Origin of the sequence: Dyadobacter soli (assembly GCF_900101885.1) — a bacterium.
Lineage (GTDB): Bacteria > Bacteroidota > Bacteroidia > Cytophagales > Spirosomataceae > Dyadobacter > Dyadobacter soli.
In genome coordinates, this window is the sequence record NZ_FNAN01000002.1 from 288,357 (window position 1) to 345,556 (window position 57,200).

General features: G+C 49.1%; 54 protein-coding genes and 1 pseudogene (2 of these 55 cut by a window edge). 23 read left to right on the forward strand and 32 right to left on the reverse strand.

The features are described from left to right. Positions 1-831: the end of a 1,4-alpha-glucan branching protein GlgB gene (gene glgB, locus BLQ88_RS03485; RefSeq protein ID WP_090146762.1), read on the forward strand. Its footprint begins 1,095 nt before the window's first position; only the last 831 of its 1,926 coding nucleotides appear in the window; the start codon falls outside the window, past its left edge; it ends in the stop codon at positions 829-831. Positions 832-1,201: 370 nt separating this feature from the next. Here the strand turns inward: glgB and BLQ88_RS03490 are convergent, their stop codons facing one another. From BLQ88_RS03490 to BLQ88_RS03505, 4 genes are all read right to left on the reverse strand, one after another. Continuing rightward, complete coding sequence (locus BLQ88_RS03490) at positions 1,202-1,576, reverse strand: hypothetical protein (RefSeq protein ID WP_090146763.1); 375 nt, start codon at positions 1,574-1,576, stop codon at positions 1,202-1,204. A 111-nt stretch (positions 1,577-1,687) separates the two neighbouring features. Beyond that, positions 1,688-2,791 (reverse strand): T9SS type A sorting domain-containing protein, encoded by a 1,104-nt coding sequence (locus BLQ88_RS03495; protein WP_090146765.1) that lies wholly within the window; start codon positions 2,789-2,791, stop codon positions 1,688-1,690. 12 nt (positions 2,792-2,803) lie between these two features. Further along, positions 2,804-5,560: a hypothetical protein gene (locus tag BLQ88_RS03500; protein WP_090146767.1), complete on the reverse strand. Its 2,757-nt coding sequence runs from the start codon at positions 5,558-5,560 to the stop codon at positions 2,804-2,806. A 376-nt stretch (positions 5,561-5,936) separates the two neighbouring features. Next, on the reverse strand, positions 5,937-6,221 hold the full coding sequence (locus BLQ88_RS03505; protein WP_090146769.1) for a hypothetical protein: 285 nt from the start codon (positions 6,219-6,221) through the stop codon (positions 5,937-5,939). 272 nt (positions 6,222-6,493) lie between these two features. Between BLQ88_RS03505 and BLQ88_RS03510 the strand changes: the two genes are divergently transcribed. Both BLQ88_RS03510 and BLQ88_RS03515 read left to right on the forward strand, forming a co-directional pair. After that, positions 6,494-10,072, forward strand: coding sequence for a histidine kinase (locus tag BLQ88_RS03510; RefSeq protein WP_090146771.1), 3,579 nt, complete (start codon positions 6,494-6,496; stop codon positions 10,070-10,072). Between the two features lie 47 nt (positions 10,073-10,119). After that, entirely contained in the window at positions 10,120-10,875 is a 756-nt protein-coding gene (locus BLQ88_RS03515) for a LytR/AlgR family response regulator transcription factor (protein WP_090146772.1), read from the forward strand. Positions 10,876-10,879: 4 nt separating this feature from the next. Here BLQ88_RS03515 and BLQ88_RS03520 read toward each other — a convergent pair whose 3' ends face one another. The 3 genes from BLQ88_RS03520 to BLQ88_RS03530 all read right to left on the reverse strand — a co-directional run bounded on the left by BLQ88_RS03520 (position 10,880) and on the right by BLQ88_RS03530 (position 13,418). Then, positions 10,880-11,266, reverse strand: coding sequence for a DUF3037 domain-containing protein (locus BLQ88_RS03520; RefSeq protein WP_090146774.1), 387 nt, complete (start codon positions 11,264-11,266; stop codon positions 10,880-10,882). Continuing rightward, positions 11,256-12,041 carry a HipA family kinase gene (locus BLQ88_RS03525; protein ID WP_090146776.1) on the reverse strand — a complete coding sequence of 262 codons (786 nt, stop codon included), beginning with the start codon at positions 12,039-12,041 and terminating at the stop codon, positions 11,256-11,258. The genes BLQ88_RS03520 and BLQ88_RS03525 overlap by 11 nt, the downstream gene beginning before the upstream one ends. Positions 12,042-12,155: 114 nt before the next feature. Further along, positions 12,156-13,418 (reverse strand): hypothetical protein, encoded by a 1,263-nt coding sequence (locus BLQ88_RS03530; RefSeq protein WP_090146777.1) that lies wholly within the window; start codon positions 13,416-13,418, stop codon positions 12,156-12,158. Positions 13,419-13,554: 136 nt separating this feature from the next. On the opposite strand from BLQ88_RS03530, the gene BLQ88_RS03535 reads away from it, so the two are divergent. Both BLQ88_RS03535 and BLQ88_RS03540 read left to right on the forward strand, forming a co-directional pair. Next, positions 13,555-14,568, forward strand: a complete 1,014-nt coding sequence (locus tag BLQ88_RS03535) for a right-handed parallel beta-helix repeat-containing protein (protein WP_090146779.1) — start codon at positions 13,555-13,557, stop codon at positions 14,566-14,568. 29 nt (positions 14,569-14,597) lie between these two features. Further along, complete coding sequence (locus BLQ88_RS03540) at positions 14,598-15,728, forward strand: hypothetical protein (protein WP_090146781.1); 1,131 nt, start codon at positions 14,598-14,600, stop codon at positions 15,726-15,728. 102 nt (positions 15,729-15,830) lie between these two features. On the opposite strand, the gene BLQ88_RS03545 is transcribed toward BLQ88_RS03540, so the two are convergent. Next, positions 15,831-16,832: a quinone oxidoreductase family protein gene (locus BLQ88_RS03545; protein WP_090146783.1), complete on the reverse strand. Its 1,002-nt coding sequence runs from the start codon at positions 16,830-16,832 to the stop codon at positions 15,831-15,833. Between the two features lie 99 nt (positions 16,833-16,931). Here BLQ88_RS03545 and BLQ88_RS03550 point away from each other — a divergent pair, with 99 nt between their 5' ends. The 4 genes from BLQ88_RS03550 (at position 16,932) to BLQ88_RS03565 (ending at position 18,946) form a co-directional block, all read left to right on the forward strand. After that, positions 16,932-17,825 carry an AraC family transcriptional regulator gene (locus tag BLQ88_RS03550; RefSeq protein ID WP_090146785.1) on the forward strand — a complete coding sequence of 298 codons (894 nt, stop codon included), beginning with the start codon at positions 16,932-16,934 and terminating at the stop codon, positions 17,823-17,825. A gap of 12 nt (positions 17,826-17,837) precedes the next feature. Further along, positions 17,838-18,176, forward strand: coding sequence for a hypothetical protein (locus tag BLQ88_RS03555; RefSeq protein WP_090146787.1), 339 nt, complete (start codon positions 17,838-17,840; stop codon positions 18,174-18,176). 133 nt (positions 18,177-18,309) lie between these two features. Continuing rightward, positions 18,310-18,657, forward strand: coding sequence for a type II toxin-antitoxin system RelE/ParE family toxin (locus BLQ88_RS03560; protein ID WP_090146789.1), 348 nt, complete (start codon positions 18,310-18,312; stop codon positions 18,655-18,657). After that, on the forward strand, positions 18,641-18,946 hold the full coding sequence (locus tag BLQ88_RS03565; protein WP_090146791.1) for a helix-turn-helix domain-containing protein: 306 nt from the start codon (positions 18,641-18,643) through the stop codon (positions 18,944-18,946). The genes BLQ88_RS03560 and BLQ88_RS03565 overlap by 17 nt, the downstream gene beginning before the upstream one ends. A gap of 17 nt (positions 18,947-18,963) precedes the next feature. Here BLQ88_RS03565 and BLQ88_RS03570 read toward each other — a convergent pair whose 3' ends face one another. From BLQ88_RS03570 to BLQ88_RS03585, 4 genes are all read right to left on the reverse strand, one after another. After that, positions 18,964-19,572 (reverse strand): hypothetical protein, encoded by a 609-nt coding sequence (locus BLQ88_RS03570; RefSeq protein ID WP_090146792.1) that lies wholly within the window; start codon positions 19,570-19,572, stop codon positions 18,964-18,966. A gap of 22 nt (positions 19,573-19,594) precedes the next feature. Then, complete coding sequence (locus BLQ88_RS03575; protein ID WP_090146795.1) at positions 19,595-20,374, reverse strand: HEAT repeat domain-containing protein; 780 nt, start codon at positions 20,372-20,374, stop codon at positions 19,595-19,597. 396 nt (positions 20,375-20,770) lie between these two features. Next, positions 20,771-23,413: a DUF7133 domain-containing protein gene (locus tag BLQ88_RS03580; protein ID WP_090146797.1), complete on the reverse strand. Its 2,643-nt coding sequence runs from the start codon at positions 23,411-23,413 to the stop codon at positions 20,771-20,773. Between the two features lie 106 nt (positions 23,414-23,519). After that, positions 23,520-24,413, reverse strand: a complete 894-nt coding sequence (locus BLQ88_RS03585; RefSeq protein WP_090146799.1) for a LysR substrate-binding domain-containing protein — start codon at positions 24,411-24,413, stop codon at positions 23,520-23,522. A gap of 197 nt (positions 24,414-24,610) precedes the next feature. Here BLQ88_RS03585 and BLQ88_RS03590 point away from each other — a divergent pair, with 197 nt between their 5' ends. From BLQ88_RS03590 to BLQ88_RS03600, 3 genes are all read left to right on the forward strand, one after another. Beyond that, positions 24,611-24,931 (forward strand): PadR family transcriptional regulator, encoded by a 321-nt coding sequence (locus tag BLQ88_RS03590; RefSeq protein WP_090146800.1) that lies wholly within the window; start codon positions 24,611-24,613, stop codon positions 24,929-24,931. A gap of 3 nt (positions 24,932-24,934) precedes the next feature. Then, positions 24,935-27,553 carry an ABC transporter permease gene (locus BLQ88_RS03595; protein WP_218132885.1) on the forward strand — a complete coding sequence of 873 codons (2,619 nt, stop codon included), beginning with the start codon at positions 24,935-24,937 and terminating at the stop codon, positions 27,551-27,553. Positions 27,554-27,727: 174 nt separating this feature from the next. Beyond that, positions 27,728-28,621, forward strand: a complete 894-nt coding sequence (locus tag BLQ88_RS03600) for a Nif3-like dinuclear metal center hexameric protein (protein ID WP_090146802.1) — start codon at positions 27,728-27,730, stop codon at positions 28,619-28,621. On the opposite strand, the gene BLQ88_RS03605 is transcribed toward BLQ88_RS03600, so the two are convergent. The 3 genes from BLQ88_RS03605 to BLQ88_RS03615 form a co-directional block, all read right to left on the reverse strand. Next, entirely contained in the window at positions 28,618-29,625 is a 1,008-nt protein-coding gene (locus BLQ88_RS03605; protein WP_090146804.1) for a nucleotidyl transferase AbiEii/AbiGii toxin family protein, read from the reverse strand. The genes BLQ88_RS03600 and BLQ88_RS03605 overlap by 4 nt on opposite strands. Positions 29,626-29,647: 22 nt before the next feature. Further along, positions 29,648-30,235 carry a DUF6088 family protein gene (locus BLQ88_RS03610; protein WP_090146805.1) on the reverse strand — a complete coding sequence of 196 codons (588 nt, stop codon included), beginning with the start codon at positions 30,233-30,235 and terminating at the stop codon, positions 29,648-29,650. Positions 30,236-30,304: 69 nt separating this feature from the next. Then, on the reverse strand, positions 30,305-30,523 hold the full coding sequence (locus tag BLQ88_RS03615; protein WP_229212558.1) for a hypothetical protein: 219 nt from the start codon (positions 30,521-30,523) through the stop codon (positions 30,305-30,307). A 176-nt stretch (positions 30,524-30,699) separates the two neighbouring features. Between BLQ88_RS03615 and BLQ88_RS37335 the strand changes: the two genes are divergently transcribed. After that, positions 30,700-30,828: a hypothetical protein gene (locus BLQ88_RS37335; RefSeq protein WP_262485690.1), complete on the forward strand. Its 129-nt coding sequence runs from the start codon at positions 30,700-30,702 to the stop codon at positions 30,826-30,828. 60 nt (positions 30,829-30,888) lie between these two features. Here BLQ88_RS37335 and fdhA read toward each other — a convergent pair whose 3' ends face one another. Both fdhA and BLQ88_RS03625 read right to left on the reverse strand, forming a co-directional pair. Next, entirely contained in the window at positions 30,889-32,076 is a 1,188-nt protein-coding gene (gene fdhA / locus BLQ88_RS03620) for a formaldehyde dehydrogenase, glutathione-independent (protein WP_090146808.1), read from the reverse strand. A gap of 179 nt (positions 32,077-32,255) precedes the next feature. Further along, positions 32,256-32,834, reverse strand: coding sequence for an O-methyltransferase (locus BLQ88_RS03625; RefSeq protein WP_090146810.1), 579 nt, complete (start codon positions 32,832-32,834; stop codon positions 32,256-32,258). 203 nt (positions 32,835-33,037) lie between these two features. Between BLQ88_RS03625 and BLQ88_RS03630 the strand changes: the two genes are divergently transcribed. Next, positions 33,038-34,051, forward strand: a complete 1,014-nt coding sequence (locus BLQ88_RS03630) for a ScyD/ScyE family protein (protein ID WP_090146812.1) — start codon at positions 33,038-33,040, stop codon at positions 34,049-34,051. Between the two features lie 59 nt (positions 34,052-34,110). On the opposite strand, the gene BLQ88_RS03635 is transcribed toward BLQ88_RS03630, so the two are convergent. Then, positions 34,111-35,274 (reverse strand): AI-2E family transporter, encoded by a 1,164-nt coding sequence (locus BLQ88_RS03635; RefSeq protein WP_090146814.1) that lies wholly within the window; start codon positions 35,272-35,274, stop codon positions 34,111-34,113. Positions 35,275-35,490: 216 nt separating this feature from the next. On the opposite strand from BLQ88_RS03635, the pseudogene BLQ88_RS37500 reads away from it, so the two are divergent. Next, positions 35,491-35,763 (forward strand): annotated as a pseudogene (locus BLQ88_RS37500) (DNA-formamidopyrimidine glycosylase family protein); the annotation flags it as partial. A 349-nt stretch (positions 35,764-36,112) separates the two neighbouring features. Continuing rightward, complete coding sequence (locus BLQ88_RS37505) at positions 36,113-36,259, forward strand: hypothetical protein (protein WP_374754750.1); 147 nt, start codon at positions 36,113-36,115, stop codon at positions 36,257-36,259. Here the strand turns inward: BLQ88_RS37505 and BLQ88_RS03645 are convergent. From BLQ88_RS03645 to BLQ88_RS03680, 8 genes are all read right to left on the reverse strand, one after another. Beyond that, positions 36,227-37,174, reverse strand: coding sequence for a HipA domain-containing protein (locus tag BLQ88_RS03645; protein ID WP_090146817.1), 948 nt, complete (start codon positions 37,172-37,174; stop codon positions 36,227-36,229). The genes BLQ88_RS37505 and BLQ88_RS03645 overlap by 33 nt on opposite strands. Further along, a complete protein-coding gene (locus BLQ88_RS03650; RefSeq protein ID WP_090146819.1) occupies positions 37,167-37,499 on the reverse strand; it encodes a HipA N-terminal domain-containing protein in 333 nt (110 codons plus the stop codon). Before BLQ88_RS03650 ends, BLQ88_RS03645 begins: the two co-directional genes overlap by 8 nt. Beyond that, positions 37,496-37,711 carry a type II toxin-antitoxin system Y4mF family antitoxin gene (locus BLQ88_RS03655; protein WP_090146821.1) on the reverse strand — a complete coding sequence of 72 codons (216 nt, stop codon included), beginning with the start codon at positions 37,709-37,711 and terminating at the stop codon, positions 37,496-37,498. Before BLQ88_RS03655 ends, BLQ88_RS03650 begins: the two co-directional genes overlap by 4 nt. A 199-nt stretch (positions 37,712-37,910) precedes the next feature. Next, positions 37,911-38,597 (reverse strand): hypothetical protein, encoded by a 687-nt coding sequence (locus BLQ88_RS03660; protein ID WP_090146823.1) that lies wholly within the window; start codon positions 38,595-38,597, stop codon positions 37,911-37,913. Between the two features lie 228 nt (positions 38,598-38,825). After that, on the reverse strand, positions 38,826-40,436 hold the full coding sequence (locus tag BLQ88_RS03665) for a RagB/SusD family nutrient uptake outer membrane protein (RefSeq protein ID WP_090146825.1): 1,611 nt from the start codon (positions 40,434-40,436) through the stop codon (positions 38,826-38,828). A 35-nt stretch (positions 40,437-40,471) separates the two neighbouring features. Continuing rightward, on the reverse strand, positions 40,472-43,909 hold the full coding sequence (locus tag BLQ88_RS03670; RefSeq protein WP_090146827.1) for a TonB-dependent receptor: 3,438 nt from the start codon (positions 43,907-43,909) through the stop codon (positions 40,472-40,474). A 176-nt stretch (positions 43,910-44,085) separates the two neighbouring features. Then, entirely contained in the window at positions 44,086-45,171 is a 1,086-nt protein-coding gene (locus tag BLQ88_RS03675; protein WP_090146829.1) for a FecR family protein, read from the reverse strand. Positions 45,172-45,245: 74 nt separating this feature from the next. Continuing rightward, positions 45,246-45,827 (reverse strand): RNA polymerase sigma factor, encoded by a 582-nt coding sequence (locus tag BLQ88_RS03680; RefSeq protein ID WP_090147117.1) that lies wholly within the window; start codon positions 45,825-45,827, stop codon positions 45,246-45,248. A 198-nt stretch (positions 45,828-46,025) separates the two neighbouring features. Between BLQ88_RS03680 and BLQ88_RS03685 the strand changes: the two genes are divergently transcribed. After that, a complete protein-coding gene (locus BLQ88_RS03685; RefSeq protein WP_090146831.1) occupies positions 46,026-47,909 on the forward strand; it encodes a T9SS type A sorting domain-containing protein in 1,884 nt (627 codons plus the stop codon). Between the two features lie 131 nt (positions 47,910-48,040). Here the strand turns inward: BLQ88_RS03685 and BLQ88_RS03690 are convergent, their stop codons facing one another. Continuing rightward, positions 48,041-48,619, reverse strand: coding sequence for a hypothetical protein (locus tag BLQ88_RS03690; protein ID WP_090146833.1), 579 nt, complete (start codon positions 48,617-48,619; stop codon positions 48,041-48,043). 390 nt (positions 48,620-49,009) lie between these two features. On the opposite strand from BLQ88_RS03690, the gene BLQ88_RS03695 reads away from it, so the two are divergent. Then, the gene (locus BLQ88_RS03695; protein WP_143016789.1) at positions 49,010-49,306 is read left to right on the forward strand and encodes a hypothetical protein; all 297 of its coding nucleotides are present in this window, start codon (positions 49,010-49,012) and stop codon (positions 49,304-49,306) included. 12 nt (positions 49,307-49,318) lie between these two features. Here BLQ88_RS03695 and BLQ88_RS03700 read toward each other — a convergent pair whose 3' ends face one another. Genes BLQ88_RS03700 through BLQ88_RS03710 form a run of 3 tightly spaced genes read right to left on the reverse strand, consistent with a single transcriptional unit; the run spans position 49,319 to position 50,611 of the window. Continuing rightward, positions 49,319-49,957 (reverse strand): 2'-5' RNA ligase family protein, encoded by a 639-nt coding sequence (locus BLQ88_RS03700; RefSeq protein WP_229212559.1) that lies wholly within the window; start codon positions 49,955-49,957, stop codon positions 49,319-49,321. Then, complete coding sequence (locus tag BLQ88_RS03705; protein WP_090146839.1) at positions 49,950-50,408, reverse strand: nucleotidyltransferase; 459 nt, start codon at positions 50,406-50,408, stop codon at positions 49,950-49,952. The genes BLQ88_RS03700 and BLQ88_RS03705 overlap by 8 nt, the downstream gene beginning before the upstream one ends. Further along, positions 50,408-50,611 carry a hypothetical protein gene (locus BLQ88_RS03710; RefSeq protein ID WP_090146841.1) on the reverse strand — a complete coding sequence of 68 codons (204 nt, stop codon included), beginning with the start codon at positions 50,609-50,611 and terminating at the stop codon, positions 50,408-50,410. The genes BLQ88_RS03705 and BLQ88_RS03710 overlap by 1 nt, the downstream gene beginning before the upstream one ends. A gap of 298 nt (positions 50,612-50,909) precedes the next feature. On the opposite strand from BLQ88_RS03710, the gene BLQ88_RS03715 reads away from it, so the two are divergent. Next, positions 50,910-52,262, forward strand: a complete 1,353-nt coding sequence (locus tag BLQ88_RS03715; protein ID WP_090146842.1) for an alpha-L-fucosidase — start codon at positions 50,910-50,912, stop codon at positions 52,260-52,262. Between the two features lie 125 nt (positions 52,263-52,387). On the opposite strand, the gene BLQ88_RS03720 is transcribed toward BLQ88_RS03715, so the two are convergent. Then, positions 52,388-52,630, reverse strand: coding sequence for a hypothetical protein (locus BLQ88_RS03720; RefSeq protein WP_090146845.1), 243 nt, complete (start codon positions 52,628-52,630; stop codon positions 52,388-52,390). A 348-nt stretch (positions 52,631-52,978) separates the two neighbouring features. On the opposite strand from BLQ88_RS03720, the gene BLQ88_RS03725 reads away from it, so the two are divergent. Continuing rightward, complete coding sequence (locus tag BLQ88_RS03725) at positions 52,979-54,247, forward strand: ApeA N-terminal domain 1-containing protein (RefSeq protein WP_090146847.1); 1,269 nt, start codon at positions 52,979-52,981, stop codon at positions 54,245-54,247. A 122-nt stretch (positions 54,248-54,369) separates the two neighbouring features. Next, positions 54,370-54,555 (forward strand): hypothetical protein, encoded by a 186-nt coding sequence (locus BLQ88_RS03730; RefSeq protein ID WP_143016790.1) that lies wholly within the window; start codon positions 54,370-54,372, stop codon positions 54,553-54,555. Here BLQ88_RS03730 and BLQ88_RS03735 read toward each other — a convergent pair. Further along, on the reverse strand, positions 54,526-55,107 hold the full coding sequence (locus tag BLQ88_RS03735) for a Fic/DOC family protein (protein WP_090146851.1): 582 nt from the start codon (positions 55,105-55,107) through the stop codon (positions 54,526-54,528). The genes BLQ88_RS03730 and BLQ88_RS03735 overlap by 30 nt on opposite strands. Positions 55,108-55,256: 149 nt before the next feature. Here BLQ88_RS03735 and BLQ88_RS03740 point away from each other — a divergent pair, with 149 nt between their 5' ends. Together BLQ88_RS03740 and BLQ88_RS03745 are read left to right on the forward strand one after the other, a co-directional pair. After that, positions 55,257-55,604, forward strand: a complete 348-nt coding sequence (locus BLQ88_RS03740) for a nucleotidyltransferase domain-containing protein (RefSeq protein WP_229212560.1) — start codon at positions 55,257-55,259, stop codon at positions 55,602-55,604. Between the two features lie 248 nt (positions 55,605-55,852). Continuing rightward, positions 55,853-57,200: the 5' portion of an SGNH/GDSL hydrolase family protein gene (locus BLQ88_RS03745; protein WP_090146853.1), read on the forward strand. It continues 89 nt past the right edge of the window; the window shows 1,348 of its 1,437 coding nt (coding positions 1-1,348); its start codon is at positions 55,853-55,855; its stop codon lies beyond the right edge, outside the window.

Consider the following 57,200-nt stretch of genomic DNA (forward strand, 5'->3'; position numbering starts at 1 on the left):
ATCGCCGAAGAATCCACCGCCTGGCCTGGTGTTACGCACCCTATCAGCAGTGGAGGGCTCGGGTTTGATCTTAAATGGATGATGGGCTGGATGCATGATTCGCTCTCCTATTTCCAAAAAGACGCCGTTTACCGTTCCTATCACCAGGGACAAATAGCATTCAGCACGCATTACGCATTCTCGGAGCGCTTTGTGTTACCACTTTCGCACGACGAGGTGGTACATGGAAAACGTTCATTACTTCGAAAAATGCCTGGGGATGAATGGCAGCAGTTTGCAAACCTGCGCCTGTTGTACGCGTATATGTACGGGCATCCGGGCGCGAAGTTGCTGTTTATGGGCGGCGAGTTCGGGCAAAACCATGAGTGGCGCCACGATTACAGCCTGGATTGGAATGAAAACAAACATCCTTTGCACGAAGGCATTCAAAGGTTAGTCAAAGACCTCAACAATTTTTACCAGACCGAGCCGGCATTATACGAAAGAAACTTCTCCGGCGAAGGCTTCGAATGGATCGATCACCAGGATGCTACCAATAGTGTACTGGCCTGGACCCGAAAGGGCACATCGCCATCCGACCAACTGCTATTCATTGCCAACTTTACCCCCGTGGTAAGAGAAAACTACCGGATCGGTGTTGGGAAGCCTGGCTACTACGAAGAAGTTTTCAATAGCGACAACCTGCGCTATGGCGGTGCGGACGTAATCAGCCTGGAAGAAATCGAAAGCTATCCTATTCCAAAACACGGCCATCCGCATTCTGTACCGCTAACATTACCTCCACTGGCGGTAATTGTTCTAAAATATTCAAAAGAATTTGAATGGTTGTAAATTAAAACCAACCATAACGAATGTGTAAACAACAATATCACAAATACAAAAAATTCCGAGCACTCAATGCGGCGCTCGGAATATACACTAACACACACTAAATTTTCCTAGACCGACCTGATTACTAGTAGTACTTAATCTTATTTCGCAATACTATCAGGTAAACTAGCCCAAACCAACGCTGCATCAATCGCTTCATGATTATTGTAATTAAAATTGAACAAGGGTAGTATCAAATTACAATCGCATTGGAGAGGTTCTTAATAAATAGATTTGGGTCTCGACGAATATAAATTCACGGCAATAATCGAAGTGACTGCTGTGACAACCAAACCTATTAATAATATCTTTTTCATATTTTCTCTTCGATTTATCTTTTAGTTAGTGTTAATTTATCCTCTTCCAAATCAAGAACTATTTCATTGCAGGTACGGCTAGCTATTGAAAATTCATACTTCGCTTGCGTTCCATTTGAAAACTTTCCTTCGACGACCAGTGAATCATTTTGAATTTTCCAATGGTCTTCTGATTTTAGATACGTACCGAACAACAAACCTTTACTCTCTTTAAAATTCCCATCACTTTCAAATGTAATTTCCTGCGGACCAGTGTGAAGAGAAGTGAGCTCCGCATTCCAGCTACCAACAATTTGATCGGCTAACGGCGGGGGAACGCATTCCTTATCATTCCCGCAAGCACCGGCGATAATCGAAATAAAAGTGATTTTGAGAGTTCTGGTTGTCATCAATGAAATGGTTAAGTGATTCGAAAGAATCCAGCGATGGCGTGGCGTCCCAAAGTGAGCTAAACCGTAAGACGCTCAGCGCCAACCTGGACCATTGCACTGTCCCTAATGTTACCTGGCAATAATCACCTTGTAACTATTAGACTGTCCTCTACGCTTGGACAGTTTCACTACATAGGTTCCGGAGGGTAGATGCTTCACGTTGACCTCCTTCGCCGGCACTGACGGTGATGTATATACTTCAACCCCCTGTGCATTGTATATCTTGATGCTTGTAATGTTATTCCAATCCTCCGTCGATTTAAAACTCAGCTTTTCGCTTACTGGATTGGGGAACAAAGTATAGCCCATTTTCAAGTCAAACTCTACATTCTTGATAGTGCTGAAAGCAAACGTTCCATCCTTGTCGACCATTTTCAGGCGGTATAAATTCTTTCCACCCATCGGGCTTTCGTCGACAGCGGAATAGTGAGCCTCCACTGTACTTTCACCCTTGGCCACCACCGACTTCAATTTTTCCCAAGCTTTGGCATCTCCGCTACGCTGCACTTCGAAGTAGTCGCTATTGGATTCTTCGGATGTGGACCATGCGAGGGTTGCTGTGTTACCTTCACGGGCAGCGGAGAAGTCTACGAGTTTGACTGGAAGGGCAAGGTTTGCCGTTCCCACAATTCTTTTCATAGCTAAGTCTATCTCCAAATTCGTCCAAAAGGCATTAAAATTGCTTCCGTTGTAAGGCCTTATCGTAATCTGATTAGAGGGTAAAACTTTCCCAGAAAAATTTAGAGTGCCGGTTCCCAATATCGCTCCGTTGCCGGGAGGAATGTCGTTCTGAATGGTTCTCGTCAGATTTACACTGAATTTTGCCCAGTTTCCACCATCATTTGGGAGTGGACCCGGCGGGTTGTTAGAAATTCCTCCACCGCTTGAATAGGTTTGATTAGGCACATAACTTGTGTTCGCAAGGATCGTGACGCCCACCGGAACCTGAATATTAGATCGCAGATTCATATATTGCCAATTACTGCTATCGGCATTGGCAACATCATAGTTCATCCCTCTAATTGCCCTGACATCAAAAGTATAACTTGTCGAATCGGCACTGAGCTTTCCGTTCTCATAAACTATCTGAATCGTCGTTTGCGCCTTTACAAATTGGGTCAATCCCAGAATCACAGACAGAAGTGCAACGCATTTTTTAGAAGTCCTAATCATAGTGCAAGTGTTTTAGTAATTAATCAGAGTAGAATAAATATCCAGGTAAAAATTTATATTGAAGAGCGACCCATCAACACCATCAACGAATCCATTCATATTCAGATCAGCGCGATCGTAGACATCATAAATATCACTTTTGAACTGAACATTGAAGTAGGTCCCATCCACGCCATTCACACTGAAATCTTGACTTAAATTTAGATCTCCTACCCGCATACACCATATACCATTCTTTTGAACCATTTGATCTGGGCTACCGAAGTCATTAGAAGCTTGGGACAACGCATTAGTAAAATCATAGCTGACAACTCCTGAGCTAAAATCTTGAATCGGATTACTCATGATTGAAAGGTGGTTCCGATGCTTAATAACGATCCTGACGGGCTTCGACTGACTTGCAAAGGTAGGCTGGGACGTTCCATCAACGTTGCCGATGCTGCCACTTGCAAAGAGAATCAGGCTTTTGGATTCAAGTAAAATAGAAGGATCGACAGCGTCTCTGATTTCTACCTTTACCCAGTCTACCACGTTGCTCATGATGCCTGTATTGTTTATGGTGGGACTTGTTGTACCGTCACCATATGGGCTCACAGTAGGAAGCAAGCCAGAGTTGAAGCCATAATATGTTTGCAAATTATTATGCATAATATCCTCTCCCAAAGTTGTTAATCGTGCTCCTTGAAGAACCACCCGAACATCTAATTGCGGACCTGCACAAGCCTGGTTGCTAACCGTAATCTTCTTGTTCGCGAAGTCATCATCCCCATCAACTTGCACCCCTGACTTGTTGTAACATTGCTTGCTGGTGTTGTAATAAAATGGATAGTAGTCACCTGGCTCTGTTACACTGTTTGGGGTTGCTACCTGCTGTCCGGTATGTTTGCGATTACTATACCATCTAAGCTCCCAGCCATTCGGTATTGGGCCAGAATGCACGGCATTTAGGTTCACACTTCCCGAAACGCAAGTTGATAATTGACATCCGTCCTCATAAGGGCAAGTTGTCGGTACTTGCTTACTTTGCAATTGAAGCACTTGCGGAGGTGAGAAGCATTGATTGGCATTGTCATAAAAAAATGCGAAGCATTGGGGCAGGTAGTCAATTTGTGTTGGTGTTGGAATTGGATTCCCAGTGTGCTGGTCATTTGTATACCAAACCACGCTCAACCCCGCTGGCGGAGCACCGACCACGAAATCATTTAGATTCAGAGGGGGCTCACCTACCTCGCAATAAAAACTAAGTGTTTGTTTCAAAGCAACAGGAGTGGAGCCTGCATTACAAGCCTTTGAAACGTTAACGGACGACTTAGACAACTGAGTATTAAAACAACCATTCTGAGTATCGTGACCGAAGACATAATATTTCCCTGCTCCAACGTGTGTTGGATCGGCAATTGGAGAACCCGTGTGATTTGCCGTAGTATACCATTCCAACACCACGTTGGGGGGCAGGGAAATATTAGACGGAACGAGTTGAGTAAGGTCATACGTTTGAGCTGGGGCAATTATCTTAACATCTGTTTGTAATAGAGGAACCTCATTGGAAGGATCGTTTGGATCGTTGCAACACATTGTTGAACCACCGACTGAAAACATTGCGCTAGTATTAGCTTTGTCAACCGAATAGCATTTATTTTTCGAGTCGAAGTAGAACGCATAGTAGATGCCTACCGGCGCAGCTTGGGGATTGTCAATCGGGAGCCCTTGGTGCTGATCATTTTTAAACCAGTGTACCTTATAATTCGTGGAGGCCACCTGAGCAGTGAGGTCTACACCCATTTGGGTTATACAGTCTATCAGCTTCTGATTGCCAGTGAGTGATACTTGGGCAGGTGTTAGCGGAAAAGTAGCTTTGGCCGTTGAGATTGGAGTATTATAGCAACCTCCTGGCGACTTGTAAAAAGCATAGTAATATTTTCCCGCTGCCTTGGCAGTTGCCGTCTTGGCTTCTTCCTCCGTCAATTGCGTGTAGGAACTATTTGGGTTTACACCCCAGACTGGAACTACACCCGCTGGTGCGGCAGGAGTACTGCTCGTAATAAGATTATACAAATTGGTAGTCTCGCAAGGAAATGGCGTGCTTAGGATATTGCCTCCGTGGAAAAGTGCGACCTGACCGCCCGGGATAACACAATCGAAAGGCTTGGAGTCGATATCAAAATTAATAAGCGAGGTTTGCTGAGCATTTGACGCACCGGATAAATAGAACACGAGGCTTGTTGAAGGTGCAGTGAAAGTTAATGTTTCTTCAATCCATTTTTCAACATTACTACCCGGCACGAAAGTCGTTGTTTTACTAGTTATGCCGCTACCATTTACTGTTTTAACCTCAATATTAGCAGAAGTTGCATAGTCGGTAGGAGGATATCCAGGACTCACATTTATATCCGCGCGGGCTGTCATAACATAATAATGTAATGTATAATTAGCCCCAATCTCGAATCCGCTTACTTCGGCTTTTACTTTATTGGTATTATCCAGTGTTAGAAAAACCCCTGCATTATTTTTACCGACCGCTTTACTGAATGACGGAGGCGGCAAAAATGAATTTATCCACGGTTTGAACAAATACCCACCCACTTTATCAACATTGGAAACCGAAACCGGCCCACCGGCGACAACCGTATAACCCGGAGGGGTACAGTACAAGCACGGCGCGTCCGTATAGGTCTTGGGAAAATTAACGGATAGATTAATATCCTGCGCAAGCGAAACGTTAAGAAACGTCAGTACAATTATTAATGTGTGTAAAATAAACTTCTTCATAATTATATACGTTTGAGTGAATCTAGTTTTCAAAACTTGAATTCGGAAGGTGTTACTTATTCTTTTTGACTTTCATTTGTTCAGCTGATTTAAATTTGATGTTCAAATCTACACTCAACATTCCACTCAAAAAGAATCCGATGAGTATAAGGCAGGCTTCAAAAAACTATCGGTATTTCTTGTAGATACCGTAAATCTGATACCGTAATTATCAATAAAAACCCACCCATCTTACAAGGAATTGTAAAAGAAACCGGCACTCAATTCACAAGCATTTGGATTTAAAAGAAGAAGCCGCGGCAAATTGCCGCGGCTTGGATTCTGACGACCGGTAGAATAAGCCCTTCGCGACAGCGCCGCGGCCAGTGAGCGAGGACTAGCGCCAATTGGGCCGGAAAATAATGAGAAGCAGAATGAAGATGACCGTGACAATGAGCGGTACCGCCATTAGCCAGACCATAACAGATGCGGTCGTCAGGTCGCCTGTATATATAAAGAAGAGAGAAACGAGAATGACTGCACCGATCGACGCCATCACGATCCAGAAGTAATGCCGTGGCTCTTCGGGTTCTTTCTTCCTAATTACATAATACAAGTAGTAGCAACCTACCGCCAGAATAACGGCGCAATCGATAAGGAGGCCTGTTAGGTAAATTTTCATAACAAATCAGTTTTTGATGAATAACTAGTTAACCGGCGGTGTCTTAGGTTAAAGTTGATCGGGAATACCGGATAATAAAAAAGGGATGTATTAACGGCGAACTATCAATGATTGAATGGTCAAACTAGTTACTGCGATGCCACGTATCACCTAAGGGCTCAATCCAGGAGCCACTGCCGTTAAAACAGCCACGGCGGCCTTTCAGTCATTATAGTTTACTTTGGTTTGAGATATAGCTAGCTTACATTTTCATTAGAAAATCCCGGTCCCTCATGTGGTTACGTCTGGCGCTATGGCTTCTGCTTTTTGCTATCTCCGCACTTCGGGTGGAGGCACAGTTTATTTTTCAGAACCTGAACGAGGACGATGGCCTGCTCACGAAGTTTTCAAGATGCTTGTATAAGGATAGAAACGGATTCCTCTGGATTGGGACCGCCGATGGGCTATATAGGTTTGACGGAAATTTTGTCAAACGCTATACAGGCATTAAAAATGAACGGATCGTTGCGACTGCCATTCAGCCGATCGACAACGGGGCCAGGTTACTGATTGGAACACCTGACGGCATCCGTATATTCGATAGCGGAAGCAGCAGCTTCAAGACCGATCCAAGATTTACCGCCGTATCCAGGGAAGCAATTGTCGGAATCAAAAAGGACGGTTATAAAAGGTTGTGGATTTTGTGCGATAAAAAGATATTCCTCTTCCAAGACAATGCAGTTACCTCTATTGAACAAATCCTGCCAGGTGCAGGTCGGCTGTCCGATTTCGAACCTAGCCTTTACAATGGAGGCACCTTCGCCTGGGATTCGCTCAGAAACGGCTTTTGGGTGGGCGGAAAACAATGCTTTTTTATCGATTGCCGGAAGAATATGATTTACGACAGTACCAACTGCCCTTTTTACGCACCATTACTAAAAAAGAGTAACGTTACTGCCATTGCACTCAATTCCCGGCATAATATATGGTATTCGTCACACACCGATTTCCCGATCGGTTACATTGATTTTCAACAGAAGCAAATAACCGGTTACCGGGAGGTTCAGGGAAAGAAAATAGAAACCGCCAGCAACCTGATATTTATCGATAAACAGGACAGGATCTGGACATCTCATTTGAACTATGCCGAATACTTCAAGGAACCTAACAAGCCCATCATCCCGATCCCGTACAGCCAGGACGCCCCTTACTCAATCGCATACCGGCGATTTTATGATGCTATGGAGGATTCGGAAGGCAACCTATGGTTCGCGACCCTCAACGGTGTGAGCAAACTGCAATTCAATTCCCCATTTCGGAACATTTACCGGCTTCCCAATTTCCCCTTTTTCCTGGAAACAGGATTTGCCCAGGCAGGCCATATTTCCGTGTCGGATTCTATCATCTTTGCGTCAAAGCTGGATGGGTTGATACGGCTGGAAAAGGGACGCCCCGGCTTTCAGAGGCATACCGTCAGCCAAGACAGTTTAATCAAGAATTTTTTCCTCATGACTGCCAAAGTAGGACAAAACTGGTGGGCATGCGCAACGTCAGGAGTCTTTTTTCTCCGCAACGGAGGTCCCAGGATCGAGCAAGTGAAGGAGATAAGACGCAGCATTCGCGGAGAGAAAACCAATTTAATTTTTGCGGACCGAAAAGGCAGGATATGGTTTCACGTCGAAAATGATGGCATTTATCGTTTTGACCCTAAAACCAGACAATGTCAACGTTTTGACGGAACCGATCCCAAGAGTGGGCTATTTAAATACACACATGTATCAAGCTTCGTTCAACTCGCAACCGGCGACATCATTTTCTCTATGATCGGCGTTGGGCTACTAAGATTTGCGCTCGACAGTGAACGGTTTTCGTCGATCAGTGTACGTAATCCCGGCAAATTTGTACCTGGTAAAATCATTGAGGACAAAAGCGGTAATATATGGATATCCATTTTGGACCAAGGTGTCTATAAAATGGGTCTCAATGGCAAAGTGCTCGATAGCCTCAACCACAATCTGGACTTTTCTTTTGCCTATTCTGTGAGCCTGGCCCTGGATTCGCGCGGGGCACTTTGGGGCGGCAGTGCGAATGGTCTGTTTTACACTTTCCCCGGCAGTCGGGAAGTTATCCGGGTTAAAATCAATTTAGGCAAAACACTTCAAGACTATTGGTTCCACGTCAGCACGTACAAGGGCATGGTGTACGCGGTTATGCTTGACCACATTGTAGAAATAGATCCTTCCAAATTTTCCTCGATACCTGTTAAACACGCTCCGCTAATTACTTCGTTTCGGGTATTCGGGAAAGAGGTTTCGGATTTTTTGCATTCGGGAATCGAGTTGGAGCCAGATCAGGACTTTGTTACGTTTCAGTATGCTTCGCTGTACCATCGCGATATCCCTTCCCTCCAATATAGTTATCAATTGGAAGGCATCGACAAAAATTGGGTAAACGCCGGGCGAAATTTGTCTGTCAGTTACAACAGCCTGGGCCACGGTGACTATGTTTTTAAAGTGAGAAGCACAGGTCAGGATGGCAAATGGATGAAACAGATTACGACAATCCCCATCCGGGTTCTACCCAACTGGTGGCAAACCTGGTGGTTTTTCGTGCTGGTCGGTGTGCTTACATGTACCTTCATCGACCTGGCTTACACCGGATATCTGGGCCGGAAACACAAGGCACAAAATGTCAAAGCAATCGAGTACTTCTTGAATTCAGTGTATGGAGATAATTCAGTTACCGAAATTTGCTGGGATATAGCGCGCAATTGTACCTCCCAATTGCATTTTGAAGATTGCACCGTCTTTTTATGGGATGAGAGCAAGCAAAAATTAGTGCAAAAAGCTGCCCACAGTTCTGTGAACAATAGTGAGAGCGAAATCGTCGACCCGCTGGAAATAGAATTGGGGAAAGGCATTGTGGGTATCGCGGGCAGCTGTAAAAAGACAATCATTGTCCCCGACACCACGGTAGACAAAGACTATGTACGTCACGACGCCAGCAAACTTTCAGAAATTGCCGTCCCTATTCTGCATGAAGGAAAACTCATCGGCGTATTAGATTCAGAGCACAGTAAGAAAGATTTCTTCACCAATGATCAAGTGCACACCCTGGTCACTATCGCATCCATCAATGCAAATAAAATTGCAGAGGCACAGGCGGAAGAAGCGAGCGCCCAAAAGGAAATCATGCTCCTGGAAATCAACCGGATGCTTGCAGAAAGCCAATTAATGGCGCTCAGGGCTCAAATGAATCCGCATTTCGTGTTCAACTGCCTGAACAGCATCCAGGAGTGCATTGTCACGCAGAAGTATCGCGAGGCGAGCAAGTACCTCAACAAATTTTCGAAACTCTTCCGGATGGTACTCAACAACTCCGACCGGAACCTGGTGACGATCGAGGAAGAGAAAAACGTGCTCGAACTATATCTCGAACTTGAACAAATGCGGTTCGAACAGAGCTTCGTTTACCGCATCGATATCGACGACGAGTTGGAAGCCGACGATATCCTCCTGCCCTCGATGCTTTTACAGCCGTACGTTGAAAATGCAATCTGGCACGGACTCATGCATAAAGATGGCTACCGCGAACTAAAAATCTCTTTCGACCGCATCGACGAGGAAATTTTCCAATGCAAAATCGATGATAACGGGGTTGGCCGGCAGAAGTCGTTTGAGATCCGCGAACGGAATGCTACCACCAGGCCGCACAAGTCAAAAGGCTTGCAGATTGCCAAAGACCGCCTTACGCTGATCGACCGGCAAGGCCAGCATGCTTCGGTTGAAATCGTGGATAAATATGATTCGAACGACATCGCTACTGGCACCATGATCGTGATCGAGCTTTCCACTTCCCTGGAAAATACCTGAAATACAAACAAGCACACCCATTTTACACATTAAATACACCTGAACTTATGTTAAAAACACTAATCATCGATGACGAGCAGAAAGCACGCAATGTTCTGAACCACTACCTGAGCACTTCGATTTCGCATGAAGTCGATGTGCGCCATGCGGAATCGGTACAAGACGCACTGAAAGTACTGGACGGCTTCCAGCCTGACATTGTTTTTCTGGACGTTGAAATGCCGCACCAGAACGGATTCGAATTTTTGCTGGCCCGGAAAAATCCGCCTTACGACATTGTTTTTACAACCGCCTTCAATCAATATGCGATTCAGGCGATCCGGTTCAGCGCATTGGACTATCTGTTGAAACCCGTCGATCCGGAAGAACTGCAATCGGCGATCGACCGCCATCTCGAAAAGACAAAAGGCAAACCGAAACAGGAAACGCAACAGCTCTACGACAACCTGGTCCACAATATCGAAAAGAAGAATATCAGGGAGTTCCGGCTGGCGGTGCCATCGAGCGAGGGCGTGTTCTTCTTCACACTGGATGAAATTCTCCGGCTCGAAGCCGATAAGAATTACACGGCCATTCACCTCGTAGGCAAGCGGCCGTTCCTGGCCAGCAAAACCCTCAAACATTTCGATGAGATGCTGGGGGAATTCAATTTCATCCGTACGCACAAATCGCACCTGGTGAATCCGAAATACATCAAGCAGGTAACGCACAACAACCAATTTCTGCTGCTTTCAGACGGTTCGCGGATCGAGATTTCACGCCGTAAAAAAGAACTCGTGCAGCAGTACCTGAAACTGAAATGATGGCCTACTTAACCTGCTGCACGAAAAGCAGGTTCAATGTATCTTCCGGGTCGGCGCAAAACCCCGGATGGACTTTGGATGTCTGCAAAACCGTACTGCGTGTGGCCGTCAGCCAACGGAATCGCGACGCGGCGGGTAATGCGGCGATAGGGCTACCACATTGCCGGTTACCCTCGCAAATCTGCCTGAATGCATGGAGGTAATCTTCAACCTCGGCCAAATCAGTTTCTCGCGCAAAAGCGCCAAAGCGATCCTGGTCGATTTCTGAAATACATTTAAGAAAACCACGGGAAGGACAGTACAGCACGACGCCGACATTGATGAACTCCTCCCGCTCCACACGCGGCACAATGCGTAAAACCGCATATTCGTATAAAAATCTATCTGGCATCACGCGCTCCTTTCACAAAGATTTCGGACACAGACAGGCGGGCCTGCAAATAAGAAATGTAGGCCTGCCGGTGTTCATCGGCCGATTCAAATGGAGAATCGTTCAGCAGCCAATCATCAGGAATCAGGGACACCACGGCCGGTATAATGCCGCCTGCCAGCCGTCCGCTGAATTCGGCATTCACCTCGTCTAGCATGGACGCGCTCCGAAGCAATACATGATCTTTGATTTGCACAAAGGGTCTCCGGGCCTGCTCTTCCCAATTCTGCCAGGAATGGTGAAAATAAAGCGCCGCTCCGTGGTCGATCAGCCAGAGCTCCTTGTGCCACATGAGCATATTGGTATTGCGGGCCGTGCGGTCGACATTGGTCAGAAAGCTATCGAGCCAAACGATTTCCGACGCCAGACGTGGTTCCACCTTGGTGACCACCGGGTCAAATGTAATCGCGCCCGAGAGGTAATGCATGGCCAGATTAAGGCCCGTGCTCGCTTTGAGCAGATCCTGGATCTCCTCATCGGGCTCTGTCCTGCCGAAGCCCTCATCGAGGTTCGCGAAAACAATTTCGGGTACTTTGAGCCCCAGAAAACGGGCCAACTCCCCTCCTATCAGTTCGGAAATCAATGCTTTGGTCCCCTGCCCGGCACCTCTGAACTTCAATACATAAAGGAAATCGTCGTCGGCCTCCGCAATGGCGGGAAGCGAGCCGCCTTCCCTGAGTGGCGTCAGGTAGCGAAGCACATTCACGGTTCGCAAGCTCAAAAGATCGTTATTCACTGGAAGCAGCTAAGTCTGTTGAAAGCGCCGAAGTTAGTGATTTTGGAAAAAATTCTGCGCTGATTAATTCTCGACCGCTTTCGTTCTGCACTTTTTTATGGACAGAAATACTGTTTACAGTGCTTCAAAAACTGCTTTTCCGCCCGATTGCAGGCTTACTTTCCGCACCGAGCCCGTCCCACGGAAACCAAACGCCACACCCAGAACGCGGATAGGCCGATTAGGAACCGGAAACTCAAAAGCCTGCCGACCATCGATCGCATACCGGATCTTTCCGCCCGACGCAGCGCATGAAACGCGCACCCATTCCGAAAAATCGACCCCTAATGCCGACAAATCCGCCTTCTTGCCGGAAACGTAGTTGTCCACGCTCATCAGGTTAAGATCCGAGACGCATCCTTTGGCCGACAATGGTATCACAATGGGCATGTCGTCGGTGAGCAGCGAAATGTAGGTTAGCTGGCAAGCTGCGGCGCCTTCGTTGTATTCATTTTTAATTTCAGTTGAAAAAGAAAAATCCGCGATCGGTACCGGCTCGAAATTGCCGACATTGAAATACTTGATCACCGGTGGCTCTGGCTGCAAAGCGATATTTTTCTGTTCGATAATGCTGGTACTGATCCCAATGCCGTCCGCACGCAAAAACTCCTCTTTCTTCAAGTACACCGGCATTTTAGGCTGGTCGATCAGTCCCGACCAGCCATCGGTACCCACGACGAGTTTGTGCTGCTGCACCACCTGGTCTCCGATCAGCAGTTTGGCCTGATAACTGCCCGGTTCATAATACACCGAGGTGTGCTTGTGAAGGTTTTTATCGACAAGAACCCTTTTGGTATCGTCCCACGACTGCTGGATGAACACGGAATCCGTCGGTGAGGCAGAAGCGTCGTAGGTAAAAATAACCGAGTTGGGAATACCGCGGGTTACCGAGCGGCTTTCAAAAGAGTAGGCGCTCTTTTCCAGTTGCGGTTCTCCTTTATCAAATGCGAGCATACTCGCCAGGATGATCACCACAACGGCCGTTGCAATCCAGGCGAGCCGCTTCCAGCTCCGCGGTTTTTCCGAAGTACTTACCTCCGCAATTACCTCGCTTTGTGCCGCCACAGGACTGTTTTGTTTCACAAATGCGCGCCAGTCGCCCGAGCCTGCAAACCGCGCGAGCGTGTTGAGCGTCGTGCCGCTGGGTAAGTGGTTGTATTCAGTCCGCCCCCAAATGCGGCGGAGCGTACTCATGCTGAGCGACACCCCGGTTTCTTTCAGGATCAGCTCGCTCAGGTTCTCGAAATCGGCCGTCTGCCAGCTGTCCGCAGAGCCCCAGCCCAGCTTTTCTTCGATGACAGCCTTGCAACGCTGCAATTCATTTATTTCAGAAACCATTGTGAATGAGCGTGATAAAACTTGACAAAACTTGAATATAACTTGAAAACAGCATTACCGGTGACCTGGCTATGTTTGAACGGAAAAAGACAGCCGGCCGGCCGTGCATTCGAAAAGACGAACTAACATTTAAAACATGTACAAATTAAGCTATTTATTGTCCATTATGTTACTGCTGGTCCGCCCCGCACAGGCGCAAACGATTTATGTAAATGCATCTGCCGGCAATGATGCAGCCAACGGCAAAGTCGAAACGCCGGTAGCAACGTTGCAACGGGCCGTGGAGCTGGCCAAAACCTTTAAAGCGGGCGAAAGCGTTACGATCAAAGTCGCGCCCGGGCTTTACGCATTGCGTGACCAGGTTGTGATCGATAAGCGCAACACCGACGAGGCGTGGCTCACGATCGAAGCGGCAGTCATGCCGGATGATGCCGGTTGGAAGCCTGCGCAAATGCCCGTGATCCAATCCATATCGTCCAACAACAATAAAACACAATTCCAGCATGCCGTCGGATTATTGATAGCAGCCGATCATGTGCGCATTCGCGGCCTGAAATTCGTTGGCAATGGCAACCCCGAAGTGCAGTACTACTATCCCGTAATCCGCAAGGATTCGACCCTGACCGGTCTGGATGTGTCGCAATGCTATTTCATCGGCGAACGTAATTCCACGCCCATTCAGGGAAGCATATGGGCACACGGGGCCGGAATTCACGTCGACCATTGTATTTTTTATGGTACCAAGAATGCGCTGCTCCTTTTTAATGCCATCAGGGATTTTTCATTAAAAAATTCGCTCATAATGGGCGCTTATGAATCAGCCGTGTGGTTTGGTACTTTCCATGAACCATTTGTATTTGAGAACAACATTGTAGCAAACTCGGAGTACCTGTTTCTGCGCGGGGAAAAAACATATCCGAAGTACCATTTCAAAAACTGCCTCTTCACAGAGATGAAGCACGAAATGGGTTACTTCGGCCAGAAAGGCGCTGCGCCGACCGACAGGAATGCGCATTCAGAAGAGCATGTCACGCGCTCCGGCAAGGTGCTGCTCAGCGAGGTGGCAACCAATGGTTTACCGCAGGACTATCTTAACCCGCTTCCCAATTCAGCCGGAAAGGAACTCAATGCCGGCATTTTCAAGAAATAGCTGACTTTAACACATTTGCATTATTAGCCATGAAAAAATTCATTTTAGTTGCACTCAGCGGCATCGCATTCGCTGCATTCGGCCAGAAAAAACCTAAAACCGCCGCAAAAGACCCGAATACCTGGGTAGCCCTTACAGCCGGAAACTGGGACGCACCGGGCGCCAATGCAGAGTTTACGACCCACGACGGTCGTCCGGCATTGAGAGTCCTGCCCAAACAGGGCCAGGTCATTTTGAAAAACACCACATTTTCCAATGGCACCATCGAGTTCGACTACATTCCGGTGGATCGCTTTGCCTCCTTCTATTTCAGATATAAGGATGGAAAGGAAAACGAGCTGTTCTACTTCCGCACCCACCGCGCAAACGACACGACCGGCATCGAAGCCGTCCAGTACAGCCCGATGATCGACGGTGTGAACCTCTGGGACCTGCTGCCGCAATACCAGGGAAAGGCCAATTTCACGAACAAAACCTGGAACCATGTGAAACTGATCGCGTCGGGGTACCAGTTGCGGGTGTTTGTAAACGATATGCAGCAACCCACGATGGAAGTGCCGCGAATGGAAGGGAATGTGACGGAAGGCACGCTCGCATTCGAAGGCGAAGGCATTGTTTCCAACCTGGTCATCAAGCCGGGGCAAACGGAAGGCCTTCCCGCATACGAGGGCACGGACCCGGTCGCGAATGACCCGCGCTACCTGCGCAAATGGCAGGTCACAGAGCCAGCCGTGTTGCCGAAAAACGTGGATTTTAGTATGGATTACGCACCCAAAGCCGAAACAATGTGGGAGACGATCTGGGCTGAGAGAAGGGGAATGATGAATCTCACCCGCAAATTCGGTATGAGCAAGGAACGTCGTATCGTGTGGATGAAGGTCAATATCAACTCCAAAACCGATCAGAAGAAAAAGATCGCGATGGGTTTCAGTGATGATGTGTGGGTATTTCTGAACGGCCGCTACCTCTACGTGGACAAAAATACATTTGCCTCGCCCATTATGAAAGAACCCGCCGGCAGGTGTTCCATCGAAAACGCATCATTTGTAATACCCTTCAAAGCAGGAAAAAACGAGCTGACCGTGGCATTAGCCAACGATTTCTACGGCTGGGCATTAATAGCGCGGTTGGAGGATTTGGATGGGATTGCCGTAGAATGAATTTTGTAAAAGGGAGGAAAGGAGGATGGAATAAAGGGAGGAAGGCGCAACGGAAAAAACTTCCTCCCCTTCCTCCCGTTACTCCCTTTCCTCCCCTTCTTCCTACTGATTTGTCAAAACAATCTTCCCAAACTGCTTGCCTTCGTGCATGTAATCGAAGGCAGCCTGGGCGTCGGATAATGAGGGATAAACTTTGTCTACGACAGGTTTAATGTTGTGCGTGGCGGTAAATGCGAGCATATCTTTAAATTCCTGCATTGTTCCCATCGTGGTACCGAGGATCGACAGGTTTCTCCAATACACTTTGTTAGGAACGATATTGCCGATCGGGCCGTCGGTACCGCCGAAAAATACGATCCTGCCGCCTGGCTTCGCGGTTTCGATCAGACTACCAAAACCTTTGCCGGACGCGCTGTCGAGCACGACGTCGAAGCCGCCGGTGGCCTCCTTCGCTTTCAGGAACCAGTTTTCCTCCTTGTAGTTAAACCCGTCGATTGCGCCCAGCGCTTTGGCCTTGTCGATCTTGTCCTGTGACCCGGAAGTAACATACACTTTGGCACCTGCCGCGATGGCATATTGCAGCGCCAGCAAAGCTGTACCTGCGCCGATACCGGTAATCAATACGTGTTCGCCCGCTTTCAATGCGGCCCGCGTAAACAATGCGCGGAACGTGGTAATGCCCGCCAGCGGTAGCGCCGAGGCCTCGATGTTGGTGAGGTGTGCAGGTTTATCGTGCACGTATTTTACGTCCACCGCAATGTACTCGGCAAAGGTACCCGGCTCCGGATTGCCCAAAATCTTAAACTGATCGCCGAATGCCGCGGGATTATCACCCCAATCGTGGCTGGGATTGATGACCACCGGCTTACCAATCCAGGCCGGATCGACATTGCTGCCCGTTTCGACCACAGTACCAAACCCGTCGGAACCCAGAATAAGTCCTGCTTTCGGGCCGGCGTATTGGCCTTTCTGGATCCAGACGTCGCGGTGATTCAATGAAGAATAGGCCAGTTTGATCAGTACCTGATTATCGGCTGGCGACGGTGTCTCCACTTCTTTGATAATGAGCGGAGTATTTGTATCGGTCAAAAATGTTGCTTTCATGATGTAAATTGATTTTGTGTTTGACAATGCAAATTTGTACCGATTTTTAGCTAGTTTTACGGTACAATTTTTCCAAAATCCGGTATACTTCTCTCGATCATGAAAGAAAACCTGCACGAACCCTTTGAAATTATTTACAAGGAGCTCGACGAATGTCCTAAACCGACGCATCAGCACAACTTTTTTGAACTGATCTACATTTTGTCTGGTACCGGCGTGCAGGAGATCAATAAGCATACTTTCCGGTACAATGCCGGCCATATGTTTCTGCTGACACCCGAGGATAGCCATTCTTTCGACATCGAAACGACCACGCGGTTTGTCTTCATCCGTTTCAATGATGTGTATATCAAAGGGAATACGTCGCTCGTGAGCGCATCTCAGCGCGAGGATCTGCTGCAACGGCTCGAATTTATCCTGCAAAATGCCAGCCACCAGCCGGGCTGCATTCTCAAAAACCAGACCGACAAAAGCATTGTCAAACCGTTGATAGAAGCGATCATCCGCGAATACGTGAACCGCGACATGTACAATAAGGAGCTCATCCGGCAGTATATCAACACGATGATCATCCTCGTTGCCCGGAACATCGCCATGTTTCTTCCCGAAAAAATCAATGAATGCAGCGAGGAGAAGGCGATCGATATTTTGCAGTACATTCAGGCAAACATCTATTACCCCGAAAAGATAAAAGCCGCCCATATCAGCCAGCATTTCGGCATATCGGAATCGTATCTAGGACGGTATTTCAAAAAACACACCAATGAAACGATGCAGGAGTACATCGTGAATTCGCGGGTAAAACTGGTAGAAACCAGGTTACTGCACAGTAATATGCGTATGAACGAGATCGCAGCCGAACTTTCATTTACCGACGAAAGCCACCTGAATCGTTTTTTCAAAAAGAGCAAAGGAATGAGCCTGGGTGAATACCGGAGAAAGAACAGGGTTGCGGGAACAATATTTGAAGGGAAGCTTAAATCATCAAACTAAAAACCAATTCCGATGAAAACGCTTCAAACATTCCTATTAGCCCTGGCATTAACGATACCCGCCTGCGCGGTAGCGCAATCCTCCGACGCCTCATCGAGATCATCCAGGCAAGAGCAGAAATACCAGCGCAAAACAAAAAGGCACCACGTCAAAACGGCCGATTCCTCCGATCTGAACGCGATCCTGAAAGATTCGGCCAATGCAGAAACCGGCCCGATCCTGAATGACAACGGTGCCGTCAACTCCACCGGCGCCGTCGACGGCAGCCGCAGCAGCACCGGCCGACCCGATGCCGATACTACCACATCGTATTCTGTTAAGAGGAAAAAGACGGTCATCCGGAAGCCATGATGAGGCTTTTACCAAGCTTAAATCCTTTCGATCTTTCAAATCACCCGGTTGAGAATTTCTTTCAAATTAAAGCGCTCGTAGTAAGTACTTTCGCCAAAAACACTTGATAAATGTTATCTAATCCGATAACTTTATGGAAGGATCAATTCGCGAAATCTTTTATTACAAGCATTACTACCGTGCGTTTTTTGCCACCTTGAAACCCGAGGCGAAGAAGAAATTCAACTGGACGTTGAACCTTTTAACCTCCGTACAAAGGATACCGGAAAAATTTTTAAAGCATGTGGAGGGATCATCCGGTCTGTACGAAATTCGGGTCGACGCTGGTTCTGACATTTACAGGGTATTCTGCTTTTTTGACAAAGGTCAAATTATTGTCCTGGGTAATGGCTTTCAGAAAAAGACTCCCAAAACACCGCGAAACGAGTTAAAGCTGGCGGAGAAACTAAAAAACGAATACTTCGATGAAAAACGACAATAAGAATCTGACCTCGTTCAAAGACCACTTAACCGAACAATATGGGGAGCCCGGTACGCCCTCGAGAGATCAGTTCGAACAAGAGTTCGAGACGTTCAAGCTCGGCGTGATGCTGCAAGAATTGAGAAAGGAAAAAGGGCTCACTCAGAAAGAGTTAGCGGAAAAGTGCGGAACAACAAAAAATTACATTTCCAGGGTAGAAAACGATGCCAGCGACATCAGGCTGTCCACGTTGATGAGAATCGTAAATGACGGTCTGGGCGGGCACCTTAGATTATCCGTAAACTTCTAGCCGCTACCCAATCCTCTTCAAAACCTTCTCCACCCGCTTACGCTTGGATCCTTTTCGAAATCGCCCAGTCGGCTGGTTAGCGTACGGACGAATTCGGCCTTGTGGGTTCCGCTGATCACCGGCAATGCATTTTCGGCGTACATCGGTAGTTGGTTCGAGGGGCAGCCTAGCATTTGCTCATTCAGCAAAGGAAGCGTCTGTTCGCTGTACGCGGGAATGCCGCTCAACTGGATGAGAATGGCTACGAAACTGTCACGAGTGATCACCGAGCCTTTGTCTGCAACGGCGGCGAGTTTGGGGATCGAGGCAAATACTACATCGGGCTGTTCAAGCACGATGGTGTTCAGGGCCGTCATGCCGCCCCATTGCATTCGGTTGTCTTTGCTGTCGAGCAAAGCGGCGAATTGATTTGCGTAGGCAGCGATCAGCGAGGGTGATTGTGCGCCAATTTCGTAAAGGACTTTGATGCAATCGTGGCGAATGTCTTTGCTTTTATGGCTCAGGTTTTCAACCAGTTCGGCCACGGCGGTACTGTCCGCATTCACGGCAATTTCAGTTGCCAATTCCTGGTTCGGCACCTCATCCCGCCGGTTTAGCGAGGAAGCAAGTTTGGATATCACAGTCATACTTATTCAAATTAAGACTCACCTATAAATCCTTCCGCTTCCGGCCCGGGTAATGCGCATCGATCATCCCGATAGCCTCTGCCTGCGTAAGCGCCGCAAAATTACGATAACGGTGATGCACATCGATAATTTCTTCCAGCGCGGCATCGACAAGCGGGCGGTTTTCCCAATCTTCCAAATGCACTAGCACCTTCATAAGGCAGCCTTTCTTGTACGCGATCTGCCCGATCACGTGCACGAGCGTATTACGTACGCGGGCGGCGCGGTCGTGTTGGAGCTCGCGCAGGAGCGGCAGAATATCTTCGGGATGTTTTCTGCCGCGAAGCTCGATGCCGTGGCAGATTTCGCGACGGATTTCCTTGTCCTCGTGGTGCAAATATTCCCTGGCCCAGGCGAGCACGGGGACCGGATTTACCTCCCCCATTTTCTTTACAGAACCGATGACAGCATTCCTTGGCGAATGGTGCGGGTCTTTCAATCCTTCGTCGAAGTAAAATCGAACTTCTTCGAAATGCCATTTACCTATTTCGCCCGCTGCATTGATCACCGTTTGCCGTACCCTGAAATCCGGATCAGGTAAAAATTGAGAAAGCATTGCCAGTATCGCAGGGCGCAATGCTTCCTCCCCAGAATACAGTCGGCCGGTCACGAGATATGCCGACTTCCGTATATAGGTATCGTCATCTCCGAAATACAAATGCGCTTTTAGAAGGCTCTGGCCCAATAATGCCTCCTTGATGATGCCTTGGATCACCAGAACCAGATCGGCCCTTTCGGACTTAGATAAATCGTAAAATGCCACGGGAATCAGGGGACTTCTGAGTTGCTGAGTCAAAGATCAGCATATGTCGCCGTACAAAAAAGTCCCCGGCGAAAGCGGGCTGCCGGGGGATTGCTATATAGATAAACGTTGAGTAATAGACAATGGGCGCAAATAATAATAAACTCAACAGCTACAAACTACTTCTATCAGACTACTAATGTACCGCAAATTTTGCAGATCGAACAAAAAAATGGGCATTATCACGTAAAAATTCATCAAAAAAAGCTCGGATTTGTATTTTTAGGGTTCAAAATCGTCAGAATAGCAACCTCGGGGACTATTTCCCTTCCATAAATAGGAAAAAAGAAAGCCGGCCCGTCGAACGAGCCGGCTTCGAGCCGATGTATCGCAGCTACTGGTTACCTTGCCTTGTCACTATTTCTTTTGTTGCGAAAGAAAGGTAATCAGCGACGCGAACTCTTCGTAGGACAGTTCGTTGGCAAGCCCCGGAGGCATCATCGATGTTTCCAGTTCCTTGCGTGAAGTGATATTGGCCACCCTAATGGTGTTCACCTGTCCTGTAATGTCGCGAATCACAAGCTTCTCAGCCGATTCCTCCGAAACGAAGCCCATATACGTCTTATCGCCTTTGGTAGTGATCATTACGGATGCAAAGCCCTGTGAAATCGAAGCATTCGGTTTCAAAATCGACTCCGCGATCTGCTCACGGTTCATGATCGAGCCAATCTGACCCATGAAAGGACCTTTCATCACTTCGTTCCGGCTCAGGCTGTGGCAGGCTACGCAACCCTGTTTGGTAAACAGTTTACGTCCAGTCGCCGGATCGCCCTGGATTTTCGCGATAGCCAGCATTACATCCTCGATCGACGACTCCCCTACCTGGCCTTTCTTATTACGGATCTTTTCCAGATCGACTTTCACTTCCTCTTTCGCAGCCACCACTTCTTCCCCTCCAAACTCCGTAATACCCATCCGATTACGCGCATTCAGGTCGGCGAAGAACTGTTTATCGCTGGCATTATTGAACTCCTTCATCAAAAAGTCTTTCACTTTCGCCGACGATTCCCATTCAACAGCCTTATAATACGGTCCGTGCGTATCGGGGCGCGTGCTCCACCACCATGAACCGTCGTAATCGGCCTCCTTTTTGTAGATCCTTCCCAACGTCGTCAGAATCTGGTCTTTCAATGCCTTGTCGCTGGTTTTGCCATAAGCAGCAATGAGCCCGTCGACCGCTTTGGGATCGTGCATATAGCGGAGCGCCCACAATGCGATGGTCGAATTTTCGGTACCGACCGCTTTCACGCAAGCATCCACTGCATTCAATGCCACAAGCGCACGCACGGCAATGTGCGGGGTTACGATGGCCGAATTGGGCGTCGCATGAGGGCCTTCGGTCCCTTTGGCCGGTGCCACGAATGAGCCCGGCACTTTCACTTTCAGCAATGCCTGAGCGCCCTCCGGTCTGCCCAAACGGCCCAAACCAATCGCAGCAGCCAGTTTTTCACGGGCATTGCCGTTTTCCAATGCATTCAGGAACGGGTCAACCGATACGGTTGCCGCATAAGGCTTGCGGTCGGCCAGCGCACGCAATGCGTACTCGCGCATATCGCTTTCGGATGCCAGTTTGGCAAGATTCGCGATGCCGTCCGCGCCTGCTGCCTGCGCATAGGTATACATACCCGCCACGCGTACATACAAAGGCGCTTTTTTGTCCTCTGCAACAGTCCAGGCCGCTTTTACCGCCTCCTTTGCGGGACGTTTCAGCAATTCCTGCTGCGCCGCCAGACGCTGTACAGCGCTTTCCGACCGCAGTAATGCCGCCAGCTGCTTCACCGACGATTTGCTGATATCTTTGAAAGCCTTGTACTGCCAACCCTTAGGCACAGCCCGCGTGATGAAACCTTTACCCGGATTACCCGAATAACCGGCACCATCCCAGGCCGCGAGGTATACACGTCCCGAAGCATCGATATCGAGGTCGGTTACCTGGGCAAGTTTGATAAATTCCTCCTCCTTTTGCTGGAAGGTCGGTCCGTCCGGCGTAACGCGGTGCATATATACCTGGCTGCGGCCCCAGTCGGCCATCATCGGCACACGGTTGTATTTGGCGGGCCAGGTAGGATCGTCCATGAAGAGCGAGCCCGTTCCCGAGCCTCCGCCGAGGTCGATCAATGCAGGGATAATTTCTTCCGTAAAATTCTTGAACAACACGGGATAACCATATTCACCCGACTGGATCTGGTTGCTGAAACGGATATTCCAGCCGCCGCCGTCGTTGGTATTGTCACGCGTAAAAATGTTCATGTAAGGATCAATCGCCACATCATAAATGTTGCGCAACCCGTGGGTATACACTTCCATTTCCGTCCCGTCGGGGCGCACACGAACGATTCCACCACCCAGCTGGGTCATTTTCTTACCCGATCGGTCGAGGGCATCGTGGAAACCGAAATCACCTACGGCAATGTAAATCCAGCCGTCGATACCCATGCGGATACCGTTGGTCGCGTGGTCGGTTCCCCGGCTTTGGAGGAACTTGGGTGAACACACATTCTGGATCAGCGGTTTTGCGGGTCCGTCGGCTACACCGTCACGGTTTTTATCTTCCAAAACAACCAGGTCCATACCGGAAGCCTTACCTGTTTCTTTGGAAAAAGTAGTATGTAAAACAAACACCTGATCGCCCTGCGCGATAATCCCGCGCGGGTTATCCAGCGCTGCAAACGTGGTGTGCTGGTCTACTTTACCATCATTATCCGTATCGACAAGCCGCACAATGCTCCCTTTTCCGGGTGTTTTGCCCAAAGAGCCGATCATATCGACCCCAACAAATACTTCGCCCGTCGGCGCCACAGCCAGACATGCCGGGCTTGGTGTGAGATCGTGGCCTGCGAAATGCGTGACATTCAGTTCTGCCGGCCATGCGGCAGCGTTAGGAAGAGAGTCGGCTCGGGTCAGGGTTGAGGGGCCGGACCTTTGTTCTTTTTTGAGGGTGTCGGTCGTAGTCCACAGCATAAGCAGGAACGCCGATACAGTTAAGGTGATTTTTAACATAAATAGTTTAACAGAAATTATTTCGACCCTTTCGCCAAGGGCCGACGGGTACAGTACACAGAATCTTAAAATAGGATGCGGGCCGGAACTACTCTAAAATGCCGCCCTATTTCCGCTGGTAGAGGGCAAAACGCATGAAAAGCTCGGGTAATGCCTCATGCTGGCCGTGCAATGTGGTGAAATGAAAATGACGATCAATCGAAAGGCCTTCAACGTCGACAATGCGGCATTCCTTACTCTGCAATTCTTTCAATACCGCGTGCACCGAAATGAACGCCATGCTATCCGAATGCAGGATGTACAACTTCATACTTTCGCTGCTGCTGAGCTGCATTTCCACATTCAGATCGCCCAGCCCCAGCCCGATCGATTTCAATGCATGCGCGATCACTTCCAGCGTACCCGAGCCGGGCTCGCGGAGCAATAACGGAATTTCGCGCAGTTGCGCCGCATCGATCACGCCCGTCGCAGCCGTCGGGTTTTTGCTGTTCGCCACCAGCACAATCTCGTCATTCAGGAACTCGGTATATTTAATGGCTGCATTCTTCGAAAAGCCCTCGATCACACCCAGATCGATCTCCTTATGCTGCAATGCATGCTCGATCTCCTCCGTATTCTTGGTCGTAAGCGTAACTTCTACATTGTGAAACTTGCGGTGAAAGGCAGCCAGAATAGGCGGAAGAATGTATTGCGCGGCCGTTGTGCTTGCCCCCAGTCTCAGCTTACCGCTATTGCGCTGCGAAAGGCTGTTTATTTCAAATTCAAGATTCCTGTAAACATCGAAAATCTGCTCGGCATGGTGCAGCAGTATCTTCCCGGCAGGCGTGAGACTGATCTTCGAACCGCTTCTATCAAACAACTTGGTTTTCAACTGGTTTTCCAGCTCATGAATATGCTTGGTCACCGCCGGCTGTGTAATAAAAAGCTCTGCCGCCGCTTTGGTGAAGCTCAGGCGCCGGGCGACGGTTTGGAAAACTTGCAGGCGGAAGTCGAAAACCATAAGTAACAGTTCGGTGAATATGGGAAAGCAAATAAAAGGCTTTCACGACAAATGGCCGCACGCGATGTCCGGCAATTGCGCGCGGTGTCCGCTTTCGGACAGGGCACTTTTGTAAAAAGCCTGTTTTTGAGCCAAATGCTTGTATTTTCTCCCAGGCACACCATTTGTTATACATTTACAGAAATAATAAAACCCTTATGAAAGGAACCTACCTGGGAGAGTTTGAGGAAGTGGTACTGCTGGCGGTGGCGATTCTCGCCGGCGATGCTTACGGGGCTTCCATTACCAATGAAATCGAGCAGCAAATGGGGCGGTCGGTGAACCTGGGCGCGGTACACGCCGCATTGCACCGGCTGGAAGAGAAAGGACTGTTATCGTCGCGCCTGGGCGGGGCTACGGCCGAGCGCGGCGGCCGGAGCAAACGTTTTTTCACCGTCACAATGCCGGGTTCCAAAGCGCTGGACAACATCCGCGAAATCCGTAACCGTATGTGGAGTGCCATTCCTAGACCTATTTGAGCTATGCGCCCCTGTCCTCCCCAATGGGCCACCCGGCTCCTGCATTGGTTCTGCGCGCCGCACCTGGTGAACGACCTCGAAGGCGATTTGCTGGAACTTTTCACGCAACGCGTACATACATACGGGGTGCCTGAGGCGCGCAGGCGTTACGTTCGCGACGTGCTTAGCCTTATCCGCCCTTTCGCATTAAAAAAACAGCCCGAAAAATATCCGCAACCCGCTTTCATCCAGCCAGCCATGATCCGCAACTATCTCAAAATCGCTTTCCGAAACCTCGCGAAGCACAAAATGTTCTCGCTTATCAATGTAATGGGGCTCTCGGCGGGCATGACCGCCTGCTTCCTCATCGCATTGTACGTGCATTTCGAACTGACTTACGATGCATTCAACCAAAAGGCCGAACGCATTTACCGCGTCGCCGCCGATGTCAAAACCAGCTCGGAAACACTGCATTACAGCATTAGTCCGTGGGCGATGGCGATCAATATGCAGAACGAGTTCCCGGAAGTGGAGGCCTTCGCCCGCGTGCAAAAAGAAGCTGCATTGCTCCGCAAAGGCGATCTTAAATTCAATGAAGAAAATACAGTACTGGCGGATTCGACGCTGTTCACGGTATTTGATTTTAAATTATTGAAAGGAAACCCAAAAACCGCGTTGGCAGCGCCATTGAGCCTCGTACTGACGGAAACTGCCGCGCGAAAATACTTCGGCGATAGCGATCCGATGGGACAGACGCTCCTTTTCGGTTCCAATAGCGAGCCCGCGCAGGTTACCGGCGTCATGCAGGACCCGCCCGTCAATTCACAGATCAAAGGCGACATTTTCGTGTCCATGAGCACCTACACCTCACACCAGGACAAAAATATCGAACGTGAATGGGGCAGCTTCGGCGCGGTTGCATTCGTACTGCTCAAACCGGGCACCGACCCCGCGGCGATGCAAAGCAAGTTTCCGGCGTTCGTACAACGCCACGCCGGAAAAAAGATGGCCGAGCAACAAATGGGGATCGCGCTGGTGCTCGAACCGCTGCTCGACATTTACCTGCATTCCACACGCGAGGCCGAAGAGTCGGGCAGCATCGATAATGTTTATATTTTCTCGGCGGTGGCGATTTTCATCATGCTCATTGCCTGCATCAACTTTGTGAACCTCACCACGGCGCGTTCGGTGGAACGGGCGCGGGAGGTGGGCGTGCGCAAGGCAGTAGGCGCTGCGAAAAGCGCATTGGCGAGGCAGTTTATCGCCGAATCGATGCTGATATGTGTGATCGCATTCCTCGTATCCGTGCTCATTTCCGCAGCGCTGATACCGGGTTTCAACGCGCTGGCCGACAAGGCGATCAGTGAGGGCATTCTCTACGAGTTGCCGTTTGTAGGTATTCAACTTGCCGCGGCATTGCTGACAGGCTTGCTGGCAGGCATTTATCCCGCATTCGTTTTATCCTCATTTGAACCTGTAAAAGTGCTGAAAGGCCGCTTTACGACCAGTTTGAAGGGTATAATGCTGCGCAAAGGGTTGGTAACCGTGCAATTCGCGATTTCGATCACGATGATTATCGCTACGATCGTCGTGTACACCCAGCTCGACTTTATGCGGAACTATGACTTAGGTTTTTCAAAGGAACAAACCGTTGTGATAGAGGCTGGTAACGGCCGCCATCGCGATGCATTCGAGGCAAGTATTCAGGACTATGCAGGCGTAAAATCCGCAGCGGCTTCTGCGGCGGTACCGGGCGGCTGGAACCCGCAGGCATATTCTAAATTGGAGAATAAAAGCGGCGAAATGCAGGCCGGCAATATGGACGTTTACCGCGTCGATTTTGACTTTATGCAACAATATGGCCTGAAAGTGGTGGCTGGAAGGGCGTTCTCAAAGCAACTCAGTACGGATAGCATTCAGTCGCTGATGATCAACGAGGCGGCGGCGAAAATGCTGGGCTACCGTTCACCGGAAGAAGCTATTGGCCGGAAGTTCGATCAATGGGGCCGTCAGGGAACAATTATCGGCGTGGTCAGGGATTTTCATTTCAAATCTTTGCAGGAAAATATTAAACCGCTGACCTTCCGCGTCATCGATTTCTGGAACGGCGGCCTGCTATCTGTAAAAATCGATGGTACCCATGTAAAACAGACGCTTTCAGCCATTGAAAACCAGTGGAAAACGATGCACCCCGACCGTCCGTTCAGCTACTATTTCCTCGACGAGTTTTACGACCGTCAGTACCGCGCCGACGAGCGTTTCGAAGCGCTTTTCCTCAACTTCGCCGCACTGGCCATCTTCATTTCGTGCCTTGGCCTGCTCGGGCTCGCCTCCTACTCTACCGTGCAGCGCACCAAGGAAATCGGCGTGAGGAAAGTAATGGGCGCATCTGCGGCGAGCATTGTCGGATTGTTATCCAAAGATTTCCTGCAACTGGTAGGCCTCGCATTCCTGATCGCCGCGCCCGTTGCCTGGTTTGCGATGCACCGCTGGCTGGAAGGTTTTGCTTATCAAACCGACATCCGCCTCTGGATTTTCATCGCGGCTGCTTTGCTTTCGGCATTCGTCGCATTGGCTACCATCAGTTTTCAGAGCATCCGCGCGGCATTGATGAATCCGGTAAAGTCGCTCAGGAGCGAGTAGGTATTTCGTAAGGTTAGTTGGTGTTGCCAAACATTGTAAAAATTGTCGAGCGTCGTCAGGTATTGTCATATAGTCGTTTGTATTCAGGGCATTATTTCATTATAATACCAGGCTTAATGTTCATACCTGACTCCCCTTGACAATGCTTGACAACATTTTACCATACCTGACCCCATGACTTTACCTGACAACACGACCCGCCGCAGCTTCCTTACCCAGGCCGCATTATCCGCCACCGCATTATCCCTAACACCTGAAATGCTGTTCGGCGCCGCGCCAAAGGCATACACCGTACAACAAATCATAGACCTGATCCTCAAAGAAGGCAACCTGAAACCGATCCCGGATACTGTCGACACCATCAAATCCGGCAGCCCCGAACAGGCTGTCACCGGCATCGTCACCACTATGTTCGCCACCGCGACCGTGATCGAGCAGGCAGCGAAACTGAAAGCCAACTTCATCATCGCCCACGAACCGACTTTCTACAACCACCGCGACGACCCGGAATGGGTAAAAGGCAACGAAATCGTGAAGAAGAAGCAGGCTTTGCTAGAAAAGCACAAAATCGCCGTCTGGCGCTTCCACGACTACTGCCATTCGCTGAAACCCGACGCGATCCGTTACGGCGTCGTCAAAAAAGCGGGCTGGACACAGTACTATAAAAATGAATCCCCCGCACTCACGATCCCCGCCACCACATTGGGCGACCTCGTGAAACACCTCAAAACCAAACTCGGTATCCAGAAACTCCGCGTCGTAGGCGACCTCAGCCAGCAATGCTCGAAGCTCGCCATCATGCCCGGCGCAGCAGGCGGCCAACGGCAAGTCTCCGTCGCCGAAGCCGAAAAACCGGACGTTCTCATCGTAGGCGAAACGCCGGAATGGGAAGGAGTTGAATACGCACGGGATGGGCGGTTGCTGGGATCAAAGATGGCATTGATCGTACTCGGCCACGCAGTGAGCGAGGAGCCTGGGATGGAGTATTTCGTGGAATGGCTAACGCCGAAGATTTCAGGGATTAAAGTGACGCACGTGGCATCGGGGGACCCGTTTCAGTGGGTTTAGGAGAAATCAATCAGCCTCACGCGACTTTCAAGCTCTTGTAGTCTTGAAATAAGATTATCGAAGGGAAGGGACTTCCCATAAATCATATTCTCCTGCATTGACCTGTAATCTCTCTCCCAGTTCAACATTACATTCTCGCCGGGCATGAAGCAAAGCGTCCGGGGAGAATGTGAGTCATAATTTGTTCCCTTCATTGCATTGAATCTCCTGCGATGCTCGACGATGGTTTGATACAATGCAATATCGGACAGGGCATTGCGCCCAAATGCGGTATCCATTATCTTTTCAAGATCGTACAAATGCCGCGACATACGTTCGTGCCTAATCTTTTCCAGTGGTTTACGAAACTCTTCATGCAGCAAAAACATCTTTTCCAGAAAAGTGCGCTCCGGTATTACAGACAGCACATTGAAAGGTTTCCCCGCAATGGATTTTTCACCCAAAACCTGGCTAATGATTGATGTAATCGGCGTCGGCATGGCAGGTTCGCTAAGCGACCGCGCACCAATCTCGATCAGTACTTCACTTCTCAAATAGGCTGCAGAAGCCAGATCCGAACGATAATGCAAATGTAAAATTTGCGGGTCGCGATCCGAATCTTCGCAGAATGCCGCTTCCAGCGAAAATACATCTTCTTCAACGCCTATCTCAAGAAGCTGATTGCAGACAGCACTCCTGAACGCACCTGAAATGAATGCACATGAAGCCTTACGCAGTTTGGCGATCTGCGTCTTACTCAATTCTCCTTCAAATCCCAATGCCGACCGGTCGAGTACGAGATCTACATCTTCTGAAAAGCGTTCTATCAGGCCCCAAGCCTTGCTTAGCGAAGTTCCTCCTTTAAAAACGAGGTGCTGGGCGTAAGGAGTTTTAAAGATCGCGAAAAGAGCAAGCGTGACCCACCAGTCCTTTTCAACAGCACGGCCGGAAAGCCTGGTAGCCCGACTTACCGTTCTTAAAATTTTCTTTCGCTTAGTCGGCGACGCTTGAAGCCATTCAACCATAACAACGTGTGTAAGTGAAAAACTATTTTAAAAGCCTTGCAATCCAGGCTGGCGCAAGTTGCAAATCATGGCGAACTATCTTCGCATCCTCGTTCTGCAACAATGCCTTTACGTGACGCAAGTGCTTGTCGGTCACCCTACCTTTGCCTATGTCCCGTAAAGCCTGAACGACAAGCATTGTCACCCTACTTTTAAAAGCGACCCGCTTTGGGGTCGTAGCTTTAAATTTGACTATCTGTTTACCGATTTTTAATTTTCTTGATCCGCCGTCCGTGAGGTATACCAAATTCACAGGCACTTGTGTAGATAACCCTACATAACTTAAAGCGGCAGCTTCGGTAGGAATGATCCGTATGCGATCGCGACGGACGATATGCTCCACCACTTCCTCGGCAGAAGGATGTAGTACCCCAAAATCAGGGTCCGTCTCAGGATACACATAAACCCCCTGCGCCACTCGCTCGAGCACACCTTCTTGCACCAACCGTGATAACGCCTTCCTGGTAGCTGTATCCTCTCCCAAATCCGAAAATTCGCTCGTCAAAAATACTCGACCGCGCTTCGTTTTCACAACACGATTAAATACTTTATTATGAACTGATTGTTTCATAAAATTTCAGTTTAAAAGTGTCACAAATATACTAAACTTTTGTGACACTTTAATACTCCTGGAATACCTCTAATCTCCATGCTTAATCCGCTCGATTTTCTCGAAAAAGAGTAGCAAATCTTTAAATGTGAAAAAGGTGTTGGCGATCTCCGGGCAATGACCAAGCTCCTTCTGCGCCAGCATGTAGCCGCTAAACATCGTCCAGAGCTCGTCCGCCATGCCAATGGCACTATCACTGCTCAATAATGCACTGACCTCGCGTCCGTACGCAAGGAGCCTTGAATCCATTGATTCAAACGTTGTTGTTGATGTGTTCATAATACTAATCTTTTAAGGATGAACGAAAGGCCCTGTTTTAGGTGTCCTTGCGCAGTTAGAGCACCCGGGGGTTTTCACCTATACCGCACCATGACAGGGCATAACTTACGAGCTCTTTCATACTTCTAACTATTCAAGGAAGCCGCATGTTAGAGAGAATTAGCAATGAATACAAGGCGCTTATAGGGCAAAAAGGACGTCCTGCCGGGATGGATGTGCAAGCTGCGGAGATTAATGAGTATGTGGTTTCGACAACAAACATCATTAACCCGTAAAACAAAAATCGGCTCCCAACCTTGAAGATCAGGAGCCGATTCTCTAAGCATTGGGATTCGTCAGACAATCATCCCATGCGGATCGATCACAAACTTCTTCGCGGCGCCTTTGTCGAAATCCGAATATCCTCTCGGGGCGTCTTGCAGGGATATTACTTCCACATTCACGGCTTTCGCGATTTGTATTTTATCCCACAAAATGGCGTTCATCAGATTCTTGTGGTATTTCATAACGGGGCATTGGCCGGTGTAGAACGAATGCGATTTTGCCCAGCCGAGACCGATGCGGATGCTGAGACTGCCTTCTTTGGCAGCGGCATCGCGGGCACCCGGGTCGCCGGTGACGTAGAGGCCGGGGATACCGATTGCGCCGCCGGCGCGGGTAACGGCCATAGCGGTATTCAGTACGGTAGCAGGGCGTTCTTCGACGGCGTGGGCACCGTGGCCGCGGGCTTCGAAGCCTACACAGTCGACGAAGCAATCCACTTCGGGAACACCGATGATTTCGGCAATGGCTTGTTCCAATGGCGTATCCTTGGTGAGATCGATCACCTCGCAGCCGAAGCTGGCAGCCTGTGCGAGGCGTTCGGGGATCATGTCGCCGACAATCACCACCGCGGCTCCAAGCAGGTGGCACGAGGCCGCACAGGCGAGACCGACCGGGCCCGCACCCGCTACGTACACGATGGTACCCGGCCCTACCCCGGCCGTAACGGCTCCATGGAAACCGGTCGGGAAGATATCGGAAAGCAGGGTAAGGTCTTTGATTTTGGCCATTGCCTGATCCTTGTCCGGGAATTTGAGGAGGTTAAAATCGGCGTAAGGCACCATCACATACTCGGCTTGCCCGCCTACCCAGCCACCCATGTCCACATACCCGTATGCAGCGCCCGGGCGCGCGGGGTTTACATTGAGGCAAATACCGGTTTTTCCTTCCTTACAGTTACGGCAGCGACCGCAGGCAATGTTAAAAGGAACCGATACCAGGTCTCCGACCTTGATAAATTCGACGTCGCGCCCGGCTTCGATCACGACGCCAGTGATCTCATGCCCGAGCACCAGCCCCGCCGGTGCGGTGGTACGCCCGCGGACCATGTGCTGGTCGCTACCGCAAATGTTGGTGGAAACGATTTTCAGGATTACGCCGTGCTCGCATTTGCGGTCGCCCAGCGCGAGTTTCGGGTACTCGATTTCCTGCACTTCGACCTCGCCGGGCCGGATGTAAGCTACTCCATGGTTTTGGCACATAAGCTAAGATTTAAGGGTTGGCACTCAATCTTCGATCATTACAAGATCATCTTACAATTATCAAAGTCAAGCCTTGATACCCCTTAATTTACTCCTACATAAACCATAAAAAGTAACAAATCACCCTCCGATTGTGCCAGAGGGCGATTTCAGGTATTGATCGGGAAATGCGGCAATGGTTACAGTTTAACGGCGAGGATAATGCCGGTAGCCCAAACCTGCTTGGTAACGGCCAGATCGTTGCGGCTGTCGAGGTATTCGATCAAATTCAATGCTTTCTGGTCGTGACCTTCGGGCCAGTTGGGTTGCGGAAGCATGTCGTCGATAATGTAAAAGGCGCCGGGATTGAGCATATTGAGCACTTCATCCAGCAAAAGGTATTTGCCGTGCCAGGTATCTGCGAAAATGTAATCGTATTTCTCATCGAGATGGGCATTCACCCAGTCTTCGCCTTCGGTATGCACGAGCGAGAGGCGCGGGTCGCCGCCGAGGTGATTTTCGGCGATTTCGAGGAACCCGGCGTCATTATCGATGGACACGAGCGTCGAATGCGCGTCCATTCCGTCCAGTATCCAGGCGGTGGAAAGGCCGGTACCGGTGCCGAGTTCGAGAAATTTGCTGCCCGGCTTCGAAGCGGCGAGGGTTTTAAGTAACGAGCAGGTGTAAATGTCGGAAGCCATCGTGAAACCCGAAGCTTTGGTAGCCTCGTCGATCGAAAGGTAGGCGGCCGGTAACGGCTGGCGGATGTCCTGGTTCATGAGCGGTTGGTGGTGGATTTAAAAACTGCAAAAAATCAATAATTGGTGACTTTTGAAAGGATTGAACAGATATTTACCGCTTAATAAATCAGCTTGAAAATGACGCATTTATACAACAGTAGGGAAAATCTAAGTCTTACTTTTGCCCACATCTACTACAAACTCCTTTCCAATCTTTTCCACTCTAATTAACTCAACCTTCTATGAAAAAGAATTTCCTCTCTTTCTTTGCATTTGCATTAATTGCAGCGACGGCGACTTTCCTGGCCTGTACAGATCATGGCGAACCTGTACCGGAGCCTACGCAGCTTAGTGTCTCACCATTTGTGGATGGCCTCCGCGCGCCGGTTGGGATGGTTATCGATGATCAGGGACGTTTTTGGGTTACCGAGGCCGGAACAGGCAAAAATGACGGCGCGTTGGTCATGATTTCGCCGAGTGGTGTCAAAACAACCGTTGTAACGAATTTCAGCTCGGTTGTCAACATGGGTAACGTCGAAGGAATCGGCCACTTATATTACGAAAACGGCACATTATATCTGCTTCACGGCGTGGAAGGCTTGTTGTATGTGATCGATGTTGCCAACTTGTTGTCAGGTAGTTTGCCGAAAGATAAGTCTACCCTCACTACTGAGAACATCAAAGCCTTCGTAGCTGGTAAAAACCTGACGTTCGACAACAACTCCAATGCATTCTCACTCACCAAAGGGCCGGACGGACACCTTTACATCGTCGATGCCGGAGCGAATGCGGTGATCATACGCTTCAAGGATACGCATGCACTCGACGTGTTCACCACATTCCCACCGATAGCGCCGGACAGAGACCCCGTTCCTACCGGCATCGAGTTTGATGGTACGCATTTCCTGCTGAGCAGCCTCACTGGCTTTCCATTCTCACCAGGCTCCGCTCACATTTACCGGGTGAACACCGTCGGCGAGATGATTCCCTTCAAATCGGGTTTTACGGCGCTCACGCACCTGACTTTGACAACCAACAACAAGCCGCTTCTGCTTCATTACGCCGATTTCACAATGCCTCCGGGCAGCCCAGGCAATCCTCCTGGCTTCAAACCCAATACTGGCTCGGTGGTCAACGAAGATGGTGCGGTACTAGCCAGCGGACTTGACAGACCGACAGACATCAAACGCTGGGGCGACCGCACTTTCTACGTGCTCAGCCTGGGCGACGGTACCATCAAGAAGCTGGATTTTTAGTTATAAATATTTCAAAATAAAACAGGCAGGTATTCGCTCGAATGCCTGCCTGTTTTGTTTCAGAACAATGTCTGCTGCTCGTCTTCTGCCTCGCGCGGGTTCACGACTTTTGGAGGCGGGTCGTTCGGCATGGTGTCGCCCAGCAATTTGCCCCAGGGTTTCAGCTCGTCGATGCGGTCGAAAATAATTTTTAATACCGCCACGAATGGTATCGACAAAAACATCCCGCTCACACCCCAGAGCGTACCGCCGAGTAGCACTACCAGAATGGAAATCAATGCATTGACAGACACTTTCGACGAGACTACGCGCGGTACGATGATATTGTTATCCAGGAACTGTATAACCGTGTAAGCGGCTATGATCAGTAACGGTGTGGTATATCCGTCCTTCGTGATGAACGAAATCAGCACCGGCAATGCGATAGCGATAATGCCACCGATGTAGGGGATCAGGTTCAGAATTGCGCCGATTACACCCAGCAGCAATGCATACTGCACGCCCAGGATCAGCAATGCAATGGAGTTCAGCGTCGCGATGATCGTTGTTTCAATCATCAGCCCCACAATATAGCTCTGCACCGCGCCTTTGGTTTCCTGCAAGATTTCGGCGACCTGATCGGAATTATTTTCGTCAAATACCTCAAATATAAAATTGAGTATCAATGGCTTGTAAAACAAAAGAAGAAAAACGTATAGTGGTATCAGTATAAAAAAGCTGATGATGCCAAAAAGCGTATTGACTGTCTTACCCACATAGGCCCGGCTGTTGTTGATCGCTTCGTCGAGCATGCTCATTTGCTTTTCGGTGGAAATACCAAAGCTCGTCGACAGCCATACCTGCAAGTTATCGAGCAATTTCATCGCCTTTTTTTCCAACTTCGGGATCATATCACCGAACTGGACGATTTGCGACGAGAGGAAAAACATGATCCCCGCCACCACCAGAATAGCGAGAAAGATCGTCAGCACAATCGCTACGATCTTATTGAATTTCCATTTCTGAAACCGGTTGTAAATCGGGTTGAGCAATACGGCAATCAGCCCGGCGAATGCGAACGGGACGATGATCTCCTGCAACAGGTTGAGGATGTAGAAGAACAAGTAAAGCCCGATAAGTACCATCGGGGCTTTGATGTAAAAGGGGAAACCGTCACGGGCGGTAAGCCATTCGGGTAATTCGGGAGCGGTTTCGTGTTTGCGACTTTTAAAAAAGAGTCCCATAAGCGGTGTCAGTGGTGATAAAAAGGGTTACGCTGCGGTGTTTTATGACGTTGTAACAAGAATGATGCCAGAGTTAAGGGGAGGAAAGGAGGAAGGGGACGAAGGGGAGGAAGGATAAAATCCCATTTCCTCCATCGTCCCTTTCCTCCATTCCTCCATTTCTCCCTTTCCTCTCTGGCACATTTTTAGCATCATCGCTGAAAAACGAATCATACGATGCCCGAAGGACCGTCTATTGTTATTTTGAGGGAAGCCGTTGAAGAGCTGGGGCTGAAAGGAAAGGTTGTCCGCCATGTGGAGGGCAATGCGAAAATCGATAAGGACCGCCTGATTGGCCAGAAAGTGACCGATTTCAGGTCGTGGGGAAAACATTTCCTGATCTGCTTCAAGGATTTTACCGTTCGCATTCATTTCATGCTCTTCGGCTCCTACCTCATTGACGAACAAAAGAAAACCCCGCCGCGCCTGAGCCTCATCTTCGACAATCACGAACTGAACTTCTACACGTCGTCGGTTAAGCTCATCGACGCGCCCGCCGACGAAGTCTACGATTGGTCGGCAGATATCATGTCCAAAACCTGGAAACCGACAGCGGCATTTAAGAAATTAAGAGATAAACCCGAAATGCTCGCTTGTGACGCCCTTCTGGACCAGGATATCTTCGCCGGCAGCGGTAATATCATCAAAAACGAAGTCCTCTTCCGCATCCGGACGCACCCGCTCAGCACGCTCGGCGAAATACCCGACGCCAAGTTGAAAGAAATGGTAAAGGAAACCCGCAACTACGCATTCGATTTCCTGGAATGGAAGAAGAAATCCACCTTGAAGAAGCACTGGCTTGCACACACGAAGAAGATTTGCCCGCGCTGCAATATCCCGTTTCATAAGGAATACCTCGGGCGGACGAAGCGGCGGAGCTATTTTTGCGAGAATTGCCAGCGGAAGTATTGAATCAGGCCAGCCGTTGGTAACGCTCGTTCAATAAATTGCGATACGCGGTTTTCAGGTCGTCGGACAAAAAAGAATTATCGATCCACTCCATCGCGACCGGCTTTTTTTTGAGGAACCGCTGAAAAACACCTTTGATCTGCTTCGTGTTCAGCCCCATTCCTTCGGCAAAACGCTGTAAATGAACCTTTTCGAGTTTCCGCTTTTTGCCTTCCAGCGTTAAGGCGAGCTCCTCGGTATCGTCAGGGTTCACAATCGTGACATTCAGCAAGTCGTACGCGGGTGCAAGTGACCAGCCTGAATCACTTTTGATCATGGAGAAATTTTTGAGGTGCATATCATTATTTCCCGTCAGAAAACTGAATATGGTCAGTTCAAACAGCGTCAATTGATCCAATAAGGTATTAACCGAATGCTGGCGAAGCGCTTTACCCACACGCTCTATCGAGCTTTTGTATTTATCGAATGCTTCGAGAATCTGAAACATATCCAGCATGTGAATTTTCCTATCTTCGTTTACCCTATCGATCCTTTTGGTAATGTACGAAAGCTCTCCCGATTCCAGTCGGATCAGGCTCGATTGGACGGTTTGTAAACCGAATGCCTCGGCGATACGCATAGTAACGTGCTCGTTTTGGGGCATTTCAGGATATTTCTCAACCGGTGGTTTGAAAATATAGCCCCCTCCCATGGCACCCACAATGGTGAGCCGGCCACGGCTGCGATTCGCCATTACTTCACTGACGAGCGATAGCGACAACTTGGGCTGCACGCCTGGCACCGCAACGCTGCGTTCAACGATGTTTTTGGCAAGATCAGCCATTTCCGTGAAGGAGTAGCCCAGCGCCGGTGGCGTTTTTAATCCGAAAAAAGTGGTACTGCAATGTACATGAAAGTCGCCTGGAACGGAATCATCCAGCGATTTATAACAGTACAGGCATTTCCTATTCATGCTCTTGTTGATCAGGTATCACGCTCACCGCGCCAATGCAATTTTCGCAACATGCCAGCAGAAGACCCATTCGGTCGTTCCGGTTGATCTTCCAGCTTTTGGAAGCGATGTCGAGCAGCCAGCCTTCGGGTATCAGGCCTTCGAAAAACGGAAAGAGCCGTTTTTCGGTGTAAACCTTATCTGTGACAGGCATTGAGAAGGTCAGGTACAGATCCGGAAACAGGCGTACATATTCCGGATGGTAAACGAAGGTGTAGAGCCCGTCATCCGTCTCCGTCAATGTCCCGGCTAATGCCCGATCGTAATAAATGGACGCGCTTCTCATTGATTTTCCTCCAAAGGTTTCATCATCACTGGTCCCAGCTCACGCCCAAACATCCGGAGTACCTGATTCACCTTGTCCAGATTCAGGTTTTCCTTTCCTTGTTCGATCTTTCGCACAACAGTGAGTGCCACTCCGGCTTTTTCAGCGAACTGTTCCTGTGTGAGGTTAACGCTCTTTCTGCGTGATTTTACAAACTGGGCCAATGTTTCCATTATATGCAATTGAATATAATTATAATAAATTTAGCTATTTTATATTCAATTGCATATAAAAACTTAACATTTGAATACTATTATATTCATTTGCATATAAAAAACAATCAAATGTAGGTTTTATATGCATTTAAATATAAAATCGGGCAGCCATGTAAAATGACTGCCCGACTCATCTATCCCTTATGTCAATCAAATATCAATACTTCGAATAATGGTCAATCCTGATCTTCTTCACCTTACCGGCTTCAAAGTGCACCTGGATCTGATCCATCTTATCCTGGCCGGTCGAATACCCGAAGTACCATTGCGGCGACTGTCCCATGGCCGGATCATAGGCGGTGGAAAGGGTTTTGGTCATCAAGAAAATGCGTTCGAATTTGGATGAATAGCTTTTGTTGCCACGGATGTTGGTAAGCTTGCCATGAAGAGCCGCCACATCGTCACCCATGCGTACGGATGACGAAGCCTTTTCCTTCTCGGGCCATTGGCTGAGCTTTTTGCCGCTATTGAGGTAAATCGCGCTCACTTTTCCTTCCTTGGCCGTGATCTGAACGCCCGTATCGGTTCCCCGGCTCTGATCGAGCAAAATGTATTCGTACAGTGGAATCCTTTCGCGCAATGGGCTGAGATCTGAGAAAATGTTGCTGACGATATTCATCGCCGAAACGCCCTTAGTGGCTTGCAACGCCTGGATCTTGGGATAAACTGCCACGGCTTCGTCGCCAATAGCAATATCGAGGTAACTGCCGCTTTCGATGCTGTCGCTCTCGATACGGTAAGGCACAGGTTCCGGTCCGGGGTTGATCGGCGCATCGTTTTCAGGTTTGCACGATGTGAACAGGGCTGTTGCCAAAAACAGGATGGTGATAAATCTGGTCTGCATAGGTTTAGTGGTTTATAAAAGGAGGATGCACCTGCTGGCCTATCGGTTGTAACTGGTGGATAAAAAAGGGAGGAAAGGAGGACGGAGAAAAGGAGGAAGGGTTTTCCTCCATCCTCCATCCTCCCATCCTCCCATTCCTCCCATTCCTCCCATTCCTCCCTTCCTCCCCTTCTTCCCTTTCCTCCCCTTCTTCCCTTTCCTCCCCTTCTTCCCTTTCCTCCCTTCAAATCACCACCCCGGATTTTGATCGAGTTCCGGGTTCAATGCGATTTCGTTGATCGGTAATGGCCAGAGGTAGTCCTTCGCCGGGTCGAATTTGCGGAAGCTGGCGGCTTGCACGAGGATCACATTGTCCGGCGTGAGGTTTACGGTAGCGGCCGCGAATTCGCTTTTGAAATAAAAATTACCCAAAACCGGCTTCACCAGCTCCGTTTCAGCTGTTTTCCAACGGATGATGTCCCAATACCGGAAACCTTCCTGCGCAAGCTCGACGCGGCGCTCGCGACGGATTTCTTCACGCATATCGAGCCCATTGGCTTTGGCAAATGCATTCGTCAGTTTCGCGATCTGCCCGCGTTCGCGCAGGAGATTGATCGACATATCCAGCTCTGCATCGGTAATGGCGTTGTTCAACTCGTAGGATGCTTCGGCGAAAGTCAGCAGCACTTCGGCGTAGCGGAGCAACGGGCGGTCGATAGTCGAGTTCTGCGTATTCCAGTCGTCGATGTTCGCGAATTTGCGGAACATGTAGCCAGTTTTGTTGAATACCAGGTTAGCAATGTCGAAGATCGGCTTCGTCGTCATCATCGCATCTCCGCGCTTCATGAATGTGGCGCTCATACGTGCGTCGCGGTTGCGGAACACCTTGTGCGAAGAGTCGGGAATCGACCAAAGCGGCGATTTGCTGATCGGCAGGCCGTCTTTCATCAGGTACGAATCAGCAAGCGATTTCGTAGGGTTCACATTGCCCGTTTCGAGCGAACCACGGTAATAGTTATGCGTCAGCACACGCTCGGTATTCGACACGCCATATTGCTTTACAATGATATTCTCCTTGTTCTGACGGCCCTCCCCCGCCATTTGAAAAAGGTCGAAGTAATTCCCGAACAGCGCATGCTCCTTGCTATCGATAACCGCCTTGCTGGCCGCCACAGCGAGCGTCAAATGCTTCGTAGCGTCGCCTTTGGAATGGAATTTTGCAAATGTCCCTTCCACCAACGCCACACGCGCTTTGAATGCCTGCGCCGCGGTTTTAGAAATGCGGCCATAGTCGGCATTGCCTAATATCGTGATGGTAGGCAAATTGGTGATGGCGAAATCGAGGTCGGAATAAATCTGGTCCACTATCACATTACGTGCCGCGGCAGGCTGGCGCAGCTCGGGGCTGCTTTCATCGAGCGTTTTCAGGATCAGCGGAACGCTTCCGTACTTCTGCACCAAACTGAAATAGGCCCATGCACGGAAGAAGCGGGCTTCGGCGAGGTAACGGTCCAGCACAGCCGGGGTAACCGCCGCCCTAGGCGCCTTTTCAACGATGTTGTTAGCGGCGCGGATCAGCGTGTACGGCGAGTTGTAATCGGTGGCAGTAGCCGGCGCAAGGCGCGAGCCGTCGCTAATCGTACTCGCAGCCAGACCGAATGCGTCGTCCGACCATACCTCGTCGTTACTGAACCCGGGCAGGAACGTATATAGATAATTGTTAGCAGTTTTGATGTCCGATTCCGAAGTCCAGAAACTGTCGTCGCTGATATTCGTTTCGGGCAACCGGTTCACGTCACAGGATGCCAGCCCGGCCAGCAGCGACAGGCCGACAAAAGCCCTTTTAATATATATTTTCATTGGTATTTGATTAAAAGCCATGATCAGTCAGATTTTTAGAATGATACATTCACACCCACGGAAGCCGTCGCGAAGAATGGGTAGTCGTTTTCGACGCCGTCGCGTGTTTCGGGATCGAAGTAACCCTGGAATTTACCCAGGCCGGAGATCGTCAGGATGTCTTGTCCCGAAAAGAACAGCCTCGCCCGTGACACTTTGATCCGCTCGGTAATGCGCGACGGGATCGTGTAGCCCAGCTGGATGTTTTTCAGGCGAACATAACTCGCATCGAGCGTCCATTTGTCCGAAGCCAGGTAGTTGTGCGTACCGCCGGTGTAAGGTCTTGGGAACAATGCGTCGGTGTGTTCCGGTGTCCAGTAATCACTGTGAATGCCCATTGCCTGTTTCCAGGTCACGAGCAGCGGCGCAATGGATTCGGGATTGGCGCGATAGCTGCGCTTGCCCACGCCCTGGAAGAATGCGCTGAAATCGAAACCTTTCCAGCTGGCACCCAATGTAACCCCGAAAAGGTAGCGCGGAGCAGTGGTACCCAGCAAAACCAGGTCGCCGTGGTCGGCCACAGTACCTTTTCCGACGGAGAGACGTTTATCGTCATTCAAATCCACATATTTCACGTCTCCTGCGCCAGCACGGTTATCCTGGAACGCCCATCCTTTCACCTCGTCGGCCGTGGCGAAATAACCGGCGGTCTGGTAGCCCCAAATGCTATTGAGCGCATAACCTTCGATCAGGCGGTTGGTACCGGCGCCTACGACCGTCGTACCCGAGAAATTGAGCAGTTTGTTATTGTTATCCGAGAAATTAACCGCGACCGAATAGTTGAAATCCTTCCCGATCTTGTCCCGGAAACGCAATTCCGTCTCCCAGCCCCACGATTTCAGCTCACCATTGTTCTTCCTCGGCGTACCTACGCCAATAGTGGCCGGTAACTGCTGCGGCGTAAGCATATTGCGGTTGTATTTGACATAATAATCCCCGCTGAACTGCAAACGGTTTTGCAGCAAACCAATATCGATACCGAAGTTGGTCGTTTCGATAGTCTCCCACGAAAGCGCCGCCGAGGGAATGGAGCCCTGGTTAATATAGGACGTGCGGGAATCGCCGAGCACGAGGTTGTTATTACGGCTCAACTGGCTGAGGTAATCATAATACCCGATCGTCGAGCCCAATGCGCCCCCAAGGCGTCCCCACGATGCCCGTAGTTTAAATTCCGAAAAGAATGGCATCGCTGTGGCAAACCAGTTTTCCTGATGTACATTCCACCCCGCCGACGCCGCCGGGAATACTTTCTTTCTCAAACCTGGCGCCAGTTTCGAGCTCTCGTCGAGGCGTATCGTGGCTTCCAGCAGGTATTTGTTTTTGTAATTGTAATTAAATCTTCCAAAAACAGACTGGAATGCATAGGTGGCGATTATCTGGCGGTTGCTTTTGGTCTTATCGTCGCCCAGGTTAAGCGTCGGCAGGTCGTTGCTTACGAGGTTGGTAGCGCCTGTAAAAAGGGTATCGGTACGGAAATCCTCCCATTGATAACCGGCGAACAGTCCGAAGTTGTGGTCTTTTCCTACCGAAAAATCATAGTTTACCAATGCTTGTAAGTTGGTGTTCTTGGTAACATCGTCGGTAATGTTGTAACCATTCACCTGGTTTACATAACCCGCCACCTTGGATTTGCTCCACAAAGGCACGGTGCGGCTGAATGCCTCACGGTCGCCGCGACGGTACTGGGTTCCCGCGATAGCGCGGATTTGCAGGCCTTTGATAAAGTTGGCGGCTGTCAATGTGAATACCCCATCGAAGTAATTCCGGCGGTTTTCATTATATCCACCCGATTCGAGCACCGCCCAGGTGTTGTTGGCGCTGTTGTAACGGCCTTCGGGAGTGAAGAAAGGGTTTCTGGTGCGAAAACGGTAAACCTGGTAAATCAATCCGCCTCCATTCACCTCCACCGATGCCGATCTTGCTTTATCATTTGTGTACGACAAACGGCTGTCGAGCGAAAGATGCTTCGTAAGCTGCGCCCCGAGGTTCATCCGCACATTATAGCGGTCATAGCTGTCCGGCCCTACTTTGAACACACCCTGCTTGTTATAATAACCGCCGGAAATGAGGAAGTTGAGTTTTTCTGTTCCTCCGCGCGCGGTAATGTTATGCGTGCTCATGGACGAGTACTTGCGCAGGATCTGGTCGGCGATAGGGTCCTGGTTATAATACAAGTAAGACGAGGTGTCCGCGGGGTTCACCACGTACGGAACGCGGTCGCGGATGCGCTGGATTTCTTCGTCCGTGTATTCCGGCGCGCTACCCGAGTTGGCGCGTGCGAGGTTCGAAAACAATGCTTCGTCCAGCAGCGACATGCGCCCCGGCACGTTCAGCGACCAGTCGATGCCCTGCTGGCCGAGGTAGTCGAATGTCACTTTACCGGATTTACCCTTTTTAGTAGTGATCAAAATCACGCCACCTGCTGCCTGTGCGCCGTAAATCGCTGCCGCGGCGGCGTCTTTCAGGACACTGATATTTTCAACGTCATTGGGGTTCATGGTTTGCATTGTGCTGATGGGCACACTTACACCGTCGAGCAATACGAGCGGGTTTACATTACCATTGGCCGACGTCGCCCCGCGGATCTGGATATTGATATTTTCACGACCGGGCTGGCCTGTCTGGCGCGTCACCACAAGCCCCGGCGTTACGCCCTGCATTCCGGTGGCGAGGTTACTCGAAGGCCGGTTCTCGATCGCTTTTGAATCGATGGTCGACACGGCTCCGGTCAGGTTTGCCTTTTTCTGGGTTCCATAACCTACCACTACCAACTCTTCCAATGCGCGGTCGTCCGTCAGCAGCTGTACATCGATGGTACTCTTACCGCCCACCGCCACTTCCTGCGAAATATACCCTACAAAACTGAATATCAACACAGAAGCATTGTCAGCCACCGAAAGCTTGTATTTACCATCAGCGTCCGTGGTAGTACCGGTTTGGGTACCTTTCACGAGAATGCTCACGCCGGGCAGGCCGGTGCCCGTATTGTCGGTGACAGTCCCGGAGACATCGATCTCGGCATCGGCTACCGTAGTCGCAGAAGCAGTAGCTTCTTCGACCTGTGCCTCGGAGGTATTCAGCTGCCTTTTGAGGACGATTTTATCGCCGGAAACTTCGTATTTCAGTCCCAGCGGTTGTAAAATACCGTCCAGCACGGCGGAAAGGGGTTTGTTTTCAGCCTCGAAACTGATTTTACGTTGCGACCTGATAATTTCCCGGCTATATAGAAAACTGATATTCGCCGATTTTTCGAGCTTCGAAATGACCGATTCGATCCGCTCGTTTTCGACCGAGATCGTAATCCGCTGATTGAGCATTTCCTGCGCGGCACCGTTTTTGGCCCAGCTGAACTGCATGAACAGCAGCATGAGCAGCGTCTGGATCCCCAGCAAACTGCGCACGGATTGTTTGGAACCTGTTGAGTTCAATTTCATTGGTTTCAGAATTTCATGATTGGTTAAAGTTTAGAAAAGCAGTGCATTGTCGGCAGCAGTGTCCGGCGGGCACTTTCAAGGTGAGGCATATACTATTGTTTGCAGATCTGTTTTTGCATAAATCAGGAGTTAGGTGAGAATTTTATGAGGGTTGAGGCCCGCTTAGGGAGGCCCGCTTAGGGGTGGCAGCCAGCTCCGGAAATCGTCACCTGATCTCCATCGACGGCAAAGGAAGCTTCGGTAGCAAGGCAAATTAGCCGGACCTTTTCAAGGAATGGCTCGTCTCCCAGGGACGCGGTCACCGTGCAATGGCTCATCTTTTCCTCATCGAAAAGAATCTTCACCGCATAATGCCTTTCCAGCGTTTTGAATGCTTCCGACACCGGCGTAAACTGGAAATCAAATGGCTCCACTTCAATCGGGATGGTGTTTTCTGCTTGGGCAGGGCCGGTTACCGAGCTAATGAACCGGTCATTTTTACGAATCAGGCTCACGCGTTGGTTGGGATAAAGCATAAGGGGCTGCCCGGGGTCACCGCCGTCAGTCACGACGGCTACTTTACCCGTTTTCACAGCGACCTCGGCCCCAGCCTGGTCGGGGAACGAGGTCACGCGGAAGCTCGTGCCCAACACGCGCGTCGTGAGCTTGTCCGTATGCACGAGGAATGGTTTTGCAGGATTTTTTACCACTTCAAAAAAGCCCTCGCCGTCGAGGAATACGTCGCGTTCGGCCGCATTCATTTCTTTTCCGAAACGAATGCGGCTGCCTTTGCTGAGCAATACCGAGGAACCGTCGGGCAAATTCACCAGCATGTTTCCCTGCGACGTGTTTTCACGGATTTTCCATTGGCCATTCTCCTGCTTGCTAATGTGGGTTACGCCTATGCCAGCGATTCCAGTCTCACGCCCCGCCTTGCTCCACCAGAAACCCAGCCCGATTACCAGCACCGCGGCCGCCGACCAACGGAGCCAGCGCCATAGCGGCAATGACTCGCTTTGACAGCTTTCTGCATTAGCGGCGGCAGCATTCAGCATATCACGGAGCCGCCCGGCATTCTCCAACGTACCGTCGTGACCGTTACCTAGCATAACGAGCATCATTGCCACCGCTTTTTCGTATGCGGGGCGTTTCTCGGGATATTGGTTAAGAAAATCCTCCCAGATAGCCTTCTCTTCGGATAACTTATGCTGTACCCAATGGCGAAAGCGGTCGTTTTGAAGGAAATCTTCCGGGGTGTGTAAATCGTAATCAGGCCTGTCCATGCTTCATTTATCAAATGATTTCTATGATATTATGAATGGCAGGAACCGATATACCCTCGGGCGAAGAAAAAAATTTAAAAAAAGAATAGGTTTAGTACCATAGTCACAAACCACTTAGCGCGGATGCGGGTAATACCCTTTTGAAGAAAATTGGAAACCGACTGCCGGTTTACCCCCATCACGCCGGAAATGTCCGCCACGCTCATATTCTCGTAGTATCGCAGGAACAATGCCTCGCGTTCACGCTTGGGCAACGCTTCCATTTGCGCGTGCATTTGCGCAACAAGGCCGTTCAACGTCTCCTGCTCGATTAGCAGCGACTCTGCATTGAAGTTTTCGGGCAAGGATGTATCCCAGTCCAGCGACTCCTCGTTCGCAAACCGCTGCTGGTAGCGCATATGCCCCAGAATGCTGTGCCGGATGGCTTTGAAGAGATAAAATTTAACCGACGGCGTCTGGCTGATCCGCTCCCGGTTCTGCCAAAGGTCAAGGAAAACGTCCTGGATGCAGTCTTCGACAACGCTTTCACCGACGAGAAACTTCATGCCGTACCGCCGCAGCGCGCCATAGTAGCGCTCGGCGATCACGCCCAAAGCCTCATTGTCGCCGTTGCGGAAGGCTAGCCAAAGCGCGCCGTCGTCCGTCGTCGTGTCCAAGTTTCCCAAAAGTTTAAATACGCAGTCTTTATCAACTGGCATAGACGCGCAATCCGGCGGCGATCCTGACAACGTTCCCGGGAATTTTGTCAGAATGGTTGCTACAAACTAATTATTGCGTCCGAGCCGGGAATTTGTCATAACTTACGGTTTATTTAAAAGTAGTTACTTACTCATCCCTCAATTTAAAGTATCAGTATGCATTCATTTTTTACCCCACTAAGAAAGCCATTCTTATTTCTTTTCGCATTAATCTTTTCAACTTCGCTATCCTTCGGCCAGGCATGGCACCCCGGAAAAAAAATCGTTGCAAGCGACAGAACTACACTCGGTGCATTCGGTAATGCGGTTTCGGTTTCCGGAAACTACGCCGTGATCGGCGCATTCGATGATGATGGTTCCGGCGACGGTAAAACGGTGCTCGCTTCTGCCGGTGCCGCTTACCTGTTCTACAACGATAACGGGACTTGGGTACAGGTCAAGAAAATATACCCTCCCACCAGAGCAAGAGGTGACTTTTTTGGCAGATCTGTTTGCATCAAGGACGACTATATGATCATCGGATCTGAATGTCAGACTGACGTCAATGACCAAAATCCGATTCAAGGTGCAGGCGCTGCCTATTTATATGCAAAAGACCAGGGAGGACCTGGCAACTGGGGCTTCGTAAAGAAAATTACTTCTCCCAATCGGCAATATCGCGAATACTTCGGAAGTGACGCGGCCATCGAAGGTGACCATATAGTTGCAGGTGCCTATTATGAAGCCAGAACCTATGTACTTGAAAAGAATGCGGGTGGGGTTAACAATTGGGGCGTTGTTGCTACGCTGTTTCCGCAAGCAGGGAATAGTTTCAATTCTTTCGGCGGCCGTGTGGCTATCAGCGGCGAATATGTAGTTGTGAGCGCCTATTCCGATGATAATTCCGGAACTGGCCCGGCACTCCAGCATTCCGGTTCTGCCTACATTTTCAAACAAGGTCAGGGAGGAACAAATAATTGGGGGTTGGTAAAAAAAATTACCGCACCTGTCATAATGGAAAGTGCAACCTTCGGCTCTGCTATTTCCATTGACGGCGACCATCTCGTGGTGGGGGCCCCGAATGAGATGATAAAGACCGAATCTACGACAGAATACGTCGTAGGCGCTGCATATCTTTTCTCAAAAAACAATGGGGGTGCTGATCAATGGGGACTGCAAAAGAAGTTGACGGCAGACCTGCGGCTCAGGGCCTCCTTTGGCGCTTCGGTTGCAATAAAAGGGTCCTCAATCGCAGTGGGCGGTTATGCCGAGAACCTCGACTATAAAAATGAGAATCCCGTCGAGACCGCAGGGGCGGCATGGGTTTTTTCCGAAAACCGCGGCGGCATTGGAAATTGGGGACAAACCTCGAAGATTACCGCACCTGACCGGCACGAAGGTGAGGTTTTCGGCAATGCAATTGCATTGAATGAGACGCAGATTATCGTCGGGTCCCAATCGGAGCGCGATGGTGCGCCGTATTCTCTTACTTCTCCCGGGGCCGCATACAGCTTCTCGCTGGAAGCAGCCTTACCTGTGACCCTGGCTCGCTTCGGAGCGCGGAAACTGGAAAATCAAGCTGAACTCAGCTGGACGACGACGGAAGAAACGAATTCAAGTCACTTCGAAATACAACGAAGCGCGGATGGGCGCAATTGGGTTACCCTGCAAAACATCCCGGCAGCTAACGAAAGCCATGTTGTTAAACCTTACAATGCTTCGGATAAGGCGCCGCTCGCCGGCCTGAACCTGTATCGCCTCAAAATGGTGGATAACGACGGCACGTTCGCATTCAGTAAGATTGAAGCCTTGACTTTTGACGGCGTACAAAACGCATTGTTTTACCCAAACCCGGCGACAGACAGATTACAGCTTAGCAACGCGCTATTGAAGAATACCGCCTCCCTGAAACTGCTGGACCAAACGGGCAAATCAGTTTTTGAAACATCCCGTCCAACCGCTATCATTCAAACCGGCCATATTTCCGCAGGTTTGTACATTTTACAGATCACACGAAAGGACGGTACTGTGACAAGCAGTCTGGTTGCGATTGATAACTAGACAGTTAGTCGTAGCTTAGAGCATAAAATAGAAGAGTTTCAGTTGCTGGCCGGGATAAGATAAATCCTTGGCCAGCGACAGCTCCTGAAAACGTCCCGGGAATTTTGTCAAAATTTAGTCAGGAATGATAGTCAATGCACCGCGGCCGGATGCAGATTGTTAACCAGATATAGCACATTATCGCTGCCAGGATGGTAGAATGCGTTCACTTGGTTTCCGGCGTTGAGTGTGTTATACCAATTTTCCGGGATTTCAACCGGCAATACTTTCCCGCTTACGGGATGACTGACATATACGTAATGCGCCTTCGGTGTTTTGGTTGCGCCCCGTCCCCTCGGCAGCTTTACCACCTCTTTGGACTGAACCGTAGCATACCCGCGTGAATTCATGGAAGCTTTCGGGAAAATCCAGTTCTTCCGCACGAAAAATAGCAGCGTCGGCGCGACGTTCATCAGAAACACCAACCCGAAAACACCGATAATACGCTGTTGCGAATAAGGTTCTTCAAAAATCCATGTCGCAAACACCCCGCCATAATTCTCCATCAGCGCGCCGGTTTCCTCCTTTCTAAAAACCAGCCCCAGCCATGCCGACACAAATACCGCGGCGAAAGTAAAGAAAATGATCCTGTCCCACCATTTCTTAGCCAATAGCAGGCGGTGAGAAAGGCGGTCGGCGTAATGTTCGTTAAGGGCGTAGTGTTGGAGCATTGGCTGATGATGTCTTTCCAGATCCTTAAAGTCAACAATTTAGTGATTATTACATAGAAGTAAATTCCGGTTTCCCGATTGATTATTAAAATCGACTTCTTGATCATTTCCTTGTGACGGTAAGCGGAATTCTGTTCAGCTTCAAGGGCTAATCCATGTTTTAGGGAACAACAAACCCTTGCTATGCTGGCTAGCAATTTGTAAATTTGATATAGGCGAAAATGAACCTCTTCGAACTCAAAATGATGAGAGCAGCGTTACGTCAGGCATTAAGTGACCGGTCCGAAATGCTTTCACAAGAAGAAATTGACAAGATATTGGACACGATTCTATTGCTGACAAAGTTGATCGATGAACTGGAAAGAGGCGTCTGATACAAACACTATTAATATGGAAACAGAGGAAGAATTTCGAGCAAGGCTTCAAGATTTAATGCAGCGGGCCGACATTGCGATCAAGGAAACCAGCGAGTACCTTTTGCAACAAGGCATAACTATTGATATGACTGAATGGGTGACGGTTAACGAATATTGCCGCAGGTTTGGGATCGAAAATACCGAAACTGTTATGCAATGGATCGAACAAGGCATCGTGCCCGAGGAAGATACAACGGTCATCAAGGAGTACAACCATGTTCAAATGCTCAGAGCGAGGCTGTATTTGAAAAGTGTCACTCATGATGCATAACCTCCTTCTCAACTAAAACAAGCTAATCTGCTCCCCCACAGGCTTCTGCCCTGACAGCAAAATCGTATCGATTACCTCGTATTGCCGCCGCTTCTCATTATACTTGCGAATGGCGAAAGAATCACAAACAAAGCCTGCCTCATATTCCTTAAATAGCGAATGCGCTAATGCAACCCATTCCCGCGTAAGCCTGCGGCCGATGGTCATGTGCGGATTTTTCGATTCATCGGCCCATTTCTGCATGTATTGCTTTTTGAATTTCTTGTCGAAACCTTTCATGACCGCCTGCGTGCGTTCGCGTATGGCGTTGCAGGAATCTTCGGTTGGTTTGATGTAGAATGCGGAGAAGTTGGCCCGGTCGAAGTCGGCGAAGCCGGAGAAGTTGAGCTGGAAAGGCGTTAATGGAGTGATTAGCCTTTTATATTCTGCTAAAATTAATGGGTAATCTACTTCCGCTGCGTCGAAACCGTCCAGCGAGATGTGGCCGTCGGCATTGGCGCTGCCGTAGCTTTTGCCGGTGGCGTCACGGAACAGTTGTTTGAAATCGCAGACTTCTTCGGCGATCTGAGGCGGCGGCATTATGGCCAGGGAGTAGGCGCAAAGACGCGACGCGACGGGCGGGGCATCTAAGGAACAATGGAATTCACTCATCTTTCTTTCCTTTTTGAAGTGACACAATATCCTGAATATCCTGTGGCCTGTTGGATGCTTTTTTATTGGCGATCAGCTGGTTAAGACCAATGAATGCTATTGCTATCGTATCAACGTCAATAATACGTTTGTGCACTATCGCCTCGGAAAACGTCACACCATCAATCGAAGTTAAGATATCGATTCTTAGAGGGGGATATCCTATCTGATTAATAATGTTTTCCTTCAAGAAATCCTCTTTGCGATACCCGAGAGACGAAAACCCGAATTCAGCCAGGACGACCAGCATTTTTTCCGCATTGCTTTCCGAAATATTGATCCAAATGTCCAAATCACCGGTAAAGCGTGGTCTTCCGTGAAATGCCATCGCATAGCCTCCCACAACGAGATACTCGACGGCATGTTTGTTCAGGAGCTTTATAAAATCCTCAAAATCAGACGCTAGCTGCATTATTTCATTTTTCGTTGACTAAATACCGTCTTGTCCATTCGCTGAGACGGTTTCAACATTTGATTAACCAAAAAGGTAACAGCCGCAATGCGCTCTTGCGGCGTCTTACTTAACCAATAGTCTAAATCATCTGCGGCTTGATCGGTCGCCTTCATATCAACCTGCCTTTTAACCATCGCAATTTTTCGAATCTTCTCTGTCATGTCAATAGGTGGGCCAGCAAAAATATTCCTTCATTATACGACATTATGGTAAAAATGAAGGAATATTTTTTGGCGATATAAAATTTACATATAACTCATAACAAGCCAATTAAGGAATAATAGCTACAAGTTTGTTAGCTAAAAATATGCATTCATTTTCGAAAATATGCATTCATTTCGTACAAATGAAGGAATAATTTGCAACAACAACTCAACTCTGACTTCGCACAATTATTCTGGCTGAAAAGGAGTATTTCCGTAACCTCAGAATCATCTTTACTCAAACAACAGTTTCACAATGCGATCCAAATTTCTCACGTTTTTCCTCCTGCTCACGCTGGCAGCAACCTCCTACGCCCAGCAAACCACCAACCAACCCGACCGCGTCAAATGGTTTCAGGACCTGGGTTTCGGGATGTTCATTCACTGGAATGTCGACGTGTCGCTAGGGACGGTGATCAGCCATTCGCTCGCGGGGGCTTCGGAAGACTATATCAATCGGTATATGAAGGAGCTGCCGACGTTTTTTAACCCCAAAAAGTTCGATCCGGACGAATGGGCAACGATGGCGCGGCTTGCGGGGATGAAATATGTCGTCTTTACGACCAAGCACCACGCCGGTTTCTGCATGTTCGATACCAAAACGACGACTTTCAATGTGATGAATACGCCTTTCAAACGGGACGTGACGAAGGAAATCATCACCGCGTTCCGCAAGCAGGGCATTGCCATCGGGCTCTATTTTTCGCCGGAAGATTTCCTGTTTTTCCACCAGAACAATATCCCGCTCGGCCGGTTGCAGGATAAGCGACAGTTCCCGATGAATAATCCGAAACTGATGGAATACGACAAGGAGCAGATTAAAGAACTGCTTACGAACTACGGCAAAATCGACATTATGTTCTTCGACGGCCCCGGCGACGGCCTGCGCGAGTGCGCGTGGAGCCTGCAACCGGAGCTCGTGATCACGCGCGACGCCATGAACACGCCCGAGCAGAACATCCCCGACAAAGCGTCGCCGCGCCCGTGGGAGGCCTGCTACACGATGGGCACCGACTGGCAATACAAACCGACCAACGACCCGCACAAATCGGGCACGGAGATCATCAACATGCTCATCGAAATCCGCGCCAAGGGCGGCAACTTCCTTTTGAACGTCGGCCCCAAACCGAACGGCGAAATCCAGATCGAACAGGAGGCGCTCCTGCGTGAAATCGCCCTATGGAACTTTGCGAACGGGGAGTCTATACACGCCGTCAAACCGCTTCCTATTATCCACGACAAAGACATCTGGTTCACGCAATCCAACGACGACAAGGCCATCTACGCGTTCGTCACCAAGAAGCGCGACGACGAATGGAAATACGGCCAGCGCCGCGAATTCCTCTTCCCGATGATCGAAGGCAACGCGTCTACCAAAGTCGAGGTACTCGGCTACGGCAGCGAACTGGTGGAATATGTTAACAATTTCGACGCTTCAATCCGCTCCGCTCCTACCCCGCTCGGCCTGGCCGTGAGCGCGGTAAATGGGCAACGGTTTTATACAAACAGAACCTGGCCTAATGCGGTGGTTTTGAAGATTTCGAATGCGAAGTTTAAGGCGCCTGAGGAGAAGAAGACTTCGAAATCCGGCATTGACGGGGCGCAGTAATGCTTTGCTACACTAATGCATTTGAATGGAGGCTGCCTGGGTGGTCTCCATTTTTTTATCTGAGGAAGTAGAGGAACGTGAGTTGTTGAAATGTGCCTTGAGTCTTTACCAATTATCCTTCGGTTTTACGCCGCTTTCCGCTCTTCGAGCTTTTGGAAAAAGAATACCAGTTCGCGGAATGTGCAGAAGAGATCGCTTGCATGCGGGTTATGCCCGAGCTCGTGTTGCGCTACCATGAAACCCGTATAGATTATCCAAAGGTCTTCGACCCATTCTTTGGGGTCGTTCATGGTTAATAGGGTTTTGACGTGTTCGCCGTAGGCGAGTGTGGCCGAATCCTGGGATTCGGAATGTGTTTGTTTGTTCATGAGACACGTATTTATTGGGATGAAATGTATAAAATGCCCTGTCTTAGGTGTCCCGCGCTCGCGTAAGCGCCTTGGGGCTTTCACCTGATCCACACCATAACAGGGCAATACTTTTGAGCTTTTTCATTTTACGCGTATTTTTTGGGAAGTGGGAATATTCGGGAGAAAAATTGGGAGACGCAAGTGAAAGAATGGGGAATTTTCTAACGGCCGGCGCTAGGTATTTTCAGGGCAAAACGGGAGTTTGTTCACCCAATACATTCCGACCTGAATCTAATAAATTCGCTCAGTTAGTATTCGTGAGAATGTTTTCTGCATAACTTAAAATAGAAAAATCCCAATCAGCTCATGGCGACAATATTTCCTATCAAGGGTTACTGGTTTCTTCCAAGTAATGAAAATCACAAAGTTGCAGGAATTCTAGACATCGATCATGATGTGTTTCGTTTGGAGCTATTCGGGTCGCTTAGGGGTAGTTCACAAGAGGTTTTTTTTGACTCTATTGAATGGGATAAATCGACGGTAATACCCCTTATTCTCGGTCATGGATCAGACGGCAAAGATTATTCCTTAATGGGCTGCATATCAGGCGCATCAAGTCTAAATTTCAATGCTGACTTGCCACTCACTAGCTACCTTATTGATCACGTGCTTCAAGGATGCCAGTTAGATGAGCGCGATGAGAAAATATTCAAAAAGCTGCGAATTGAGTATTCTCATCTTCAAGATTGGCTTGGATTTACCGGCTTCTCTCCCGATAACTTTGACAAATCAGGCTTCTCTTTTATTTACCAATATCCTGATTCTATTTCTGTAAATATTGACAATACCTTTCTTTTAAAGTTCGGTTACCAGTACAGCTACAATGGTTCGAGCAGATATGATCGTAAAATTGTACAAACTTGTTTCCTGGATATCGAAACTCAGACCGATCTCTCCTATCTCGATCTTTGCAAACCCATGCGCCTATTTCAAGATTTTTTGTCTCTTGCGACGTTATCAACTGTATCGGTTAAATCTACCACACTCTTCTGGGAATCAGATACGGGTGGCTCTCATGATGAGTTCCCAATTAAACTTGAACTATTTCTCTCTCCTGAAAGTGTGGAAATGACAAAGGAAAAGCCTTTTTCGAAATTCTTGTTTCAACACGATGATATCAAGGAAGTTTTACAAGAAATACTTAGTAGGTGGTTTCTTCTTAATGCAGAGATGTTACCAATACGCAGATACTTGATAGAGAGCGTCAAACGCAAAAAAGTTTTTGAGATTAACAACTTCCTAAATATCGTCCAGGCGTTAGAAGGATTTCATTCAAGATTTCGAAATGAGGAGAGGGCTTTCAAAGCCTCGATCGGGAATCTCATTCAGGAATTCAAAATTATCGACTTGGTCAAAACAGAATTTGAAGATGAAGGATCAATAATTGAAAGTACGAAGGATTCAAGGCACTACTATTCACATTTTTACCGTCTTAGAAATGATAGCACCAAACAAGGTCGTGAATTATTTTACCTGACAAAGAAACTTCGAATCCTATTGATTTGCTGTGTATTGAAAGAAGTTGGCTTTGATGACGCTCTTACCAATAGCGTCGTCAAGTCCGACAAGCTATAATTACGGTCGAAAATTTGGTAGCAATGAACTTGCGTAACGAAAGTATCCCTAAACGCTATCGTATTCAAGTGCTCTCAAATTTACAATGCGTCGGAGAAGCAAAAGTTCTTATCTTTAACATCATGAAACTATTCGAAAAATACGCCAAACTCCGGCAAAAAGCCTACGTTACCTCAATGGTTACCAAATCGGTAACCGGCAGCATGGCATTGGAAAATCAGGAAGTACCTGAACAACAGGTGAAAGCCATTGTGATCGCCTTATTGAGGGAGGCAGAGTTAAAGGGGCGTGAGTTCTCGAAGGATTAAGGCAGTAAGCGTCTTAATATCACCTCCATCTGCCATTCTTAATGCATGGATGTATTCAACCCTCGCCTCCCCTTCCCGGTGATATAGCTGTATCGGCTCGAAGCCTTTGATCATCGCAGCAGCATTCAAAAGCAAACGCGCAGTGCGGCCGTTACCATTATTAAACGGGTGAATCCAAACAAACCGGTGGTGTAAGTAAGCCAGTAAATCTGCGACTTCTTCCTTCTCCTTCACTCTTTTTAGTCGAAAATTGAGGTCATCCGAGAACTGATACACTAACGCCGGAACCTGTGACGGATGCGGAGGAGCATGCCTTCCAACCTGAACTTCGACAGAACGCCATTTCCCAGCCCAGTCATACAATTCAGAAAAGGCCGTCCGATGGATTTCCAGGATAAGGCTAATGTCGAGATCAGCATCCACATCCAACTCCTGAATCATGATTTCGCATTTCGCAATGCCGCTTGTCTCGTACAGATTCAAGAGCTCCTTATCTGTTATATTCAACAGATTGTCGTCGATAGATGGAGTGTAGTCGGTTCCGTCGTTCATTAGTGTATCAGTATTTTGCGAAAAACTTGTCCGGAAAACAATGATACTCAGTGCACCTAAGAAAATCAAACAATGATCGTGCACGCTCACAACGCCAGCGATATTGAAAACCACTATATTGCCGCTTACTACTAATTGTACAGTATCCGATGACCGCCGAAATCCAGCAAGAACTATCCCGCCTCGAAGCCCAACACGACATCAAAATCCTCTACGCCGTTGAGAGCGGGAGCAGGGCCTGGGGGTTTGCTTCGGTGAATAGCGATTGGGATGTACGGTATATTTATGTGCACCGGCCGGAGTGGTATTTGAAGATCGATGATAAGAAGGATAATCAGGATGAGATTTTGCCGAACGATATCGATTTAGCTGGCTGGGAGCTGCGGAAGGCATTACGGCTTTTCAGGAAATCGAACCCGCCCATGCTCGAATGGCTCGATAGTCCGATCGTCTACCGCGAGCAGTTTTCGATGGCGGCAAGGCTTCTCACCGTTTGATAATTGTCTAACCGTTTATTCATCCGGTTACAATTTCCTTGCTTTTAAAAAGCAAATGCATTTGTATTGCAACACACTTGACGGTCATTAATTCTACGCGTCAGGACTCAACTATTTCTTCCAGGACTTTTACCATTCAATAGTGGGAACGCTAATCTGTTTCCAGCAGCCTTGGCGTTGCTGCAAGTGGCTTTTGGCAATCCGCGTTCAGTTCTATTTTCTAATGTTTTACCAAAAACAAACTAGCTATGAAGAAGATGTTGTTGCTTTTCGCCCTGACCGCATGTAATCAACCCACCACCGGCTGGCCCGACCCTGTTCCCGGCGAGCCCTTCGTAGTCGCTACTGCCGAAGACTCGGCGCGGACAAACGGACCTTTTATGCGCATTCATCCGATAGGCCAACATCCGGAGATGATCCATGACAATATCGACCAACAGCCGACGCTCAAAATAGAAGAATGGCTCTCAGCAACGAACCCGCTGGCCGATTTTGGCCGCATCCTTAAACCCGGGCAGGCGATGGAAATGGCCGCATTCGGAGGAGGCCTGACCGCCGGCGTGATGAATGGCGGCATTACCCGGGAAAGCCAGCAGACCAATTACACCAACCTGCTGGCGCATCAGATGGGGATCAAAAATTTTGAAATGCCGCTTTTTGATAAGGAACACTACAATGGTACCGGCTATTACGTATATCGTAAGAAGGAAAGCGGCTATCCGCAGTGGAACCGGGTTGTGAATAATACCATTTCACTTTTGCCAGGCAGTCCGCCGACGATGCCAGAATACATGGGGAAAATTTCCAACTATGCAATGCCGGACGGCGATGCCGAGCGGTATGTACATGGCGCCAATTGTGAAAGTTGCGGCTTGAATAAGCTTCTTCTCTCACGGATCAAACGCTACATCCCCCCACAACCAGGTCAGGCATTTCGTAAAATCAGAGAAGACGTGCCTTACAATTTCGTCGTGATCGAAGAGTTTTTCGATTGGTGGATGCGGAGTATTCGAATGACAGGCCAGATCGGCGTTTACAGCTTCAACGGCTCAATTTTAAACTCCGGCAGGATTACTGACTACGCACTCAATGGTATTCTTGGCAGTCGTCCCAAAGGTGTAATCTTTACAATTCCACGGTATCAGGACTTACCATACATGGAATGGTATTCTCGCCACAAGCTAATCAAAAGAGGATGGGGACTCTACATCAGCTTTAATCGTAACGGCATCGCCGATCAGATCGTAGACGCCTCACGGCCCTTCACCATGATCCCGTCAGCTAAATTGCATCACCTTTTTGAAAATTTCAGCCGCGGAGGAGAGTTCAGAGTCAATTTCGAAGATTTCGAAGTAATAGACGAGGACGAAGCGTTCATGTCCGACCCGCAACAACATTACAACGGTAAAATCAGGGAATATGCGGCAGAAAAAGACCTCGCTGTGGTCGATCTTTTTGACCTTTATCAACGGATTCATCAGGGAGGATACAAAACGGACGATGGCGTGTTGGTGGATGGAACCGCGTACGGCAACTTCTTTTCGTCGGATGGAATTTATCCCTCACCGCTCGGACAGGCCATTATTTCTAACGAGG

Excerpts from the sequence above, each read along its gene's own strand:
- BLQ88_RS03540 (WP_090146781.1), top strand. The coding sequence starts at position 14,598 with ATGAAAAAATTCATTTTAGTTGCACTCAGCGGCATCGCATTCGCTGCA.
- BLQ88_RS03585 (WP_090146799.1), bottom strand. The coding sequence starts at position 24,413 with ATGGTTTTCGACTTCCGCCTGCAAGTTTTCCAAACCGTCGCCCGGCGC.
- BLQ88_RS03700 (WP_229212559.1), bottom strand. The coding sequence starts at position 49,957 with ATGAGTGAATTCCATTGTTCCTTAGATGCCCCGCCCGTCGCGTCGCGT.
- BLQ88_RS03545 (WP_090146783.1), bottom strand. The coding sequence starts at position 16,832 with ATGAAAGCAACATTTTTGACCGATACAAATACTCCGCTCATTATCAAA.
- BLQ88_RS03600 (WP_090146802.1), top strand. The coding sequence starts at position 27,728 with ATGACTTTACCTGACAACACGACCCGCCGCAGCTTCCTTACCCAGGCC.
- BLQ88_RS03625 (WP_090146810.1), bottom strand. The coding sequence starts at position 32,834 with ATGAACCAGGACATCCGCCAGCCGTTACCGGCCGCCTACCTTTCGATC.
- BLQ88_RS03685 (WP_090146831.1), top strand. The coding sequence starts at position 46,026 with ATGCATTCATTTTTTACCCCACTAAGAAAGCCATTCTTATTTCTTTTC.
- BLQ88_RS03490 (WP_090146763.1), bottom strand. The coding sequence starts at position 1,576 with ATGACAACCAGAACTCTCAAAATCACTTTTATTTCGATTATCGCCGGT.
- BLQ88_RS03635 (WP_090146814.1), bottom strand. The coding sequence starts at position 35,274 with ATGGGACTCTTTTTTAAAAGTCGCAAACACGAAACCGCTCCCGAATTA.
- BLQ88_RS03505 (WP_090146769.1), bottom strand. The coding sequence starts at position 6,221 with ATGAAAATTTACCTAACAGGCCTCCTTATCGATTGCGCCGTTATTCTG.
- BLQ88_RS03555 (WP_090146787.1), top strand. The coding sequence starts at position 17,838 with ATGAAAACGCTTCAAACATTCCTATTAGCCCTGGCATTAACGATACCC.
- BLQ88_RS03615 (WP_229212558.1), bottom strand. The coding sequence starts at position 30,523 with ATGGATTCAAGGCTCCTTGCGTACGGACGCGAGGTCAGTGCATTATTG.
- BLQ88_RS03710 (WP_090146841.1), bottom strand. The coding sequence starts at position 50,611 with ATGACAGAGAAGATTCGAAAAATTGCGATGGTTAAAAGGCAGGTTGAT.
- BLQ88_RS03670 (WP_090146827.1), bottom strand. The coding sequence starts at position 43,909 with ATGAAATTGAACTCAACAGGTTCCAAACAATCCGTGCGCAGTTTGCTG.
- BLQ88_RS03695 (WP_143016789.1), top strand. The coding sequence starts at position 49,010 with ATGGAAACAGAGGAAGAATTTCGAGCAAGGCTTCAAGATTTAATGCAG.
- fdhA (WP_090146808.1), bottom strand. The coding sequence starts at position 32,076 with ATGTGCCAAAACCATGGAGTAGCTTACATCCGGCCCGGCGAGGTCGAA.
- BLQ88_RS03610 (WP_090146805.1), bottom strand. The coding sequence starts at position 30,235 with ATGAAACAATCAGTTCATAATAAAGTATTTAATCGTGTTGTGAAAACG.
- BLQ88_RS03605 (WP_090146804.1), bottom strand. The coding sequence starts at position 29,625 with ATGGTTGAATGGCTTCAAGCGTCGCCGACTAAGCGAAAGAAAATTTTA.
- BLQ88_RS03560 (WP_090146789.1), top strand. The coding sequence starts at position 18,310 with ATGGAAGGATCAATTCGCGAAATCTTTTATTACAAGCATTACTACCGT.
- BLQ88_RS03510 (WP_090146771.1), top strand. The coding sequence starts at position 6,494 with ATGTGGTTACGTCTGGCGCTATGGCTTCTGCTTTTTGCTATCTCCGCA.
- BLQ88_RS03520 (WP_090146774.1), bottom strand. The coding sequence starts at position 11,266 with ATGCCAGATAGATTTTTATACGAATATGCGGTTTTACGCATTGTGCCG.
- BLQ88_RS03590 (WP_090146800.1), top strand. The coding sequence starts at position 24,611 with ATGAAAGGAACCTACCTGGGAGAGTTTGAGGAAGTGGTACTGCTGGCG.
- BLQ88_RS03595 (WP_218132885.1), top strand. The coding sequence starts at position 24,935 with ATGCGCCCCTGTCCTCCCCAATGGGCCACCCGGCTCCTGCATTGGTTC.
- BLQ88_RS03570 (WP_090146792.1), bottom strand. The coding sequence starts at position 19,572 with ATGACTGTGATATCCAAACTTGCTTCCTCGCTAAACCGGCGGGATGAG.
- BLQ88_RS03645 (WP_090146817.1), bottom strand. The coding sequence starts at position 37,174 with ATGAATAGGAAATGCCTGTACTGTTATAAATCGCTGGATGATTCCGTT.
- BLQ88_RS03735 (WP_090146851.1), bottom strand. The coding sequence starts at position 55,107 with ATGAACGACGGAACCGACTACACTCCATCTATCGACGACAATCTGTTG.
- BLQ88_RS03720 (WP_090146845.1), bottom strand. The coding sequence starts at position 52,630 with ATGAACAAACAAACACATTCCGAATCCCAGGATTCGGCCACACTCGCC.
- BLQ88_RS03660 (WP_090146823.1), bottom strand. The coding sequence starts at position 38,597 with ATGCAGACCAGATTTATCACCATCCTGTTTTTGGCAACAGCCCTGTTC.
- BLQ88_RS03730 (WP_143016790.1), top strand. The coding sequence starts at position 54,370 with ATGAAACTATTCGAAAAATACGCCAAACTCCGGCAAAAAGCCTACGTT.
- BLQ88_RS03630 (WP_090146812.1), top strand. The coding sequence starts at position 33,038 with ATGAAAAAGAATTTCCTCTCTTTCTTTGCATTTGCATTAATTGCAGCG.
- BLQ88_RS03665 (WP_090146825.1), bottom strand. The coding sequence starts at position 40,436 with ATGAAAATATATATTAAAAGGGCTTTTGTCGGCCTGTCGCTGCTGGCC.
- BLQ88_RS03690 (WP_090146833.1), bottom strand. The coding sequence starts at position 48,619 with ATGCTCCAACACTACGCCCTTAACGAACATTACGCCGACCGCCTTTCT.
- BLQ88_RS03580 (WP_090146797.1), bottom strand. The coding sequence starts at position 23,413 with ATGTTAAAAATCACCTTAACTGTATCGGCGTTCCTGCTTATGCTGTGG.
- BLQ88_RS03530 (WP_090146777.1), bottom strand. The coding sequence starts at position 13,418 with ATGGTTTCTGAAATAAATGAATTGCAGCGTTGCAAGGCTGTCATCGAA.
- BLQ88_RS03740 (WP_229212560.1), top strand. The coding sequence starts at position 55,257 with ATGACCGCCGAAATCCAGCAAGAACTATCCCGCCTCGAAGCCCAACAC.
- BLQ88_RS03500 (WP_090146767.1), bottom strand. The coding sequence starts at position 5,560 with ATGAAGAAGTTTATTTTACACACATTAATAATTGTACTGACGTTTCTT.
- BLQ88_RS03515 (WP_090146772.1), top strand. The coding sequence starts at position 10,120 with ATGTTAAAAACACTAATCATCGATGACGAGCAGAAAGCACGCAATGTT.
- BLQ88_RS03535 (WP_090146779.1), top strand. The coding sequence starts at position 13,555 with ATGTACAAATTAAGCTATTTATTGTCCATTATGTTACTGCTGGTCCGC.
- BLQ88_RS03550 (WP_090146785.1), top strand. The coding sequence starts at position 16,932 with ATGAAAGAAAACCTGCACGAACCCTTTGAAATTATTTACAAGGAGCTC.
- BLQ88_RS03705 (WP_090146839.1), bottom strand. The coding sequence starts at position 50,408 with ATGCAGCTAGCGTCTGATTTTGAGGATTTTATAAAGCTCCTGAACAAA.
- BLQ88_RS37335 (WP_262485690.1), top strand. The coding sequence starts at position 30,700 with ATGTTAGAGAGAATTAGCAATGAATACAAGGCGCTTATAGGGCAAAAA.
- BLQ88_RS03655 (WP_090146821.1), bottom strand. The coding sequence starts at position 37,711 with ATGGAAACATTGGCCCAGTTTGTAAAATCACGCAGAAAGAGCGTTAAC.
- BLQ88_RS03725 (WP_090146847.1), top strand. The coding sequence starts at position 52,979 with ATGGCGACAATATTTCCTATCAAGGGTTACTGGTTTCTTCCAAGTAAT.
- BLQ88_RS03715 (WP_090146842.1), top strand. The coding sequence starts at position 50,910 with ATGCGATCCAAATTTCTCACGTTTTTCCTCCTGCTCACGCTGGCAGCA.
- BLQ88_RS03565 (WP_090146791.1), top strand. The coding sequence starts at position 18,641 with ATGAAAAACGACAATAAGAATCTGACCTCGTTCAAAGACCACTTAACC.
- BLQ88_RS03675 (WP_090146829.1), bottom strand. The coding sequence starts at position 45,171 with ATGGACAGGCCTGATTACGATTTACACACCCCGGAAGATTTCCTTCAA.
- BLQ88_RS03650 (WP_090146819.1), bottom strand. The coding sequence starts at position 37,499 with ATGAGAAGCGCGTCCATTTATTACGATCGGGCATTAGCCGGGACATTG.
- BLQ88_RS03495 (WP_090146765.1), bottom strand. The coding sequence starts at position 2,791 with ATGATTAGGACTTCTAAAAAATGCGTTGCACTTCTGTCTGTGATTCTG.